49 protein-coding genes (2 of these 49 only partly in view) are annotated in these 57671 nt (G+C 50.9%); 23 read left to right on the top strand and 26 right to left on the bottom strand.

The genetic code is table 11. The features are described 5' to 3' along the window. The 5 genes from modA to htpX form a co-directional block, all read right to left on the bottom strand. On the bottom strand, nt 1–624 hold the 5' portion of the coding sequence (modA, locus tag BLV22_RS06020) for a molybdate ABC transporter substrate-binding protein (RefSeq protein ID WP_176967678.1). The gene continues 153 nt to the left of window position 1, outside the view; only the first 624 of its 777 coding nucleotides appear in the window; the start codon lies at nt 622–624; its stop codon lies beyond the left edge, outside the window. 37 nt (nt 625–661) lie between these two features. Then, on the bottom strand, nt 662–1681 hold the full coding sequence (locus BLV22_RS06025; protein WP_091612600.1) for a ThiF family adenylyltransferase: 1020 nt from the start codon (nt 1679–1681) through the stop codon (nt 662–664). A gap of 17 nt (nt 1682–1698) precedes the next feature. After that, on the bottom strand, nt 1699–2613 hold the full coding sequence (rarD, locus tag BLV22_RS06030) for an EamA family transporter RarD (RefSeq protein ID WP_091612602.1): 915 nt from the start codon (nt 2611–2613) through the stop codon (nt 1699–1701). Nucleotides 2614–2745: 132 nt separating this feature from the next. Continuing rightward, nucleotides 2746–3309 (bottom strand): copper resistance CopC family protein, encoded by a 564-nt coding sequence (locus BLV22_RS06035; RefSeq protein ID WP_091612605.1) that lies wholly within the window; start codon nt 3307–3309, stop codon nt 2746–2748. 184 nt (nt 3310–3493) lie between these two features. Continuing rightward, on the bottom strand, nt 3494–4393 hold the full coding sequence (gene htpX / locus BLV22_RS06040) for a protease HtpX (protein WP_091612608.1): 900 nt from the start codon (nt 4391–4393) through the stop codon (nt 3494–3496). Nucleotides 4394–4619: 226 nt separating this feature from the next. Between htpX and BLV22_RS06045 the strand changes: the two genes are divergently transcribed. The 4 genes from BLV22_RS06045 to egtD all read left to right on the top strand — a co-directional run bounded on the left by BLV22_RS06045 (nt 4620) and on the right by egtD (nt 9901). Then, the gene (locus tag BLV22_RS06045) at nt 4620–6563 is read left to right on the top strand and encodes an aconitate hydratase (RefSeq protein ID WP_091612610.1); all 1944 of its coding nucleotides are present in this window, start codon (nt 4620–4622) and stop codon (nt 6561–6563) included. A gap of 77 nt (nt 6564–6640) precedes the next feature. Further along, on the top strand, nt 6641–7525 hold the full coding sequence (locus BLV22_RS06050; RefSeq protein ID WP_091612613.1) for an SDR family NAD(P)-dependent oxidoreductase: 885 nt from the start codon (nt 6641–6643) through the stop codon (nt 7523–7525). 151 nt (nt 7526–7676) lie between these two features. Next, on the top strand, nt 7677–8942 hold the full coding sequence (egtB, locus tag BLV22_RS06055) for an ergothioneine biosynthesis protein EgtB (protein WP_281241100.1): 1266 nt from the start codon (nt 7677–7679) through the stop codon (nt 8940–8942). 2 nt (nt 8943–8944) lie between these two features. Beyond that, nucleotides 8945–9901 carry an L-histidine N(alpha)-methyltransferase gene (gene egtD, locus BLV22_RS06060; protein ID WP_091612619.1) on the top strand — a complete coding sequence of 319 codons (957 nt, stop codon included), beginning with the start codon at nt 8945–8947 and terminating at the stop codon, nt 9899–9901. 28 nt (nt 9902–9929) lie between these two features. Here the strand turns inward: egtD and tenA are convergent, their stop codons facing one another. Next, nucleotides 9930–10601 (bottom strand): thiaminase II, encoded by a 672-nt coding sequence (gene tenA / locus BLV22_RS06065; protein ID WP_091612622.1) that lies wholly within the window; start codon nt 10599–10601, stop codon nt 9930–9932. Between the two features lie 162 nt (nt 10602–10763). Here tenA and BLV22_RS06070 point away from each other — a divergent pair, with 162 nt between their 5' ends. Then, entirely contained in the window at nt 10764–12374 is a 1611-nt protein-coding gene (locus tag BLV22_RS06070) for an FAD-dependent monooxygenase (protein WP_091612624.1), read from the top strand. 322 nt (nt 12375–12696) lie between these two features. Here the strand turns inward: BLV22_RS06070 and BLV22_RS06080 are convergent, their stop codons facing one another. From BLV22_RS06080 to BLV22_RS06095, 4 genes are all read right to left on the bottom strand, one after another. Then, nucleotides 12697–13224, bottom strand: a complete 528-nt coding sequence (locus tag BLV22_RS06080; RefSeq protein ID WP_091612630.1) for a GrpB family protein — start codon at nt 13222–13224, stop codon at nt 12697–12699. A gap of 92 nt (nt 13225–13316) precedes the next feature. Further along, a complete protein-coding gene (locus BLV22_RS06085; protein WP_091612633.1) occupies nt 13317–14795 on the bottom strand; it encodes an aldehyde dehydrogenase family protein in 1479 nt (492 codons plus the stop codon). Nucleotides 14796–14889: 94 nt separating this feature from the next. Next, on the bottom strand, nt 14890–17115 hold the full coding sequence (locus BLV22_RS06090; RefSeq protein WP_091613359.1) for an ATP-dependent helicase: 2226 nt from the start codon (nt 17113–17115) through the stop codon (nt 14890–14892). A gap of 76 nt (nt 17116–17191) precedes the next feature. After that, nucleotides 17192–18193 carry a zinc-dependent alcohol dehydrogenase family protein gene (locus BLV22_RS06095; protein ID WP_091612636.1) on the bottom strand — a complete coding sequence of 334 codons (1002 nt, stop codon included), beginning with the start codon at nt 18191–18193 and terminating at the stop codon, nt 17192–17194. 133 nt (nt 18194–18326) lie between these two features. On the opposite strand from BLV22_RS06095, the gene BLV22_RS06100 reads away from it, so the two are divergent. The 5 genes from BLV22_RS06100 (at nt 18327) to BLV22_RS06120 (ending at nt 23820) form a co-directional block, all read left to right on the top strand. Continuing rightward, the gene (locus BLV22_RS06100) at nt 18327–19901 is read left to right on the top strand and encodes an ATP-binding protein (RefSeq protein WP_176967679.1); all 1575 of its coding nucleotides are present in this window, start codon (nt 18327–18329) and stop codon (nt 19899–19901) included. After that, nucleotides 19901–20581, top strand: a complete 681-nt coding sequence (locus tag BLV22_RS06105; RefSeq protein WP_091612642.1) for a response regulator — start codon at nt 19901–19903, stop codon at nt 20579–20581. Before BLV22_RS06100 ends, BLV22_RS06105 begins: the two co-directional genes overlap by 1 nt. A gap of 165 nt (nt 20582–20746) precedes the next feature. Then, complete coding sequence (locus BLV22_RS06110; protein ID WP_091612644.1) at nt 20747–21784, top strand: tripartite tricarboxylate transporter substrate binding protein; 1038 nt, start codon at nt 20747–20749, stop codon at nt 21782–21784. A gap of 76 nt (nt 21785–21860) precedes the next feature. Continuing rightward, nucleotides 21861–22319 (top strand): tripartite tricarboxylate transporter TctB family protein, encoded by a 459-nt coding sequence (locus BLV22_RS06115; protein ID WP_091612647.1) that lies wholly within the window; start codon nt 21861–21863, stop codon nt 22317–22319. 16 nt (nt 22320–22335) lie between these two features. Next, on the top strand, nt 22336–23820 hold the full coding sequence (locus BLV22_RS06120; RefSeq protein ID WP_091612650.1) for a tripartite tricarboxylate transporter permease: 1485 nt from the start codon (nt 22336–22338) through the stop codon (nt 23818–23820). A gap of 30 nt (nt 23821–23850) precedes the next feature. Here the strand turns inward: BLV22_RS06120 and BLV22_RS06125 are convergent, their stop codons facing one another. After that, on the bottom strand, nt 23851–25131 hold the full coding sequence (locus BLV22_RS06125; protein WP_091612653.1) for a Zn-dependent hydrolase: 1281 nt from the start codon (nt 25129–25131) through the stop codon (nt 23851–23853). 173 nt (nt 25132–25304) lie between these two features. Between BLV22_RS06125 and BLV22_RS06130 the strand changes: the two genes are divergently transcribed. The 7 genes from BLV22_RS06130 (at nt 25305) to BLV22_RS06160 (ending at nt 33744) form a co-directional block, all read left to right on the top strand. Beyond that, nucleotides 25305–26678: an aminotransferase gene (locus tag BLV22_RS06130; protein WP_091613362.1), complete on the top strand. Its 1374-nt coding sequence runs from the start codon at nt 25305–25307 to the stop codon at nt 26676–26678. A 204-nt stretch (nt 26679–26882) separates the two neighbouring features. After that, a complete protein-coding gene (locus BLV22_RS06135) occupies nt 26883–27770 on the top strand; it encodes a nitrilase-related carbon-nitrogen hydrolase (RefSeq protein ID WP_091612656.1) in 888 nt (295 codons plus the stop codon). Nucleotides 27771–27790: 20 nt separating this feature from the next. Continuing rightward, complete coding sequence (locus BLV22_RS06140) at nt 27791–29164, top strand: NAD(P)-dependent oxidoreductase (RefSeq protein WP_091612658.1); 1374 nt, start codon at nt 27791–27793, stop codon at nt 29162–29164. A 25-nt stretch (nt 29165–29189) separates the two neighbouring features. After that, a complete protein-coding gene (gene preA / locus BLV22_RS06145) occupies nt 29190–30467 on the top strand; it encodes an NAD-dependent dihydropyrimidine dehydrogenase subunit PreA (protein WP_091612661.1) in 1278 nt (425 codons plus the stop codon). Nucleotides 30468–30479: 12 nt separating this feature from the next. Beyond that, nucleotides 30480–31904, top strand: a complete 1425-nt coding sequence (gene hydA, locus BLV22_RS06150; protein WP_425433797.1) for a dihydropyrimidinase — start codon at nt 30480–30482, stop codon at nt 31902–31904. Nucleotides 31905–32032: 128 nt separating this feature from the next. Beyond that, a complete protein-coding gene (locus BLV22_RS06155; protein WP_091612666.1) occupies nt 32033–33502 on the top strand; it encodes an NCS1 family transporter in 1470 nt (489 codons plus the stop codon). Between the two features lie 14 nt (nt 33503–33516). Further along, on the top strand, nt 33517–33744 hold the full coding sequence (locus tag BLV22_RS06160) for a hypothetical protein (RefSeq protein ID WP_091612669.1): 228 nt from the start codon (nt 33517–33519) through the stop codon (nt 33742–33744). A 38-nt stretch (nt 33745–33782) separates the two neighbouring features. Here the strand turns inward: BLV22_RS06160 and BLV22_RS06165 are convergent, their stop codons facing one another. Beyond that, entirely contained in the window at nt 33783–35405 is a 1623-nt protein-coding gene (locus BLV22_RS06165) for a PucR family transcriptional regulator (RefSeq protein ID WP_091612672.1), read from the bottom strand. 221 nt (nt 35406–35626) lie between these two features. On the opposite strand from BLV22_RS06165, the gene BLV22_RS06170 reads away from it, so the two are divergent. Genes BLV22_RS06170 through BLV22_RS06180 form a run of 3 tightly spaced genes read left to right on the top strand, consistent with a single transcriptional unit; the run spans nt 35627 to nt 38739 of the window. Further along, complete coding sequence (locus BLV22_RS06170; RefSeq protein ID WP_091612674.1) at nt 35627–36163, top strand: biotin transporter BioY; 537 nt, start codon at nt 35627–35629, stop codon at nt 36161–36163. A 19-nt stretch (nt 36164–36182) separates the two neighbouring features. Next, nucleotides 36183–37601 carry an AMP-binding protein gene (locus BLV22_RS06175; protein WP_091612677.1) on the top strand — a complete coding sequence of 473 codons (1419 nt, stop codon included), beginning with the start codon at nt 36183–36185 and terminating at the stop codon, nt 37599–37601. Further along, nucleotides 37591–38739 (top strand): thiolase family protein, encoded by a 1149-nt coding sequence (locus tag BLV22_RS06180; protein ID WP_245724030.1) that lies wholly within the window; start codon nt 37591–37593, stop codon nt 38737–38739. The genes BLV22_RS06175 and BLV22_RS06180 overlap by 11 nt, the downstream gene beginning before the upstream one ends. Nucleotides 38740–39019: 280 nt before the next feature. Here the strand turns inward: BLV22_RS06180 and BLV22_RS06185 are convergent, their stop codons facing one another. From BLV22_RS06185 to BLV22_RS06215, 7 genes are all read right to left on the bottom strand, one after another. After that, nucleotides 39020–40726 (bottom strand): SLC13 family permease, encoded by a 1707-nt coding sequence (locus BLV22_RS06185; RefSeq protein WP_091612680.1) that lies wholly within the window; start codon nt 40724–40726, stop codon nt 39020–39022. A gap of 133 nt (nt 40727–40859) precedes the next feature. Next, a complete protein-coding gene (locus tag BLV22_RS06190; RefSeq protein WP_091612683.1) occupies nt 40860–41570 on the bottom strand; it encodes a response regulator in 711 nt (236 codons plus the stop codon). Nucleotide 41571: 1 nt separating this feature from the next. Next, the gene (dcuS, locus tag BLV22_RS06195) at nt 41572–43170 is read right to left on the bottom strand and encodes a DcuS/MalK family sensor histidine kinase (RefSeq protein WP_425433790.1); all 1599 of its coding nucleotides are present in this window, start codon (nt 43168–43170) and stop codon (nt 41572–41574) included. Between the two features lie 101 nt (nt 43171–43271). Then, complete coding sequence (nei, locus tag BLV22_RS06200; RefSeq protein WP_091612688.1) at nt 43272–44093, bottom strand: endonuclease VIII; 822 nt, start codon at nt 44091–44093, stop codon at nt 43272–43274. A gap of 15 nt (nt 44094–44108) precedes the next feature. Next, nucleotides 44109–45383, bottom strand: coding sequence for a PrsW family glutamic-type intramembrane protease (locus BLV22_RS06205; RefSeq protein ID WP_091612691.1), 1275 nt, complete (start codon nt 45381–45383; stop codon nt 44109–44111). 135 nt (nt 45384–45518) lie between these two features. Further along, a complete protein-coding gene (locus BLV22_RS06210) occupies nt 45519–46115 on the bottom strand; it encodes a transglutaminase-like domain-containing protein (RefSeq protein WP_091612693.1) in 597 nt (198 codons plus the stop codon). Nucleotides 46116–46203: 88 nt separating this feature from the next. Continuing rightward, nucleotides 46204–47598 (bottom strand): NCS1 family transporter, encoded by a 1395-nt coding sequence (locus BLV22_RS06215; protein WP_091612696.1) that lies wholly within the window; start codon nt 47596–47598, stop codon nt 46204–46206. A gap of 387 nt (nt 47599–47985) precedes the next feature. Between BLV22_RS06215 and BLV22_RS06220 the strand changes: the two genes are divergently transcribed. Next, on the top strand, nt 47986–48561 hold the full coding sequence (locus BLV22_RS06220; RefSeq protein WP_091612699.1) for a UbiX family flavin prenyltransferase: 576 nt from the start codon (nt 47986–47988) through the stop codon (nt 48559–48561). A gap of 66 nt (nt 48562–48627) precedes the next feature. Here BLV22_RS06220 and BLV22_RS06225 read toward each other — a convergent pair whose 3' ends face one another. After that, a complete protein-coding gene (locus BLV22_RS06225; protein ID WP_091612702.1) occupies nt 48628–49419 on the bottom strand; it encodes a PhzF family phenazine biosynthesis protein in 792 nt (263 codons plus the stop codon). Between the two features lie 196 nt (nt 49420–49615). On the opposite strand from BLV22_RS06225, the gene BLV22_RS06230 reads away from it, so the two are divergent. After that, nucleotides 49616–51109, top strand: a complete 1494-nt coding sequence (locus BLV22_RS06230) for a UDP-N-acetylmuramoyl-L-alanyl-D-glutamate--2,6-diaminopimelate ligase (RefSeq protein ID WP_091612704.1) — start codon at nt 49616–49618, stop codon at nt 51107–51109. 144 nt (nt 51110–51253) lie between these two features. Continuing rightward, nucleotides 51254–51526: a DUF3892 domain-containing protein gene (locus tag BLV22_RS06235; protein WP_091612707.1), complete on the top strand. Its 273-nt coding sequence runs from the start codon at nt 51254–51256 to the stop codon at nt 51524–51526. A 60-nt stretch (nt 51527–51586) separates the two neighbouring features. Here BLV22_RS06235 and BLV22_RS06240 read toward each other — a convergent pair whose 3' ends face one another. From BLV22_RS06240 to BLV22_RS06265, 6 genes are all read right to left on the bottom strand, one after another. Then, complete coding sequence (locus tag BLV22_RS06240; RefSeq protein ID WP_091612709.1) at nt 51587–52015, bottom strand: hypothetical protein; 429 nt, start codon at nt 52013–52015, stop codon at nt 51587–51589. A gap of 87 nt (nt 52016–52102) precedes the next feature. After that, complete coding sequence (locus BLV22_RS06245) at nt 52103–53578, bottom strand: HAMP domain-containing sensor histidine kinase (protein ID WP_091612712.1); 1476 nt, start codon at nt 53576–53578, stop codon at nt 52103–52105. Beyond that, on the bottom strand, nt 53562–54260 hold the full coding sequence (locus BLV22_RS06250) for a response regulator transcription factor (RefSeq protein ID WP_091612716.1): 699 nt from the start codon (nt 54258–54260) through the stop codon (nt 53562–53564). The genes BLV22_RS06245 and BLV22_RS06250 overlap by 17 nt, the downstream gene beginning before the upstream one ends. A 701-nt stretch (nt 54261–54961) precedes the next feature. After that, on the bottom strand, nt 54962–55951 hold the full coding sequence (locus BLV22_RS06255) for an NAD(P)-dependent alcohol dehydrogenase (RefSeq protein WP_091612718.1): 990 nt from the start codon (nt 55949–55951) through the stop codon (nt 54962–54964). A gap of 112 nt (nt 55952–56063) precedes the next feature. Beyond that, the gene (locus tag BLV22_RS06260; protein WP_091612721.1) at nt 56064–56894 is read right to left on the bottom strand and encodes an ABC transporter permease; all 831 of its coding nucleotides are present in this window, start codon (nt 56892–56894) and stop codon (nt 56064–56066) included. Next, nucleotides 56891–57671: the 3' portion of an ATP-binding cassette domain-containing protein gene (locus BLV22_RS06265; RefSeq protein ID WP_091612724.1), read on the bottom strand. It continues 206 nt past the right edge of the window; only the last 781 of its 987 coding nucleotides appear in the window; its start codon lies off the right edge, out of view; it ends in the stop codon at nt 56891–56893. Before BLV22_RS06265 ends, BLV22_RS06260 begins: the two co-directional genes overlap by 4 nt.

A 57671-nucleotide genomic window follows, 5' to 3' on the forward strand; every position in this document is an offset into this window, starting at 1 on the left:
TTCTTCAAGAACCCGGACCTCGGCTCCATGCGCATCCGAGGCATACACAAAGCCGACCGCTGCATTGCCTCTTTCGACAAGTGTTAACGTGTGCCGCACATCCTTAGCAAAGACTATCCGCTCCTGCACGCTCTCCCATTCCTCCATGGAAGTGAGTGCTTCCCGGGTATATCTTCCGGCGGGTGCTGCTTCCGGCGTCGCCACCGCTATCCGGCCGCTCCCATCAAGCACGCTCTGAAGTTCCTCCGCCGCACTGTCTTTAGGCACCACCGCCACCAGCGCATTTTCCGCAAAGGCAGGTTCCGCTGCTTCCACCATTATATTTTCCTCTTCAAGATCGTTATAGTGCGAAGCGGAGGCTGACAAAAAGACGTCTGCCGGACCGCCGCGCTCAATCTGCTGCTTTAGTGTTCCTGATCCGCCGTAGTTAAAGGCCAATGAAATATCCGGATGCTCATTGGCGAAGCTTTTTTGCACCTCGGTAAGGGCGTCCTGCAGACTGGCTGCCGCTGAAATCGTCAGCTCGGCCTGCTCTTCGTTCTGTTCTGCCTGCGGACCGCTGCCGCTGCAGGCCTGAAGAAGAAAAATTCCGGTTCCTGCTGCCACGAAGGGTTTCCAGTTCATATTGTCCGTCATCTCCCATCGATGGATTGTTTTCAGTTTACCCGAGCAGCTGGGCGTACCACCGCTTGGCCTCCTGGACATCGCTCGTACCGTGAATGAGCGCCCGCCCATCCTGAAATAAAACGATGCGCCGCGTTTCAGTCTGTACCGACAACAGATAAGGATTTTTGCGTACACTCCAGTTCCGGCTCTCCCAATCGCGCTCCAGTCGCTCAAAGTTCAGCTGTTTGCTTTCACCCGGCCGGATCTGTACCGTGTCCCTGCCGCAAAGTACGCTCGTTTTATTTGAATGTTCATATGTTAACGCCGGGTACTCCGCTTTTTCACCGCATGACAGGCATCCCGGGTCTTTGCTGCTCTGCAGGCCGATGGAAAACTGCTGCTGATTCCAAAGATCAAAATAATCCAGGGTTACCGGGAGACTTTCCCCGTCCCCGACCAGTATTTTTAAAGCCGCGGCTGTCTGCTTTGCCGCCACTGACTGCACAGCCGGAGCGATCACCCCTACTGTGTCGCACGTCTGTCCCTGCGAAGGGATCTTTTTCCATACGCAGCGGAAGCAGGGGCGCTCTCCCGGAAGAAACGGATGGACCATGCCGATGCTTCCGACACAGGCTCCGTAAACCCAGGGCTTACGGTATTTTCTCGCCGCATCGTTAATCAGCAGCCGGGTATCAAAATTGTCCGTGCCGTCAATGATAAGATCTGTCTCAGCAGCCCTTGCTTCGATCCAGGTAAAATCCACATCCACTACTTCCCCGTGCACATGAACCCCGGAGTTAATTTCGCGCAGCCGCTTTTCTGCCGCCGCTGCTTTAGGCATCTGCTCTGCGGCGTCCTTTTCCGTATACAGCTGCTGACGCTGCAGGTTGCTGTACTCTACGTAATCACGGTCTGCGATTGTCACCGTTCCAACACCGGCGCGTACAAGCATCTCCGCTGCCGAAGCTCCGAGCGCCCCTGCACCGACAATCGTCACAGAGCTTTCGCTTAACTTTTTCTGGCCCGCTTCACCGATCGGCGAAAACAGCTGCTGTCTTGAATATCGCTCGTCCATGCTTTCTCTCCTTTTCTTCAATTATTTATAGCTGCTTCTGTTTTCTTCCTCTGCATATGAATACGCGTCCGGGAAACGGTAAACAGTGTCAGTCCCGCCCAAACAATCAAAAAGGCCGTAAACTGCTGGAGGGAAAAAGGCTCCCTAAATAAAAAAACACCCAGCACCAGCATAATCGTCGGCGCAATATACTGCAGAAAGCCAAGCAGGGAATAGCTGATCTTCCGTGCCCCGGAAGCAAACAACAGTAATGGAACGGCCGTAGCTGCGCCTGCCCCGAAGAGCAGTGTCCATGTGCCTGAATCATAGGTGGAAGCCGTTTCGCCCGAAAAGAACATTAAAAAAACCAGGGCAAATGGAGCTGCCAGAAACGACTCCAGGGTCAGACCTGCCCATGCCCCGAGCGCTACAGTTTTTTTAATAATACCATAGCACCCAAAGGATAACGCCAGAATAATAGAAGCCCACGGAAACTGCCCGTAGGAAATCGTCAGCACGAATACACCGATAAATGCGAGCACTACAGCGGCTATTTCCATGCGTGCCAGCCGCTCTTTTAAAAATACCGTCGCCAGAGCTACGTTTACGAGCGGGTTAATATAGTAGCCAAGACTCGCCTGGATCACGTGGTCTCCATTCACCGCAAAAATAAAGGTGAACCAGTTGATCGTAATCAATAAAGCAGCCCCCGTGATGGCTGCCGTCGTTTTCACGGAATGAAAAGCATGCGTTATTTCATTCCACACTCCTTTAGAACGCCCGATCAGCACAATAAGTACAGACATGAACAAAAACGACCAGATCACCCGGTGGGCGAGCACATCGATCGCCGGAACATCATTAAAAAGCTTCCAGTAAAGCGGAAGAAATCCCCAAAGTACATAAGCCGCCATTCCTGCTGCAATGCCTGTCTGCTGCTCTCTCATCTGCATCTCCGTCCTCTCTCCCCACCTATTATAGCGGACAACGGTGCCCCCCTGGCAAACAAGAACGGCTTAAGCCATTGAAATTTTTCCATGCATAAACAAAAAAACAGCTTCGAAGGGGCTCGAAGCTGTCCGCTGTTATTTTTTGTGCTCTCTGTTTTTCCATAAAATGATAGTAAACGCGGAAACGATTGCCAGACCAAGAACTCCCATGGCCACCATACCAGGAATATTAGGTCCAGCTTCTTCTGCTTCCTCCGCAGCCTCCCTATCTGCATCAGAAAGAGAGCTTTCTCCGCTGCGTTCTTCTAATTCCTGCTGTCTTTCTTCGAAGGGCTGATTGCTATTCAGACTAAAATTGGTGCCCCCCTGCACCGTTTCTCCGTCAGCACCCGTTACACTGTAATTCAACACATAGTTTCCGTTTTCCAGTACAGTTTCCATGTATGAAACTACAGTACGGCCATCATCACTAATTTCGGGATCAGACATTTCTATCTCATCTCCCGTTTCTACAAGCAGATACATATCCTCCACACGGTCAATCTCTGTATCAAAAGTAAGCTCGAGGCGTTCAGGAACTTCTAAAACAGAATCTCCATCTTCAGGGCTTGAGGATTCCAGCGTAGGTGCTGCAACCGCCTGATAAGGGGATGCAATGAAAAATAAAACCGCGAGAAGACCAAAAATTCGATATTTCATAGGACTTCTCCTTTCAATAAATAGATCACTCTATTCTTTATATCATGATATAAAGCCAAATTCGAACGATATCATTTACGTTTTTGTGTCAATTTTATATTTCCCGGGTAATATTTGTTTCTTTCTTCTTCAGCCAGGCACAAAAAACCCGGACGCGGTACGCGCATCCGGGAAGTACTTATATTCAGCTTTGTTCTAAACGACGGATCCGGTCTTCAAGCGGCGGGTGCGATGAAAAAAGCATCGCAGCAGCTGACGGCTTGTTGTTGATTTTCAGCGTCTGCATGGATGACTGTTCCGTATCCACCCGGTCCACATAATTTTGCAGAGAGCGGAGAGCGTGAGCCATTTTGTCTTTTCCGGCAAGGTCTGCCCCTCCGCGGTCGGCGTGGTACTCACGGTAACGGGAGTAGGCAGCCACGACGATGCTTCCGAGAATCGAAAAGAGAATTTGAAATACAATAATCGCCAGAAAATGAATAATCGGGCGCATATTTTCGTTTACAAATCTCGATACCGCAAAGGCTACGACCCGTGCCAGGAACACCACAAACGTGTTCACGATTCCCTGCAGCAGGGTCATGGTGATCATATCGCCGTTTGCCACGTGGGCAACCTCATGGGCAATAACGCCTTCCACAGCGTCATCGTCCATCGATTGAAGCAGCCCGGTTGAAACGGAAACAAGCGACCGTTTTTTGGTCGGCCCCGTCGCAAACGCGTTCACTTCAGCGGACTGGTAAATCCCAACCTCCGGCATATGGGTCAACCCTGCGCGCCGGCAGAGACGGTGAACTTTTTCCACTACCATTTTTTCAGCCTGGCTTCCCGGGTTATCCGGGTCAATTACTTTGACGTTCATTGCTTTTTTCGCTATAAATCTCGACATCGCCAGTGAAATAAACGCCCCGGCGAAGCCGATAACGGCACTGATAATTAACAGCGGCACCAAATTCAACGTACCGGCGCCGTAGTCATAAGCACCCAGGTTAACACCAAACAAACTTAGTATCGAAAACACGATGACAATTGTTAACAATACCATCATGTTCGTTAATAGAAACAACATGATTCTTTTACCCATGGCTTTCTCTCCTTTTAACGGTTCATTTTCATCTACACAAGTATTATACGCAGACGTACCCCTGATGGTTTCATCTCTCTTTATATTATCACACATTAAAAATTGCACGAAAAGAAAGATACCCGTATGTTTACGAATTTTTCTTAACAGGTATAAATACAAAGAGCATGTTTTCATTCAGAAAAAATTAACACAATTGGAATTATGACGAAGGAGGACGCCTTTTATGGCACGAAACGTCGCACAAAAACTAATTGAAGAGCACCTCGTTTCCGGAGAAATGACTCCAGGCGAGGAAATTGGAATGAAAATCGACCAGACACTCACACAGGACGCCACAGGAACAATGGTGATGCTTGAGCTTGAAGCCATGGGGGTTGAACAGGCTCAGACAGAAGCTTCCGCCCAGTACGTAGATCACAACATTATTCAGGAGGATAACAAAAACCCGGATGACCACCTGTTTCTTCAGACAGCGGCAAAACGTTTCGGCATGCATTACAGCCGTCCGGGGAACGGCGTAAGCCACCCGGTACACATGCAGCGCCTTGCACGTCCCGGCCGCACTCTTCTCGGGTCGGACTCCCACACCTGTGCCAATGGCTGTATGGGGATGCTTGCCATGGGGGCAGGCGGCATTGAAGTAACCATGGCAATCGCCGGAGAACCATTCTTCGTTAAAATGCCCCAGGTATGGGGAGTAAAGCTTACCGGCAAGCTTCCTGACTGGGTAAGCGCCAAGGACGTTATTCTTGAACTTCTCCGCCGCCACGACGTAAAAGCCGGCGCTAACAAAGTCATTGAATACTACGGACCAGGCCTTGAAGACCTGAGCGCTATGGATCGCCACGTAATCGCGAACATGGGCGCCGAGCTCGGCGCCACCGCAAGCGTATTCCCATCGGACGATGAAGTGAAGCGTTTCATGGCAAGCCAGAACCGCGAGGACGAATGGCAAGAGCTGAAAGCTGACCGCGGTGCCCAGTACGACATCGACGAAGAAATCGATCTGTCCTCTCTCGAGCCGATGATTGCCAAACCATCGAGCCCTGGCAACGTCGTACCGGTCCGGGAAATTGCCGGCGAGCCTATTTTCCAGGCATATATCGGTTCATCCGCTAATCCGGGCTACCGGGATTTTGCAATTGCTTCTGAAATTGTCAAAGGGAAAACTGTGCATGAGAATGTAAGCTTTGATATTAATCCATCTTCGCGGCAAATGCTGACAGACCTTGTGTCCAACGGCCATATCGCAAATCTTCTGAGCGCCGGCGGGCGGCTGCACCAGGCAGGCTGTAACGGCTGTATCGGCATGGGGCAGGCTCCGGCCACCCACAAAAACAGCCTGAGGACGACCCCGCGGAACTTCCCGGGACGCTCCGGCACGAAGGAAGACCGCGTCTTTCTGTGCAGCCCTGAAATAGCTGCTGCTTCTGCACTTTACGGTGAAATTACCGATCCGCGGACTCTTGATATGGATTATCCAAAAGTAAGCGAACCGGATGAGCCAACCGTTGATTTCCGGCTGCTGCAGGAGCCGCTGCCTTACGAAGAAGCGAAAAATGTAAAAATCGAAAAAGGCCCGAACATTGCCACCCTTCCGGAAATGGAAGAGCTGCCGGACCGCATCGAGGTGCCAGTACTGCTGAAGCTTGGCGACAACTTCTCCACAGACGAAATTCTTGCCGGTGGAACCCGCGTGCTTCCATACCGCAGTAACCTTCCGGAAATCAGCAAGTTTTCATTTGAAATTACTGATGAAGACTATTACAACCGGGCAATGGCAATTAAGGATGAGACCGGGCACGCTATTGTCGGCGGATCCAACTACGGCCAGGGATCAAGCCGTGAGCACGCGGCCCTTGCACCCCGCTATCTCGGGCTGCGTGTTGCACTCGTCCAGGACTTCGCCCGTATTCACTGGCAGAACCTGGTGAACTTCGGCGTACTTCCGATTACGTTTGAAGATACTGAAGACTATATGAAAATCGACGCCGGTGATACTATTGTGCTTGAGAATCTGCGTGAAAATATACAGAATCACAATACGTTTGAAGCTTCTATTAAGAATAAAAACGAAACCATCACCGTGCGCCATGAAATGTCCAGGCGCCAGGTTGATATGATGCTTCGCGGCGGTTTAATCAACTGGGTACGAGCAAGAAAATAAAAGTACCGGCGGAGCAGACGTTTCTTTCTAAGAAACGCTGCTCCTTTATGTTTGACGATTAAGGGAGGCCTTCATTGATGGAAAACAAAGTAGAGAAACAAAGAACTATCCTGCTGACCGGCGCCACAAACGGTATAGGCAGAATCGTCGCAGAAAAACTGGCTGCTGAAGGGCATACCTTATTGCTGGTAGGACGCAAAGAATGGAAAGGCGAAGAGCTGATTACCGAATTGGAGCAGAAAACCGGAAATACGGAGCTTCATTTTTATCAGGCGGACCTTTCCCTTCTGCAGGAAATCGAGACACTCGCAGAGAGTGTGGCCCGCGACTACGGCCAGCTTGATGCTTTGATCAACAATGCCGGTGCCGTCTACTCTTCCAGAGTTTGGACGGAGGAGCATCTTGAGCGCACCTTTGCCCTGAATTACCTCGGGGTATTTTATCTTACTGAACTTCTTCTTCCACTTCTTCGCGAAAGTTCTGACGGAAGAATTGTGAATGTTTCCTCCGCTGCCCACGCCTTATCAAAAATGAACTTTCAAAACCTGCAGGGCGAACAGAAGTATAACGGCCTGAAGCAGTACGGGCTGGCTAAGCTGTCATTGCTTCTGTATACGTATGACCTGTCCCAGAGGCTCCGCCATGAAAATATTAAAGTGAACGCACTCCACCCCGGCAATATTTCCACCGGGTTCGGTCTGAATAATAAAAATGCCTTTTACCGTGGGCTGAACAAGTTCACCAGTATGTTCGGCGACTCCCCGGAAGAAGGAGCTGACCTGGAAGTGTCGCTTGCTTCAGGTGCCCGCGGCTCTCAGGTAACCGGTAAATACTTTACGAAAAAAGGAATCACGAGCTCTTCGAGTGATTCCTATTCCACAGCCAATCAAAGAAGGCTGCGGGAAATCAGCGAAGAACTTGTTTATCACTACGCCGGAAGAGAGCTTCAGAAAGAAGCTTAACAAAATATCAGCCTGATGGAATGCCTTCGCGGGCATTCCTTTTTTCGCTTCCCTGCCTGTCCGCGTTGTTTTGCCCTGTTTTGAAGCGGGTATTTAACTTTCATGTGCATATAATTATGTACCATTCTATTTACCTGAGGAGGAATACCCCATCGTACAGGCGAAGGCACATGCTGCAAAAGCTGACTTTACCGAACGTTTTACGTCTCTGCGTCAGCAGACGATGAAGCTGACCGAACCGTTGTACACAGAAGACTTTATGATTCAGGCGCATCCCGACGTCAGTCCAGCGAAATGGCATCTGGCCCACACGACCTGGTTTTTTGAGCAGTTCATTCTCAAACCGTATGCTGACCATTATGAAGAATTTTCAAAATTCTCCAACGGCTTGTACAACTCCTATTATGAAACACAGGGAAAGCCTTTTCCTAAGCAGTACCGCGGCTTGATTTCCCGGCCGACAACCGAAGAAACCATGGAATACAGGCGTCATGTGGAAGCGGCCATGGAAAGTTTTCTTAAAGAAGGCCCGTGGAACGAAGAAATCGCTGAATTAATGGAAACCGGCCTCCAGCACGAGCAGCAGCATCAGGAGCTGTTAGTAACCGATACAAAATTCAATTTTTCAATGAACCCTCTGAGTCCTGCCTATCTGGAAAATGATTCTTTTGCTGAACAGGGAGAGACCCCCGAGCTGGAATGGCACGCCTATGAAGACGAGTTAACGACTATTGGCACAGATAATCTGCATTTTTCCTTCGATAACGAACGACCGGAGCATAAATTTTATCTGCACGCCTTCTCTATCGCCTCAAGACCGGTGACCAACGAAGAATATATTCGTTTTATTGAAGACGGCGGCTACGAAGATCCCGAGCTGTGGCTTTCCGAAGGCTGGGGCATCGTCCAGGAGCAGGACTGGAAAGCACCGCTTTACTGGCAGAAGCAGGGCGGTATCTGGTTTTACTTTACGATGAACGGCCTGAAAGAAGTGCGCCTTCATGAACCTATTGCCCATATCAGCTACTACGAAGCCGATGCCTATGCCCGCTGGGCCGGAGCCCGTCTCCCTACCGAACAGGAATGGGAGTATGCTTTCCGCAGCTCCGAAGCAGGCGGTACGTTTCTTGAATCTGAAAGCTATCACCCGCAGCCACTCCAATCGGCTCCGGGTGCATACGGGGACGTGTGGGAGTGGACCCGCAGCCCTTATTCCCCGTATCCAGGCAACCGTCCGCCGGAGGGAGCCATGGGAGAATACAATGCAAAATTTATGAGTAACCAAATGGTGCTGCGCGGCGGTTCATGCGCGACTCCGCAGTCGCATATCCGCTCCACCTACCGTAACTTTTTCCCGCCGGAAAAACGGTGGCAGTTCAGCGGGCTGCGGCTTGCCAAGGACGGGGTGCAGAAATAGCCATGGCTGATTATACTGTATTGGATTTAAAGCCTTCGCTGTCCTCCCTGGCTGAAGACGTTCGCACCGGTCTGGCTGCCGAACCAAAAAGTATTCCCCCCAAACATTTCTACGATGAACGGGGGAGCATGCTGTTTAATGAAATCACCCGGCTGCCGGAATATTACGTAAGCCGGACCGAAGCATCTGTTTTATCAGACTACGGGGAAGAAATTGCTGAAAGTATTGGAGGGGCCTCCCTTATTGAGCTTGGAAGCGGGAGCTTTGATAAAATCCGCTGCCTGCTTCCTTTCCTTTCGGAGGCAGTAAGCTACACCCCCGTCGACATTTCGCTTAGTGCCCTGCACGACACCGCAGCCCGCGTGAAAGAATCCATACCCGCGATGCAGGTCTCGGGCGTATGTGCAGACTATACAACAACGATGTCTTTTTTAAACAGCGGAAGAAATCAGCCCACAGCTGTCTTTTTTCTCGGCTCCACGATTGGAAACCTGGATCCAAAGGAGGCTTCGGAATTTTTAAAGAAGCTTGCTTCTCACATGAAGCCGGAGGACACCCTGGTGATCGGTGTCGATTTGAAGAAGGATCCGGTCGTGCTGCACCGGGCGTACAACGACGGGGCAGGCATTACCGCTTCCTTTAATAAGAATCTGCTTCACCGCCTGAACCGCGAGCTTGACGCCGGCATCAACACCAGCCATTTTGCACATGAGGCTTTTTACAACGAACGGCTCGGACGGATCGAAATGCATCTACGTGCCGAAAAGCCTTCCCTGTTCTCAATTGGTGGAGAAACGTTTACGATGCGTGCCGGCGAGACTATCCATACAGAAAACAGCCGGAAGTTCACTCCGGAGAAATTTATGCACCTGGCCCGCCAGTCCTACTGGGAAACCAGCGACTGGTGGACGGACGAAAACGAATGGTTTGGCGTATTTACGCTTTCCCCTCAATTATAAGCGAAGCCCCCGATCCTCCGGGGGCTTTTCATGTCTGTGGCCAGCCTTCCAGCCGGTACGCCATTTCCCAGAACAAATACTCAAACCGGGTGGTCGTTAAAAATATATTTTCAATTTTTCTTTTTTCCTCGTCGGGTTTGTTTTCTGCCAGGCGGTCGAGCATGTTAATGCACCAATCTGCCAGCTGCTGAAATTCGTCATCGCTGTACATCTGCACCCATTCGCCGTACAGCTCATGCTCCAGTGCTCCCGGCCACGTACTGAGCTTTCTCCCGATTTCTGCGTAGCTCCACATGCATGGAAGCACGGCCGCAAGCAGCTCAGCCAGACCTCCGTTCTGCCCTTCATGCAGCATATATCTTGTGTACGCAAGGGTTGTCGGGGCCGGTTCTGCCTGTTCGAGCTCCTGTTCAGTGATCCCAAACTTTTTCGCATACTGGCGGTGCAGGCCCATTTCTTCATTCATGGTGACATCCATCACCTTCGCAAAAGCCCCCATCGTTTCAACGTCCTCAGCTTTAACAGCGCCAATCGCAAACAATTTTGCATATTGCACGAGATAAAGATAATCCTGAACCATGAAATAACGAAATTTTTCCTTGTCGAGGGTTCCCCGTCCAAGCTCTTCCACAAACGGATGCGTGTGGTTCTGTTCCCACACCGGGAGCAGTTTTTCCTTTAAATCATGAGTGAATGACATTAACCTCTTCCTTTCCTTCATTAAGAGTCCAGTCGGCCCAATTCCAGGTGAAAGCAGCAGTTTCCCATATTCAAACACAGTTCCTTCCCGCCGGCAACACGTGCATGAGGTAGCCCTCCACAGGGTATACTACAAGTATACCGAAGGGAGCGTGATGAATTCATGAAAACAACGAATACCGATGTATGCATTGTTGGGGCAGGGCCCGTAGGTTTGACTGCTGCCAATACATTAAGAGCACTCGGCATCCGCGTCCGGATTTTAGACAGAAAAAGCTCTATTTCTCCCTTTTCCAAAGCATTCGGCATCCAGGCCCGCACCCTTGAAATGCTCAGCCTGATTGGGACCCTCCGTCCCTTCCTGAAGGAAGGGTTCCCCATCACTGATGCGTCTGTACAGCCTGAAGGCAAAAGAGCTTCCAAAGCTTCCTTTGCTTCGCTCGATACGCCGTTTCCCTTCATGCTTATGCTGCCACAGTCAGATACGGAGCATATTTTGAAGAAACAGCTCCGGGAAGTCGGCCAATTTATCGATTGGAACACCCACTGCGAGCGGATTACCCAGTACAGTGACTACGCGGAGGTTGAATGCTACACCGAAAATGGGCAGGAATTAATCCGCGCCTCTTATGTAATCGGCTGCGATGGTCCTCACAGTACTGTCCGGGAAAACATGAACGTTTCCTTTCCGGGCGGCAAGCATGAAACAATCTACTTTTTAGGGGACGTTACGGTGGAAGGGATTTCACTTTCCAACGACATTTCCACATTTATTACCGAGCGCGGCGTAGCTGCTTTCTTTCCATTTCGTGATGAGACGTACCGGGTAATCACGATTGATCATGCCGAACAGAACCGTGAACACCGGGATGATCTCCCTCTTGAAGATCTCGAAAAAAGCGTACAGCGTATTACCCAGCAGCCAGTACATTTCACCAGCGCCTCCTGGCTGTCCCAGTTTGGCACCTCCCACCACCAGGCTGATGCTTACCGGGATAAGCGGCTGTTTCTTGCTGGGGATGCCGCCCATCTGCACAGCCCGTTCGGCGGCCAGGGTATGAACCTCGGCATGCAGGACGCAGTCAACCTCTGCTGGAAATTGGCGTGGGTGCTGCGCGGTCATTCAGATCCTGCCCTGCTCGATACGTATGAAGAAGAACGGTACGCGGTCGGACGCAAGACCATTCGAATGACAAATACGGCAATGCAGGTAATGACCCGCTCCCACACCCTTATTCCACGCCTCCTGGCTAACCCTGTCAGTATGCTGAGCAAAAGCAGTTCGCTGCAGCGCCAGCTGACCCAGCGCCTCGCCAATATTGACATCAGCTATCAGAACAGGGCTTCGTTTGCGAAATTCCAGCACCAGGGAGAAATGATTCCTGCCGGGTCCCGGGCTGCGCCGGCACGCGTTCTTACGGAAGAAGGAGAACACGCAGATGTAATGGATTTTCTGCACATCCAGCAGTTTACCTGCCTGTTTTATATCGAAGACGAGCAGGAACTTCATCAGCTCGACGAAAGTATCCAGGAGGTGCGCCGGCAGTATGGCCCTTCCATTCTCATTCTCGTTGTTCAGCGCAAAGGCATACTCCGGGTCTCCAAGCCGAATATCCACCATCTGTTTGATTACCGCCGCGATCTTGCCGTCAAATGGAAGCTGCCAACGTTTTCGGCTGTGCTCATACGTCCGGACGGCTATGTTGCTTTTGCCGAGCACCCGGTACGTACCGGACGATTGATGAGAAAAATTCACACCGCTTTATACCAGTAGCTTCTTGCATCCGTACTCCGTTTTCCGGCCGGCTGTGGGTAATTTCCGAAGCATTTCAAGGATTGTCCACAAGCCGGTGTTTCATTTTAGTGAATTGTCTGTCAGCAATACCTTCAATCGAAGCAGGAGCTTCGATTATTTTTATTTCCTTCCCCTTACTGCCCAGCTCAAACGCCGTTCTTACTGCTGAAATAAAACGATGATTTCTTTTCAGGAATGTGCTGAAAGCTGTGGACAAATGCTCCATAATCTCTTCAATTCCTGAATCCAGCTGAAAACAATCCCCATTGTGTATATGTCTGTGGACGGTTTTGTCATTCTTTTAAAAATCGTCAGCTTCTTCTTCTGTTCGTTTCCAGCAGATGGCCTCCTGTTCGAGCTTCTGCACGACGGCATGCTTTTCGTTCATATATTCAGATGGGCTGTGCGGGTGGCGTTCTGCCGCCTGTTTTTTAATGATTTCATATTCCTCCGCTTTTGCCGGGAAAGACCGTAAATAATCGCGGAAGGCAAGGTGGCGCCCGCTCCCTTCGCTTTCTTTTTCAAATACGTGCACGTGAAAGCGACGAACATGTTCCCCTTTATAATAAAAAGCCCTTCCCTCAATACCGTGCTCTCCTTTCCCCGTATATCCGATCCCTTCAAGACGGTCTTCGGTCCACAAAGAAAGCTCCGGGGTTTCAATCAGAATATCGATGACTGGCTTTGCCGCAAGGCCCGGAATGCTCGTGCTTCCTATATGGTAAATATGATCTCCCGGACTTCCGGCTTCAAGCTCCAGCAGCTTTCGTTCATGGTAAAAATAGTCCTGCCACTCCTTTTGCCACGGCACGATCTGTATCGTTCGCATCGGGTCACTCCTTTTCAAAAATCTTTGCTTTACTTAAACTTTAGCATAAAAAAACTGCCCTGGAAGCCTCCAGGACAGCTGCTTGATTTCGTTTATTCGGGAATATACGGCAGATCCCGCATTTTCGGTACGTTGATTACGTGAGGGGTCACGTAGCCGAGAAGGCCTTCTTTGCCGTATTCGCGGCCGATGCCGGACTGCTTGACTCCGCCGAATGGATAGCGGACATCGAGTCCCTGCACAGCAGCGGTATTGACCATCGTAGTGCCTGCTTCAATGCGGGCTGCCACTTCGATGGCATGATTCTCTTCTCCCCATACCGAGCTTGTGAGGCCGTAAATGCTGTCGTTCGCCATTTTCACCGCTTCATCCACCGTATCGTACGGTACAATCGGCACGGTCGGTCCAAACTGTTCTTCTTTCACAATGTCGTCCTGCTGGTCAGCGCCAAGCACCAGGGTCGGCTGCAGGAAGTGCCCCTGTTCAAACAGCTCGTTATCCACAATATGGCCCAGCGGGATAACATCCGCGCCTTTTTCAGCCGCATTATCCACAAGATTTTTCACAAAATCCAGCTGCTGCTTGTTGTTGAGCGGTCCGGTCGTGACCTGTTCATCAAACGGACTGCCGATTTTCACCCATTTATTGGCTGCTTCCTGATACTTTTCCACAAACTCATTGTACAGGGTGCGCGGTACATAGATGCGTTTAGCGATCATACATATCTGGCCGGCGGTCAGGAAGTTGGAGATAACCATGCGGCGCATCGCGCGCTCATCGTTTACGTCAAAGTCCGGCAGCACTACAGCGGCATCGTTGCCACCGAGCTCAAGCGTCATATCCTTGATCGTATCCGCCGCCGATTTCATAATTTTCTTCGCTGTTTCCGTACCGCCTGTGAAAGCAATTTTATCCACATGTTCATTGGAGGTAAGCTCTACGCCGACCTCAGCTTCACCGTGGACGAGATTCAGCACCCCGTCCGGAAATTCACCCGCAATCATTTCAACCACCAGGCTGACCGCATGCGGAGCAAACGGACTCGGCTTTGAAACGACTGTATTTCCTGTCAAAATCGCCGGAGCAATCTTAATGGTGGACAGCGCAATCGGATAGTTCCACGGACTGATGGCGGATACTACGCCCACCGGCTCCTGGCGGACGATTGTTTTACCGCCCTCGCCTTCGTCCACCTGATCGGCGATTGTTTCTTTGACCGTCTGGCAGGCGTATTCCATCCACATGATCGAAACCGCCATTTCACCCTCTGCATCATAAACCGGCTTGCCGTGTTCCTCCGCAAGCGTTTCAGCAAGCTCCGGCGTGCGGTCCTTCAGTGTTTGAATGGCCCGTTCCATCCGCTCGATTCGCTCTTCTACCGATACTTCCTTCCAGGCAGGAAAAGCAGCACGGGCTGCTTCAATGGCTTCCTTTGCCTGCCCAGTCGTCGTTTTCGGCACGTATGCCACAATTTTTTGCGGGTCTGCCGGGTTTTCCCGTTCCATATATTCGTCGGCGTCCACTCTTTTTCCGTTAATCCATGCGTATAATGTTACTGATTCGTCTGCCATTCCTAGCTCCCCCTTAGAAACATTTTTATCTCTGGATTCATCGTAGCCTGCACCACGTGATTATTCAACTATTTCGCTGAGGCAGCTGCAGGCATTACTTTTTAATTACCTGTTTGGTGCCGGGCACCATTTTCCCTTTACACATCGGGCACTCTTTTTCCGTTTCCTCAGGAGCTTCAGACATACGTATCCAGGCCGGACACATCGCTTCTTCACAGACGAGCGCATCGATGGTTTCCGTTTCCTGCTTTTCCCCGGTATGTGTTTCCCCTGGAAAGGCTTCGAGCAGAAAGCGCGACACTTCAACCTCCTTGCCGCGGTAAAAGGCCGGCGAGCTGATGCACAGCTTCTGCTTCGCCCGCGTAATCGCTACATATGCGAGCCGCCGCTCTTCCTCGAGCGCCTGGGTCTGTTTATTTTCCGCTTTTTCACCGTATAACAGGTCCTTCATCCGGTCGGCCTTTAACGCAGAGTCATGCGGCATAATCGTTTCTGACGCACCGATGACGTACACGACCGGAAACTCCATGCCTTTGGCCCGGTGGATCGTCATCAGCGAAACGTGGTTCGCATCAGGGTCCTTCTCGCGCTCCTTCATCTCGCGGAACGTCCGGAGCATATCGTCGACAAAATATACGAAGGACGACACACTCTCAAACCGTTTGGCCGAGGATTCCAATTCGTCGAGGGTTTCTTTTAACGTTTCCTTTTTCATGCTTACCTGCTGTTCATCCGCCTCCAGGTAGCCATCGTAAAACTGGCGCCGCATCTGGCGGATGGCCGTTTCCGGGCGTCTTTCCTTCAGCTTCTGAATCATGCTCTGCCGCTCCTCCACCTTTTTACGCTGAAATGGGCGGATGCCTGGCATGTCTGTTAAATGAAGCAGCGGTTCGCTGCGGGGTGAAAATACTTCCTGCTCTTTAATGTGCCGCATGCCGCGTTCTCGGGAGATAAATAAAGTCGGCACGACCTCGGGCATCGCCTCCACCAGCGTCGGGTTCAGGCTCAGCCGCAGATAGTCCATCATGGCTTTCACCGGCCACTGTTCGTAAAACATCTGGTTGCCGAGGGAATGGTGCACAAACGGAACGTCCTGGGCGGTCAGCTGCTCAAAGATGGCACGGCTGACGCTGATCGTCCGGTGCAGTACGGCCATATCCCGCCACTCGCATTCTCCCTCTGCCACAGCACGCTTCATGTCTGCCACCACCTGCTCCGCTTCTTCGTCGGTGGAGGCGGCGCGGAAATAAAACGGAGATGAAGCTTCCGCATTCATAACCTGAAGGGTTTTTGTTTTTCGCTGTTTATTATGGCGCACCACTTCATTTCCAAGGCCGGCGATGGCTTTATGGGAACGGTAGTTGACATCGAGCACAATCGTCTGTGCTTCCGGGTACTTCTGGTCAAACTCCAGAATGAATTCATGCCGGGCCCCGTTAAACGAATAAATCGTCTGGTCGTCATCACCCACAACAAACAAATTGCGGTGCTTTTCCACAATCATCTGCACCAGCCTGTACTGAAGATAGTTGGTATCCTGAAATTCATCGACCATTACGTACTCAAACCGGTCCTGCAGCTGCTGCAGAAAAACCGGGTCCTCGTCCATCAATGCCTTGGCTTTCATTAAAATATCGTCAAAATCAATATAATTGCGCTCGAGCTTCCAGTCTTCATACGCCTGGCAGATACGTTTTAACTGCTTCTGGCTCGTTTCTTTTTCAGGAAGATCCGCGACGGCGGTATCATTCATTTTATGATAGGACAGAAAGGATAAGACCGCCTCCGGCTGATAGACGTCTTCAAGGCCCATGTCCTTCATCAAAAGCTTAACGGCCAGCTGTTTTTTCCGCTCGCTTGAAACAATTTCCTGGCGGATTCCGTGACGCCGGAGCAGAAGCAGGAAAAAGGCGTGGAACGTACGCACCTGCAGATTGCTGGCTGTTTCACCGACACCCGGCAGATTCATCACTCTCGTTTTCATTTCTTCCGCTGCTTTTTTTGTAAATGTGATCAGCAGAACGGATTCTGCCGGCACCTGCTTGACGGCCATTAAATAGCCGGCCCGGCAGACGAGCACCGAGGTTTTTCCCGACCCGGCACCTGCAAGCGCAAGCAGCGGACCGCTGCCAAAGCGTACGGCTTCAATCTGGGCTTCGTTCAAAAAAATACCGTCCGCTTCAAGCGAACGAAAATAAAAGGCATCGGATTCCTGATCCGACACGAGCTCTTTGCTTGTTGTAGCTTTAGCGATTGCTGCATATGGTACTTCTTCTCCGCTTACACCGAAGGGAGTCGAATAAAAAGAAAATTCCCGCATAAATTTCTCACCGTTTCTGTTGGATTGAGTATGTTTATTATAAATCGGCACAGCCCCTCTTGTATAGAGCAGGCAGTCACGGTCTGGCGAGCATTATTTTTCCGCCACCGCTGAATCTTTCGCTCTCATAATCCTGTAATGCCTGCCGTACCTGAACGAGCGGATACGTATGCCGGGCGTGCGGCACCACGATCTGCCCGCTTTCCACCATCTGAAAAAGTGTTTGAAATACCTGCTGAAAGCGTGCGTCGGAGACTGAAGCATTCCAGTGCCTCAGATGAAACATCGCCCCCTTCACTCCCAGCGTTTCCGTAATATACGGCCAGTCGAGCGGCTTCCCTGAGAGAAGGCCGAGGGCTAAAAGCGTTTTGTCCGGCTTAACAGTCCGGGCGAGAGCTGTTCCTGCCTCTCCTCCGATCATATCAACGGCTGCCTCTGCTTTCTCCCCCTGCATGCCCTCAGTCAGCCGGCGCTCTTCTTCTCCCTCCCCGGCTGCAATTATTTTTTCTGCTCCCAGTTGCATCAGCTCGTTTATTACCGCTTTTCGTCGCACAAGGCCCACTACGCGAATATTCATCCGGGAGGCCAGTTGAATCAGAAGCCTTCCCATCACAGAATTAGCCGCGTTGATGACAAGCACCCCGCCGGAAAAAATCTTCAGCTTTTCGGTTAAAAGAACGTACGCCGTCACCGGGTTGATGTACATTTGGGCGGCTGTTTCGTCAGAAACGTTCTCCGGTACCGGCACGGCTAACGCTGCCGGCGCATGAACCAGCGACTGCCATGTGCCTCCGCCCCGCAGCGGCAGCACACGCTTTCCTATCACTGCCCTGCCCACTCCTGCTCCAATCCGTTCGACCACCCCGACACCTTCGTAGCCGGGCACGAGCGGAAGCGTTACCCGGTGGGCGTAACGCCCGTAAATGGGGATGAGATCCGAGGGGTTGACCGGAGTCAGACGCATCCGCACTTCCACGTCGCCGGCTTTCAGCTCCTTTTTTGCTTCCTCCCTGATGCAGACTTGTTCAGACGGTGTCCCAAACGCACCGACGTATGCTTTTATGTTGACAGGCCCCATCCTTTCCCTCCTATATGCAATTGCCGCTCTGTCTGCGATATGCTACTCTTTGAACAACCCGTATTTTTAGTTGCTCACTTTATGAAAGCGTTCTCCTGGAAGGAGGGAGCCCATTATAAGAAAGAACATGAAGATGCAGACAAAAATTATGTTTCTCGTCGTCGGGCTGGTCGCTTTTATTACGATAAGCTCCTTCGGGGTGTTTGCTTATTTAGAATATAATGATATCGAAGAAGAGCTTGGAGATAAAGCATTAAGCACAGCCACATACATAGCAAGCTCCCCGGTCGTTCAGGGGGCGTATGCCTCCGAGGATCCAAGCTCCGTGCTTCAGCCCTATGCTGAACGGGTCCGTAAGCAGGCCGGCGCTGAATTTGTGGTGCTTGGAGATACTGAGGGCACCCGCTACGCCCACCCGGACGAATGGAAAATCGGCGAATCCATGGTCGGCGGCGATAACGCCCGCGCGCTTGAGCAGGGGCAGTCCTACGTCTCCACCGCAACCGGAACCCGTGGCCCGTCCCTTCGCGGCAAGGCTCCGGTCCGTGATGAAGACGGGGACATTGTCGGCATCGTTTCCGTCGGCTTTCTGCTTGAAGATGTGCGTGCAGCCATCTGGGAACGCTTCGGCCTTCTGTTTATGCTCGCACTCGTCCTTCTCGCTCTGGGCGTAATCGGCAGTATGGTGGTCTCAAGAAATATACGGAAAGATATGTTCGGCCTCGAGCCTCATGAAATCGGCCAGCTGTACCAGGAAAAAGAAAGTGTACTTACCGCTATCCGGGAAGGCATTATTGCGATTGATACAGACGGACGGATCACGATGATGAATGAGTCGGCCCGGAACATGCTTGCCATTAACGGGGTGATCGAGGGGCGCAATATTCATCACGTGCTGCCGGACTCGGAAATGCCAAAAGTATTGAAGCACGGACGGCCGGAATACGACCAGGAATTAATGCTCCGCGGTGCTCCTTACATTGTTAACCGGGAACCGATCACTATCGACGGGCAGCTTGTCGGCGTCGTTTCCTCGTTCCGGGATAAAACGGAGATGATGCAGATGGCCAACACGCTTTCTGACATTCAGCGCTATTCGGACAGCCTGCGTTCGCAAAACCATGAATATCTGAATAAACTCTATGCGCTGTCCGGGTATCTTCACCTCCGGAAATACGACGAGGCAGTGCAGCTTGTCGAAGAAGAAACGTCCCAGCAGCGAAAAACCCACTCCGTGGTCTTTCAGCAGATTCACGACCCGACAGTGCAGGCAATTCTGACCGGAAAAGCAGCCCGGGCTTCCGAAAAAAAGACAGCTTTTCATATTGACAGCGAAAGCCGGCTTGGGGCTCTTCCGGACCACATTCAGAAGGTTCAGCTTGTCTCCATTTTAGGTAACCTTATCGATAATGCCATCGACAGCGCGACGGGCTGTCCCTCACCGGAAGTGACTTTTTTTGTCACCGAACTGGAGGATGAAATTATGTTTGAAGTGGTCGATAACGGGCCCGGGCTGCCGGAAGGGGTAGACATTACTTCCCAGGGAGCCTCCACAAAATCCGGCGATCAGCCAAGAGGATACGGGCTTTCGATCGTCGAAAGAACGATTAATGAACTAGAGGGTATGCTTGAATTTGGCAACAATGAAAACCAGGGCGCCTACTTTACGGTTTACCTGCCCAAAACGTTGCCGCAAGGGGGTAGTTGATGATTCACGTTGGTATTGCCGAAGACGACTTTCGGATTGCAGATATTCACCGACAGCTTATTGAACAAATTGAAGGATTTTCATGCAGGTTCACCTCTGGCACCGCCGAGGAACTGCTCGAAACGATGGAGCACACGCCGGTTGATGTACTGCTGCTCGATATTTACCTTCCCGATCAGCTTGGCACAGACATCCTCGGGCAAATATTGGACCGCCATGATGCGTACATTATTATTATTTCAGCTTCAAATGATCTCGAGCATGTGCAGAAGGCCTACCGCTCAGGTGTGATCGATTATATTATTAAACCTGCTTCTCCTAAACGGCTCGAGGAATCGCTGAAAAAATTCCAGGCTCTGCAGGCGGCTCGTCCCGAGGGGGATATAACCCAGGAGGAGATTGATCGTTTCTTCTCCTCTTCTGTCCCTCCCGGCGCAGCAGAAATCAAACCAGAAGCAGATCTGCCTAAAGGCATTGATGCATTCACGCTCGAGCAGGTTAAAGATCAAATCCAGCAGGCCGAGCACGGAGTAACCGCCGATGAAATGGCTTTTTTTCTCGGTGCCTCCCGCACCACCGCGCACCGCTACTTTAAATATTTGTTATCCACAAGCGAAATCGAGGTCCGTCCCATCTATGGAATTGTCGGCCGGCCTGAACGCAGATATTTTAAAAAATAAACCTTTCACCGGCTGCAGCCATCACATGCAGCCGGTTTATTTATGTTCGTGACATTTATGAAATAAATACAATAAACGAAAGATATACATTTTAAATTGTAAACGGTTACATATAAACGTTTTTTGGTTACGCTTACATCAATATAAAAAAGGGGGCTACATATTATGAAACATTCGAAATATTGGATCGGTGCCGGAGTACTTTCGCTTAGCGTTTTAAGCGCCTGTGGAAGCGGAGGCGGGGACAGTTCATCAGGCGGCGATGGAGGTGGCGGCGAAGAAGAAAACTACGAGCCGGATTCCTCACTTGAAATTGTGGCGCCGGCCGGTGCTGGCGGCGGCTGGGACACGGTGGCCCGTTCAGCCGCTGAAGGTCTTGAAGAAGAAGGCATTGTCGATCAGGGTATCGGTGTCGTTAACCGGGAAGGCGGCGGCGGAGCCAATGGCTGGTCCTACATTCATAACCAGGAAGGCAACCCGGAGTATTCTTTTGTGGCTTCACCTCCCCTTCTGCTCGTGCCGCTGAACGGTCAGTCGGAATACAGCTATGAAGATTTTACTCCTCTCTCGAATATGATTGCTGACTACGGTGCGTTCGCCGTTACAGAGGATTCGGAATGGGATGATTTGAACGACCTGTTTGACGATATGAAGGAAAATCCGGATGATATCACCGTTGTTGGCGAATCGTCCCCGGGCAGTATGGACCATATGCAGTTTGCCAAAATTGCGGCGGGTGCCGGTGTTGATCCTTCGAGCATCAAGTACGTTTCCGCTCAGGACGGGAGCGCACTGACGAACCTCTTAAACGGCCAGGCCGACGTGTATTCGACCGGTATTACAGAGACAGTCGAGCAGGTGAGAGCCGGCGATGTTAAAGTACTCGGTATTACAGCCGAAGAACGGCTCGAGGGTGACACAGTCAGCGAATTTCCAACCGCCACAGAACAGGGCATCGAAGAAACGTTCGTCAACTGGCGCGGATTTTTGGGACCGCCAAACATGAGTGATGCTGAAATTGCTTATTACGAAGAAACGTTCAAAGAACTCAGTGAGTCTGACTACTGGCAGGAAACCCGTCAGTCCTACGCCTGGGAAGAAAACTACATGGACAGCGAAGAATTTGAAGAGTTTTTAGCTGAAGAAGAAGAATCCATGCAGGACCTGCTTGATGAGGTAGGCATTGACAGAGGCGGGGAGTAACAGCGTCCGAAAGAGCTCTGAACGTTCTGCGTCCAGAGCTCTCTTATATTAAAAGCAGTCGAAAGAGGTGATACGTATGTTTCGTTCCGCAAATAAAATCGTCAGTATGATTCTCATCGTCATTGCTATTTTCTATTTATACCTGGCTTTTCAGATTCCCGCTTTTGCTACAGGCGTGTTTACTGCTTCCACCATGCCAAAAGCAGCCGGCTTTTTATTGATTTTACTCAGCATCTTTTTGTTTTTTATTAAAGAAGGCGAAAGCGAAGAAGATCAGGAAAAACGAAGGGAAGCTGGTCAGCACGTTTTTTACTTAGGCGGCGTGGCCGTAATGATCCTCCTATACATTACTCTGTTAGAGCCTGTTGGTTTCATTTTAGCCTCCACTGTATTTATTTTTCTGTGCAGCCTGTTTATGGGTTACCGGAGACATATCGTCAACGCTGTGACCTCGGTTGTTTTTCCGTTATCTCTTTATTTAGTTTTTACTCAGTTATTAAATATAAGTCTGCCTCCGGGCATTCTGCCGCTGTAGAAAGGAGGTTAACCTCATGGGAACATTTGATGGAATATTAAGCGGGCTCAGCGTCGCTTTTAGTGTACAGGGCATGCTGTTTGTGCTGATCGGCGTTTTCGCCGGAACATTTATCGGAATGATGCCCGGGCTCGGGCCGATCAGTGCGATCGCTATCATGATCCCGCTGACATACAACATGGAGCCGACTGTGGCTCTCGTACTTATGGCCGGCGTTTACTACGGAGCCGTTTTCGGAGGCTCCACCTCCTCGATTCTTTTGAACGCTCCGGGGATTTCCGGCACAGTGGCGACCGCTTTTGACGGCTACCCCATGGCCCAGAACGGCCAGGCAGGAAAAGCACTTGCGATTGCTGCCATATCATCCTTTGCCGGCGGTACGGTGAGTGTCGTTCTGCTGATGCTTTTCGCTCCGCTTCTGGCAAGCGTCGCCATTGTGTTTGGCCCGCCCGAATACTTTGCCCTGATGCTGCTCGGGTTAACCGCGATAGCCAGTCTGTCCGACGGCTCGACGATTAAAGCACTTATTTCGGCCGTGCTCGGCCTTATGTTTGTCACCATCGGCATGGACAGCCAGACGGGAACGACGCGGTTCACGTTCAATAATTCGAACCTGCTCGAAGGCATTGATTTTCTCGTAATCGCTCTCGGCCTATTCGCCATTGCTGAAATCTGCAATCTGATTGTAAACCGGAAAAAGACAATTAAAAACCAGGGCAATATTGGAAGTCTCAAACTGTCCAAACAGGACTTCAAAGAAATGAGCGGGCCAATGAGCCGCCAGTCCTTCCTCGGATTTATTCTCGGCGTGCTCCCCGGGGCCGGTGCTACCATCGCTTCGTTTATCGGCTACATTACGGAAAAGAAGATCGCCAAGCGTCCGGAGGAATTCGGAAAAGGCGCGGTAAAAGGTATCGCCGCTCCAGAAACCGCCAATAACGCCGCCACGAGCGGTGCCTTTGTACCCTTGCTCAGCCTCGGTATACCCGGATCCGGTACGACGGCCGTGCTGCTCGGTGCCCTGCTAGTGCTGAACGTGCCGCCGGGACCGCTGCTAATTGAAGAGCAGCCTGACCTGTTCTGGGGCGTTATCATCAGTATGTATATCGGCAACGTGTTTTTGTTAATCCTGAACCTGCCGCTTATTCCCTACATTGCCAAAGTGCTGTTGATTCCGCGCCCGATGCTGATTTCGCTTGTGATTATGTTCAGTATGATCGGGGTGTACTCGATCAGTTTCAGCACGTTTGATCTTTATTTACTGCTTGCTTTTGGCGTGATCGGCTATTTAATGAAGCTGTACAATTTCCCGGCAGCTCCGCTGATCCTGGCATTTATCCTCGGCGGAATGATGGAGGAGTCCTTCCGTCAGGCCATGACCATTGCCAATGACGATTTGACGGTCTTTTTCACCCGGCCGATTGCCCTCAGCATGTTGATTGTCGCTCTTCTTTCCTTCCTCGTCCCAATCATTCGCCAGAAAAAAACAACTTCTGTATAAAAAAACCCGGGCTCCCCGGGTTTCTTTGCGTCAGCTGTTGATTTTATCCGCTGCGTGCTTCATTTGATAATCCTTCATATTTCCGGCAATCTGCCTCACTGTTTCATAGTAAAGCTTCGTACCTTCGATAATATCTTCATCTGTACTGTACTCGAGCGGATTGTGGCTGATGCCGTCTTTGCAGCGCACAAAAATCATGCCGTAGTCACACACCTTTGATATCGGCATCGCATCATGAAACGGACCGCTCATCAGCTTCGGCGCTTCCATCTTTAAATGTGCGGCCTGCTCTGCCATGATACTCTGGATCCACTCTGCGCAGTATCTCGGGTCACTGTTCGTATCCTCCTGGATATCAATCTCCAGGCCGTGCCTGGCGGCAATAGATTCAAGCTCCACACGTAATTCGCTCTCGCACTCATTTCGCCGCTCGAGGTCAATATCACGAAGATCGATTGTAAATTTTACTTCTTCGGGAATGATGTTTCTGGAGTTGGGAAACACTTTTATATTTCCGACCGTGCCGATCGTCGGGGCCGGCTGCCGCTTTTCCACAATGGCATTCAGCGCCACCGTCGCTTCGCTGGCACCAAGAAGAGCGTCCCGCCGGAGGTGCATTGGCACAGATCCCGCATGTCCCGCGAATCCCTTATAGGTGACCGTGAGCCAGAGCGGGCCCGAGATCCCGGTCACAATACCTGCCGCAGCTCCTTTATCTTCAAGCACCGGTCCCTGTTCAATATGCATTTCCAGAAACGCGAAAAGCTGCTCAGGATCATAGGCAGCCAGGTGCACCTGTTCCGGATCGAGCCCCATTTCTTCAAGAGCCTCCCGCCTTGTGATGCCGTCTTCATCTTCTCGTTCGAGCTCGCCTTCTTCAAGTTCACCGATCAACCCGCGGGAGCCGAAGATGCCTTTATTAAACCGGGAGCCTTCTTCATCGCTGAAGGCGATCACTTCAATGGGACCTTCAAATGTATGACCTTCTTCAACCAGTGCCTGAACCGACTCCAGGGCGCCGAGCACCCCTATGGCTCCGTCAAAGCGGCCGCCATAGGGCTGACTGTCTATATGCGATCCGAGCATAAAGATTGGCAGGGAAGCATCCAGTCCTTCCAGCCGCCCGATCAGATTTCCCACTTCATCAATCCTCGTCGCGAGTCCCGCCTCTTTCATCCAGGACTCTACTAGAGCCATTCCCTCCTGATCCTTTTTCGAATGGGCCAGCCTCCGCACGCCCGTTTCCCCAATTCGTCCAATTTCTGCAAGTTCATGCACGTGTGTCGTGAGCCTCGCTGTATTAATACCCATTGATTCATCCCCTTCCAGGCTTCATGTTTTTATTTTATCGGTTTTCTTTTAAAAGGACGCACAACAAAATGTTAAATTATTCTGACTTCTTTTACACAATCTGTATCATGCTTCTTTCCGGCTTTCGGGCTACCATATTATTATGCAGGCATATGAAAGGGGCGTTTTGCAACATGAATCATACCGATAAACAGACCGTTTCCGGAGAAAAAGACATGCTTCTGAATCAGGACCGTGCTTTTTTATGGCACCATATGGCCCCTCACAATGATCACCCGGCTATTTTTACCGAAAGCGACAATGTGTACCTTACAGACATCGACGGCAACTCCTACATTGATGGAATGGCCGGTCTCTGGTGTGTAAACGTTGGCCACGGGAGAACCTCCATTGCGGAAGCGGCGGCAAAGCAGCTCAATACGATGCCTTTTACGCCCATGACCAACAGCCATAAGCCTGCCATTCAGCTGGCGGCAAAATTAAATGACTGGCTTGACGGCCACTACCGCATCTTTTTTTCCAATTCCGGCTCCGATGCCAACGAAGTCGCCTTTAAAATTGCCAGACAGTATTTCACTCAGACCGGCAAACCGAAAAAATATAAATTCATTTCCCGCTACCGGGCCTATCACGGAAATTCGATGGGAGCCCTTGGCGCGACTGGCCAGGCCGACCGGAAAGCAAGCTACGAGCCGGTCGCCGAAGGCTTCCGTCACGCGGCTCCGCCTTACTGCTACCGTTGTCCGTTTGGCAAAGAGCCCGACAGCTGCTCGCTCGAATGCGCTTCTTCCATTGAACAGACTATCGTCTGGGAAGGCGCGGACACAGTCGCCGGAGTGATTGTGGAGCCGGTAATTACCGGCGGCGGAGTCATCACGCCTCCCGAGTCTTACCTGCAGAAGGTACAGGAAATCTGCCAAAAGCATGACGTGCTTTTAATTGTGGATGAAGTCATCTGCGGGTTCGGGCGGTCGGGCGAAGCCTTCGGCCATAAAAATTTCGGCGTGCAGCCTGATATCGTCACCATGGCGAAGGGCATCACGAGCGCCTACGCTCCGTTATCTGCTACAGCCGTGTCCAATGATTTATATGAATCGTTTAAATCCGGCGGTCCCCAAAGTCATTTCCGGCACGTGAATACCTTTGGCGGCAACCCGATGTCGTGTGCCGTCGCACTCGAAAACATCGATATTCTCGAACGTGAAGACCTTGTGGCACAAGCCAAAAGCACCGGCAGCTACCTGCGGGCGCAGCTCGAATCTTTTTACCAATTCCCGTCCGTTGGTGACATCCGCACGTTCGGCCTGATGGCCGGCATCGAGCTTGTTACCGATAAAACAACGAAAGAGCCGGCACCGCCGGAATTCATGCAGCAGGTGCTCGGCTACTGTAAACAGCACGGGGTCATGATTGGCAAAAACAGTGATACCGTGCCGGAGCATAACAACGTGTTAACCATCTCTCCTCCGTTTATTATTTCCCATGAACAGATCGATACAATTGTAGAAACGCTGCGCGAAGCAATTACTCGCGCCTCCCCCGCCTGACCGCTTCCGGGCGGTCTTTTTATTTTACGCCTAACGCCGTTTAACTAATTTGTATGTAAGATTTTATGACCGCCCCGTCCCCTGCCGGATAAAGGTTATTTACATTTTGTCCAATCAGACTTTCCATTAACCGACGGAATGTCACATGCTTTTTTCAGAAAATTCTATACTATTGAAAAAACAAACCGAAAGGGGATTGATTGTATGACCGACCAGGTCCGTATAGGAGTTATCCAGGCTTCCAACGACGTCGAAGGCAGTGCCTCTGTTCAGGAGCATAAAGAAAAAGCGATTGAAAAACACATACACATGGTTCGTGAAGCTGCCGCACAAGGAGCACAGATTATCGGGCTGCAGGAAATATTCTACGGGCCTTATTTCTGCTCCGAACAATCGATGAAGTGGTACGAAGCAGCCGAACAGGTTCCGGAAGGGCCGACCACCCAGCTGTTTCAGGAGCTCGCTAAAGAGCTCGACACCGTGATTGTGCTGCCGGTCTATGAACGTGAAGGCATCGCCGCTTACTATAATACCGCCGCCGTCATTGATGCAGACGGATCGTACTTAGGAAAATACCGGAAAAATCATATTCCCCATGTTGCTGCCGGTAATGAAGGCTACGGCTTTTGGGAAAAATTTTATTTTAAACCGGGCAATCTCGGCTATCCGGTGTTTGACACAGCTTATGCGAAAGTCGGCGTTTATATCTGCTACGACCGGCACTTCCCGGAAGGGGCCCGGCTGCTGGGGCTGAACGGCGCCGAAGTTGTTTTCAACCCATCGGCCACAGTCGCCGGCACCTCCGAATACCTCTGGAAGCTGGAGCAGCCGGCCCATGCCGTCGCCAACGGTTATTATCTGGCTGCGATTAACAGAGTCGGCTACGAAGCTCCCTGGAACATGGGTGAATTTTACGGCCAGTCCTACGTGGTCGACCCCCGCGGTGACTTTGTCGGTATCGCAAGCCGTGATCAGGATGAAGTCCTTGTCGCAGACATGGACAAAGAAATGATCCGGGAGGTGCGGAACGCCTGGCAGTTTTACCGCGATCGCCGGCCCGAAACGTACGGCTCCATGAGCGCCCTACTTTAAAACCCGAAAGGAGTTTTACCATGTCCAACCACCGCTCGGATGCATGGATTTCCACTGAACAGCTTCAGGAAAATTTCGCTGAAGTAAACAGCCCTCTTTCCACGACCCATGCCGTCAAGGAATCGAACCGCTGTCTCTTTTGCTACGATGCGCCCTGTATTCAGGCCTGTCCGACAGGCATAGACATTCCTTCTTTTATTAAAAAAATAGCCTCCGGCAATTTAAAAGGCTCCGCAGTCACAATTATGGATGCAAATCCTGTCGGAGCGAGCTGTGCACGCGTTTGTCCGACCGAGGAATTATGCGAAGGCGCCTGTGTATTAAACGGCGAATCTGAGCCAATCATGATTGGCGATCTGCAGCGCTACGCCACGGATTGGGCCATCCGCAATGAGCAGGTGCTGTTTGAAGCGGGTCCTTCCACATCCAAACATATCGCAATTGTCGGCAGCGGCCCCGCCGGACTGGCAGCGGCCCGGGAACTCGCCCGGTTTGGGCATCAGGTGACGATTTTTGAAGCCGACGACGAACCCGGGGGCCTGAACCGTTACGGCATTGTTTCCTTCCGCCTCCCCGTTGATATCGTGAAATGGGAAATCGACCAGATTGTGAATATGGGCGTAACGATCCGCACGAACACCGCAGTCGGAAAAGACATTTCTCCCGAAGAACTCCGGGAGCAGTTTGATTCCATCATTATCGCTGTCGGTATGGGGAGCGTTCCGGAGCTTCATATGGAAGGGGAGGACGCTTCCGGCGTGTATGACGCTGTTGATTTCGTACGATCCACCAAGGACGGCACGTTTTCCAGAAACCTCGCCGGCAAGCGGGTGGCCGTTATCGGCGCCGGCAACACGGCAGTTGACGCAGCCACCTGCTCCACCCGTCTCGGTGCTGAACACGTCAGTATAGTTTACAGACGGACAAAAAATGAAATGACCGCCTACCCGTTCGAATTTGAATTTGCCAAGCAGGACGGCATCGCCTTTCAATGGCTTACTTCCCCGGTAAAAATCGAAAAAAATGACCACGGGGAAGTCTCCGGCCTTGAATGCGTGCAGATGGAGCTCGGCGAAGCAGACCAGGACGGACGCCAGCGTCCGGTCCCGATCCAAAATTCCAACTTTATGATGGATGTTGATGTTGTTATACGGGCCATCGGCCAGGAGCGGCTGCAGGATACGATCGCCATGTTCGGCCTTGAGCATACAGACGGCGTCGTGACTGTGGATGCCTCCTACGCCGCATCCGAACCGAACCATTTTGCCGTCGGGGACGTCGTATTTGGCAGCGGCCAGGGAGAAGCGATGGTCGTAAGTGCAGCAGAGCAGGGAAAGCAGGCAGCCTATACTATTCACCAGCAGCTTTCGGCAGGTACTCAGGCAGCAGGCTGAACCATAATCTGAAAGGAGTGTTTTCATGGCAGATTTAACGACCAATGTCGCCGGCATCCGTTCCCCGAACCCCTTCTGGCTCGCATCCGCACCTCCAACCAACAGCGGGTACCAGGTACAGCGCGCTTTCGAAGCAGGCTGGGGCGGTGCTGTGTGGAAAACGATGGGAGACCCTATCCTGAACGTTTCCTCCCGTTTTTCCGCCGTGTCATTTGGCGGAAACCAGGTAGCCGGATTCAATAATATTGAGCTGATTTCCGACCGGCCGCTTGAAGTGAACCTAAGGGAAATTGAAGAAACGAAACGTCTTTACCCAGAGCATGCAATTATCGGCTCCTTAATGGTGGAACCGGACCGGGACAAGTGGCATGAAATCGTCAAAAGAGTCGAAGCAGCCGGGGTCGACGGCCTCGAGCTCAACTTCGGCTGTCCGCACGGAATGGCCGAACGGGGAATGGGCTCAGCGTCCGGCCAGGTGCCGGAGCTCGTCCGCCAGCAGACGGCCTGGGTGAAAGAAGTAGCCCGGACCCCGGTGATCGTCAAACTAACGCCGAACATTACGGACATTACGTTCACGGCTAAAGCCGCCGTCGAGGGCGGAGCCGATGCCGTCAGCATGATCAATACTATTAACAGCCTTTCCGGCGTCGATCTTGATTCCTGGAATACTATTCCGAACGTGGACGGCAAAGGTGCCCACGGCGGCTACTGCGGTCCCGCCGTCAAGCCGATCGCTTTGAATATGGTCGGGGAATGCGCCAGAACGCCGGGCATCGATGTGCCTATTTCCGGCATGGGCGGTGTGTCCAGCTGGCAGGAAGCCGCGGAATTTATGCTTATGGGCGCTTCGAACGTCCAGGTGTGTACGGCAGCTATGCATCACGGCTTCCGTATTGTTGAAGATATGATCGACGGCCTCAGCAACTACATGGACGAAAAAGGTCTTGCCTCTCTCGATCAGCTGATCGGGCAGACCGTGCCGAAGTATTCCGACTGGGGCGACCTTGATCTTACCTACCGGGTTGCCGCTAAAATCAATAACGATGTCTGTATTAACTGCAACAAGTGCTACATTGCCTGTGAAGATACGTCCCATCAGTGCATTGATATGCTGAAAGATGAGGACGGCAACGATATACTCCGGGTGCGCGAAGATGACTGCGTCGGCTGTAACCTGTGCTCCATCGTCTGTCCGGTGGACGGCGCCATCGACATGGTGGAAGTCGCCAGAAAGGTCGGCGATGAGCCGATGACATGGAACGAACGCCAGCAGCTGATGGCAAATGCCGGGTCTAATCAATAACAGGAGGAGATAATTTTGGCAAAAACGATTATCAAAAACGGTACCATTGTGACGGCGAGCGACGAATACGAGGCAGATATTCTTATCGAAGATGAAAAAATTACGACTATAGGTAAAAATCTCCAGGAAACCGATGCAGAAATCGTCGATGCCTCCGGCCAGTACATTTTTCCAGGAGGAGTGGATCCGCACACCCACCTCGAAATGCCGTTTGGAGGCACCGTTTCAAAGGACGACTTCGAAAGCGGCTCGATCGCTGCCGCTTTTGGCGGAACGACGAGCGTAATCGATTTCTGTCTGACAAGTAAGGACAAGCCGCTCAGCTCCTCCATTCAGGAATGGCATGATAAATCCCAGGGACGTTCCGTGATTGATTACGGCTTTCACCTGATGATTACGCAAATGAATGAAGACGTGCTTGACCAGCTTCCTTCGATCATTCAAAACGACGGCATTACGTCCTTCAAGGTATTTATGGCCTACAAAAATGTGTTTCAGGCCGATGACGAAACGCTTTACCGCACGCTGCTTGCTGCCAAAGAGCTCGGTGCACTCGTCATGGTCCATGCCGAAAACGGCGACGTGATTCAGCATTTGACCGAAGAAGCGCTCGCTGCCGGCAACACCGAGCCTATTTACCACGCCCGCACCCGCCCGTCCGAAATCGAAGGAGAAGCCACCGGCCGTGCAGCCCGTTTCACCGGGCTTGCTGACTCTCAGCTGTATGTCGTTCACGTTTCCTGTGCCGATGCCGCGGAAGAAATCCGCAAAGCGCGCCGCAAAGGCGCCAACGTCTGGGGCGAAACGTGTCCGCAGTACCTCGTGCTTGATGAAAGCTACATGGACCAGCCCGGATTCGAAGGCGCCAAGTATGTATGGAGCCCGCCGCTTCGTGAAAAATGGAACCAGGAGGAGCTCTGGACGGCGATTAAAAACGGAGATCTCTCAACCATCGGCTCCGATCAGTGCTCGTTTGACTTTAACGGCCAGAAGGACCTCGGCAAGGACGATTTTACAAAAATTCCAAACGGCGGCCCGATGATTGAAGACCGGATGAGTATTCTTTACTCAGAAGGAGTGGCCAAAGGCAGAATTTCTCGTCAGCAGTTTGTTGATATCACCTCGACGAAAAGTGCCAAGCTGTTCGGCCTCTATCCGGACAAAGGAACAATTGCTGTTGGCGCTGATGCCGACCTTGTGCTTTTCAACCCGGGCGAAAGCCGGACCATTTCGGTCAAAACGCAGCTCATGGCGGTTGATTACAACGCCTTTGAAGGCATGGAAGTGCAGGGCGTGATTGAGTCTGTCATGGTACGCGGCCGGTTTGTTGTCCGCGACCGGAAGCTGGAGGCTGAACCAGGCTACGGTAAATACATGAAACGCAAGCCTTTCGCTTTAGGAAGCAGCTCCAAAACCGCTGCCTCCACGTCAGTGTAATATGCCCGGGGTCTATTCTTCCCCTTCTTCCTCTGTTTCTTTTGGACTGGTGTTTGTCCATGACGATGCAGGTATATTGTTTACCCGCAGGTAAAAATTTTAAGAAACAGAAAGGATGACGATGATTCATGAAAGATAACAGCTACTTAAAATCTCCGGACCTTATGCCGGTGGGCCATGATAAACGGAAAATCAGCACCTTCGGCTTTGCCGTTATGTGGGTCGGGATGGCGGTCGTCCTTGCGGCCTTCGCCATTGGCGGAGAAGGCGTCTCCTCCCTTCCTCTCGGCTGGGTTATCTTCGCTTCCCTGATCGGGTGTGTGGCTATCGGATTGTTTATCACAATCGTCGGAGATATCGGCATTGAACACGGGTTATCCTTTCCTGTCTATATGCGGGCTCCCTTCGGTACGATCGGTACTCACCTTCCCTCTGTGACCAGAGGGATTGCCGCCTCGTTCTGGTTCGGGATCAACACATACTTCGGCTCCACCGCGATGAACGGTATTTTGAATATATTGACCGGTTTTGATAACTGGGCCGTCTGTTACGCCCTGTTTGCCGGTGCCCAGCTGATCAATACGGCCATCGGCATCAAGGCTGTGGAACGGTTTGCTGACTTTGCCGCTCCCGCGATCATTCTGATTTCGATCTGGATGTACATTGTGCTTACCGGAGAAGCATCCGCCCAGGGAACGAACGTATGGAACTGGGACGGTATCGAGGCTGGAGCCGGCTCTGCCGTAACTGCTTTTGTGATTGTTATCTTTGCCAACATGGGATTTTGGAGCACACTCGCGACAGATATCCCTTCGCTGAGCCGGTTTATTAAAGCCCCAAAATATGAACGCAACTGGTTTAAAAGAAACCGGGGCACGATGGTCGGAAGCATGATCGCCCTTCCCCTCGTGCAGACATTCATGGTAGTCATCGGCGCCATCTGCTTTATTGCTCTCGGCAATTTTGATCCGGTCGTAGCTCTTCAGCAGACAGCTGGCGGACTCGTACTCGCAGTGCTTCTGCTCATGATCGTGCTTGCTCAGTGGTCCACCAACACCAGTGCAAACGTTATTCCCGCAGCGACGATTTTTTCCAACATCGGCGGACCGAAAATTCCATTCTTTGTTGGTGTGTTTATGGCAGGCGTTATCGGGACTGCTGCCCAGCCGTGGTTGATTTTCAGCGTGCTTGACACCGTTCTTCTCGTAGTAGGAGGCGTCCTTTCCGCCGTGGTCGGTATCCTGGTATCGGACTACTACGTTCTCCGGAAACGCCGGGTGAACGTGCCAGACCTCTACAAGCACACCGGCCAGTATCGTTACTTTAAAGGCATCAACGCCGCCGGCCTGATTTCCTGGGCTGTCGGGGGCGCCGTCGCTATTTTCTTTATCAACTTTTCTTTTATTGCCGGGTTCTTTGCCGGCGGCATCTGCTATTACTTCCTCGCCAAGTACTGGTGGTTCAAAAAGTATAAGCAGGTGGAAATCGAGGATCCGAGCGATGATAAATACCTCGGTATCACTGTCGGAAGAGACTGGGAAGTGCCCGCAGACGAAGCAGAAGAAGAAGCCAAACCAGATGTTGCCAGCATGAAATAGGAGGAGCGCCGCTTATGAAAGAACACGATCACTTTTTAATCGAAAAAGATCAGATTGACGAACTGCTGAACGACGGTTTTTCCATTGGAGGTGTATCGGAAAACCTCGAAGGCACATTTGTCCGCTTTCAAAAGGAAGCCGAAACCTTTACCCTTCACCTCGAAAGCCCGGATGCCCGCAAATATTTTGCCTTTTTGTTAAAGCAGCGGGCCGCCAGTGCTTCGTCGGAAAGTTTATCTTAGCAGGCAAAAAGAAGGAAGCCGCGGCTTCCTTCTTTACGTTATTCAACACTTCCATATTTGTATTCATACGCATGGATGGCCAGTTCAATCGAAAGGCGCTTCGGCGCCTCCAAAATATCCTCCCCGAGCAGCTCCTGAATTTTATCCAGCCGGTGATACAGCGTCTGACGGACAACAAACAGCCGTTTCGCTGTCGCCTGCTTTGACCCGAAGCACTCCAGGTATACTTTTAATGTCTGCAGCAGGCGGACATTTTTTTGAGCGTCGTACGAGATCACCTCACCAAGATAATCCTGAATATAATCCTCAAGATCCCCCTGTTCCTCCATATAATGCACCGTTCGCAGAAGATGCAGATTTTCATAAAACGGCATCACCAGCCGTCCGATTTTCCGCTGAATCGTCATCGTTTCCTTCGCCGTTTCAAAGCTCCGCCATATTTGGGATGTCTGTTTTAAACACTTCCCAAACGCTGCGAAATCATACAGCTGTTTGTCTTCCTGTGCCTCTGTTTTCCGCAGCTGCTCAAACGCTTTATACATCCGTTTGGAAAACGATTCCCGTTTTGACTTGGCGGTGTCGAGCAGCACATACACCGGCCCCTGCGGCAGTACGGTGGATAAAAACAATATCTGTTTTTCCTCAAATGCCGCTCTTGCCACCATGGCTTTTTGAACGTACCATGCTTCAAGCGCTGACGCAGAAAGTGACAGGTGCGACGTCTCCATCACACATACACAGGCCTCTGAAAACTCTTCGCGTCCGTAGTGGCTGATCAGATGGCGGCGCAGCTTTTCCTCATGGTGATCCCCGCTCAGCCATTCGTGGATCCACATCTCATCCCGGTACCGCTTCCGCTCTTCCATATAGGCTGTGCGCATTACCTCCTGGGCTACCGCTGTCGCACACCTGTCCACGGCCAGTTCTTCAAATGACGTAAGCTCCCGACCGTTTCCGTACACAACAATATCGGCAAAATACTGATCGAGCACCATGATCGGCTTGTGCATAACAAAAACCCTGTCTTCCATTTTATTCTCAAGCCACCGGCTGACAAACTGCTGCTCGCGTGCCGCTGTGACTTCCGGAACGAATTCACTTTCCCCCTGCACCGGAAGATAAAATAAATCCAGTCCGGTCTGGGCGTTCAGCTCCTGCAGGAGGGCTCTCACCCCGCGGCCGTGCAAAAGCATCTGGTTAAATGTCTGGGACAATATTTCCAAATCCCGCATCAGCGTATACTGCCTATGAATAAAAAACGAATGCAGATCCTGCGTAATGTCCACATAGCGCACCTGCTCATGAAATAGAATCAGTGGAAAATCCCACGCTTTTGCTGTTTGTATCATCGCTTCCGGCAGCCGGTCCGTATATGTACCCAGTTCAATACAAAGCCCCGCGGCACCGCTTTCAATCAGCTGATTTAAAAAAGACAGGGAAAGCTCCTCATCATTATGCCAGCCCAACCCGGTCGTTAAAATCAATTCTTTTCCGTTCAGCAGCTGCTCCACATCAGCTACTTCGATGACATGCACCCAGTCAACCGTCCGTTTTAAGGCCTCGTCGCTTCCAATAAACGTAATATGCTGAAATATCGGCCGTTCCAATATTTCTTTTAACGTAATCTGTTTGGCGGCAGTCGATTCATATACTTGCTGCACAGCGATTCCTCCTGTTAAAAGTATATTTTTTCTTTATTATAATTGTTCTGCTGGCACCATAGCGGCTCAGTGTGACATTTTGTCACACTGTTTCTTCTTTCTTCCGCACTACTGCCGACCCCGATTTGACAAATTGACCAGTTTTCGTAAACCATTTTTAAAATCCAGTTGACAAATAGCTGATTTCTTTCTATCCTTAGAAATCAGTGAGGTGAACATAGATGCGTATACAAAAAATTATTTATACGGCTTTATTTGCAGCAATTATCGCAGCTTTAGGCATTGTCCCGCCAATTCCGCTTCCTTTCAGTCCCGTACCAATTACCCTGCAGACCCTCGGTGTCATGCTTGCAGGCTCTCTGCTCGGTGCGAGATACGGCGGCCTCAGTATACTGCTGTTTGTCGTACTTGTGATGATAGGGCTGCCGCTTTTGTCCGGCGGACGCGGCGGGGCCGGTGTATTATTCGGCGCGAGCGGCGGCTATATTCTGAGCTGGCCGATCGGGGCATTTATCATTGGCTGGATCGCCCATTCTTTCAGGAAACCGTCGTTTCCAAAGTATTTGTTTGCTAATATTGTAGGCGGTATTCTCGTCATTTATGCCGGCGGGGTTACTTATTTATCGTTTTTAATAAACATACCGTGGACCACTGCCGCCATTCAGGCACTCGCTTTTCTCCCGGGGGATATTTTTAAAGCGGTCGTTGCCGGCTTTGTAGCAGTCAGGCTGAACAAGCAGCATAAAATCAGGCTGTAATGCCGAAAGGAGGGTCCCCATGATCGGCCAGGCCATCGCCCGGTACGCCGCTTCTGATCCTGCCCGGACGGCGGTCGAATACTCGGATCATTCAATAAGCTGGCGCGAACTGCAGGAAACCATTGACCGCCGGCGGAATCAGCTGCATGCAGCTGCCGGGCCGCTTTTTCAAAAGCAGATTGCTTTTGCGCTTCAGGATCCTCTGGAGCAGCTGTATATGTTTTTTGCGGTCGTGTCCGGAGGCGGCATTGCTGTTCCAGTGGATGAAGCGATGGACAGTGACACGAAAGCTTCTCTTCTTTCCTCTTCCAGGCCCGGCCTTTTTATCGCAGACACTGAAGCAGCCGGGCTGCCGGTGCCTTCATTGACGCTTGCAGACGTTAGTGGAGCTGAGTCATATCCCTCTGCGTTCGCTTCGTTCTGCGAAGAAACCGATTTGTTTTACGGTGCCTGCACGTCGGGCACCTCCGGGAGGCCAAAGGTATGCCTGCGGAGCCACCGTTCCTGGCTGAAAAGCTTTGAGGCCGACGAGCAGCTTTTTCCGTTTCAGGACGACGAACGTGTCCTGATCACCGGAAAGCTGTCCCACTCTCTCTTTTTGTACGGTGCCGTCCGTATGCTCGAACACGGCCACACTGTTATTCTGCCCGTCCGGCACTCCCCCCGGGTGTTTGACCGGATGGTGGACGAGCAGCAGATCACGGTATTGTACGCTGTGCCTACAACGCTCCGCTGGCTTCTCAGCCACTCCTTTCTCCCTTCTCCCTCGGTCAGACTGATCATCACGGGAGGGGAAAAATGGTTCCCGGCGGATAATCAAAAAACATTCGCCCGCTTTCCCTCAGCTGAGCTGTATGAATTCTACGGCAGCGCGGAAACCAGCTTTATCAGCGCCTTAAACCACCGCGAGGAACAGGTCAGCTCTTCCTGCACCGGCCGTCTGTTTCCCATGGTGGAAGCCGAGTCCTCCACGGACTCCGGGGAATTAGTCGTAACAAGCCCGTTTTTATTCAGCGGCTATGCCGGAGATGCACCCTTTCATCCCCCCCATTCGGTTGCCACCGGAGATATTGGCTCCGTCGATGAGGAAGGCTTTCTTTATGTTACCGGCCGCCGGAGCGGAAAGATCGTCAGCCGCGGTCGCAATATTTATGCTGAAGAAATTGAACAGGTGCTCATGAGTCATCCGGATGTTGACCGGGCAGTTGTTTTTGGCGCTCATGATACTTTTCAGGGGGAAAAGGTTGCTGCGCTGTATACCGGAAGGGCTGCCCCCGGAAAACTGCGGGCACACTGCCGGCAGCAGCTGCCCGCTTATAAAATACCTGCGTGCCAATACATAGACCGTCTTCCGGTGCTTGGCAGCGGCAAAGTCGACCGGCCGGGCGCACAGAAATATTACGAAGCCTTATCAAAGGAGAACGGTAATGATGCCTGAGCCAGTCTATATCATTGACGCAAAACGGAGCCCCGTACATCATGTGAACGGGGCGTTTTCCCAATTGGAGCCGGAACAGCTGACGGCTCCGCTGTACAAGCATTTTCAGGTTCATCACGGGATACAAGGCCGGGTGCCGGCGGACGAAGTATTTATGGGAAATGCAGTTGGTCCGGGCGGTAACCTTGCCCGGCTCAGTCTGCTTGAAGCCGGATATGATACGTCTGTTCCCGGCGTAACGGTGGACCGTCAGTGCGGTTCCGGCCTTGAAGCTGTGCATCAGGGCTTCCGGCATCTGCAGGCCGGCGCGGCGGATACTGTTCTTGCCGGCGGGGTCGAAAGCACAAGCCGGGCCCCAAAACGTTCCTTTTTCGCCTCGGAAGCCTATCCGGTTTCCTCCACACAGGAAAGAGCCCGCTTTTCCCCAAAGTTTATTGGAGATCCTGATATGGGGGAAGCCGCGGAAACGGTAGCGGAAGCTTACAGCATTTCCCGCGCAGATCAGGACGCCTTTGCCGAACGCAGCTACAGGCTTTCATGGGAGGAAGCAGCAAAACCGGATATTTCCCGGGAAATCATTCCGGTGGGCACCATCCAGGCAGACGCTGAACTTCGTTCTCCAGATAAAATGTCCAAAATCATCCGCCGGGCGCCATCTGTTTTTCAGGAACATGGCACGGTCACCGCCGCCAACTCCTCCCGGATCAGTGACGGGGCGGCACTCACTCTGATGGCCACCCAATCCTCCTGCCGGCGGCACGGGCTCGAGCCTGCGCTTGAAATCATCGATGCCGCCGCAGTTGGCGTTGATCCGACTATGCCGGGAATTGGCCCGGTACCTGCTGTCGAACGGCTGCTTGAGCGGAATCGTTTGTCTGTACGGGACGTTTCCATATGGGAATGCAATGAAGCATTTGCCTCCCAGGTGCTTGCCTCCACCTTTCAACTCGGCATTCCGCCTGAGCGGCTGAATATAGCCGGCGGCGCCATCGCCCAGGGACATCCGTACGGCGCTTCGGGAGCGATTCTCATTGCGCGGTTGATGCGGCTGATGCAAAACGGCAATCTTCCGCTAGGAGTAGCCATGATCGGGATTGGAGGCGGGCTTGGGCTCGCCAGCCTGTACCGGCTCGTATAATAGAAAAAGCCTGCACTCATCAAAGGATGAATGCAGGCTTTCTTTTTACTGCAGCACAGAACGCAGCAGCGTATCAAGATTGTTTTTTGCTTCAAAGCCAATACAAGGAATCTCAGGCAGCTGCACATAACCATTTTCCACCGTATAGTCACCGGCAAATCCGCCAAATGGCTCAAAGACGCCAGGATAGGATTCGTTACCGCCAAGACCGAGTCCGGATATCCGATTTGATCGGTACCGCCTGCTCTTCTACTTGAACAATTTTCACGACGGCTCCTCCTTAATTGTTGCGGAACGAGTCGGGTACGGTAGTCAGGTCAATGCCCCAAAGTGTTGGCAGAACTGAGTATACTAATACTGTAATCAGTATAATGGCGATGATATTCAGCCAGAACCCGTTCTTCACCATGTCGATAATCCGGATTTTTCCGCTCCCGAAAATAATGGCGTTTGGCGGTGTACCAACCGGCAGCATAAACGCACAGTTTGCAGCCATGGCACAAGGCACCATCAGCGCGAACGGGTGAACCTGGATCGCGAGTGCCAGAGAGGCTACCAGCGGGATGATCATGGTTCCTGTCGCTGTGTTGGACGTGATCTCTGTTAAGAACAACACGAGCGTGGCAGAAACAAGAATAACGAGGATGATATTTACCCCTTCAAGAATAGTTAAGCTGTTACCGATCCACTCGGCAAGGTCGGTGTTACTAAAGCCGGCAGCAATCGCAAGACCGCCCCCGAACAACAGCAGAATGCCCCATGGAATCTCTCTGGAGTCTTTCCAGACGAGCACCCGCGGGTCTTCCTGTTCTTTTGTAGCAGGGATCAAAAACAACAGCACCGTGGCGATCATGGCAATACCACCGTCGCTGAGGCCGGAAATGCCAACCACGTTCTCCCAGAAAAAGGAACGCGTAATCCACATCACAGCCGCAAATACGAATACTGCCATTACAATTTTTTCTTCATATTTCATTGCACCGAGTTTCGTTCTTTCCGATTGAATCATGTCCCGGCCGCCCGGAATAGTCGAAAAGCCGACATTGTAGACAAAACGAGTCAGATAGAACCAAACCAATAATAAAAATACAGCTACGATCGGCGCACCGAACATAATCCACTGGGCAAAGGAAATCTGCTGGCCGAAGAGCTCTTCTGACTGCGCGGCCAGAATGCTGAGCGGCGGCGTCCCGATCAGTGTACCAAGCCCGCCGACCGTTCCCGCGTAACCAACACCGAAAATAAGCGCTTTTTCGAATTTTTTCACTTCTTTTTCGGAATCCTGCTCACCTTTGAGGGCTTCCGACACCTGGTACGTAATTGCAAGTGCAATTGGAAGCATCATCATGGTTGACGCTGTATTGGACACCCACATGGACAAGAAGCCTGTGGCGACCATAAAGCCGAGAATAATCCGATTGGTGCTTGTTCCAATCACCGCGATGATAAACAGCGCGATTCTCTTATGTAGGTTCCATTTCTCCATTGCATAGGCAATAAAGAAACCACCTAAGAACAAGAAGATAATATCGTTACCGTAAGCAGAAACGACAGTGTCTCCGTCCAGTGCCCCGGTAATCGGCAGAAGGACAATCGGCAAAAGCGACGTTGCCGGGATCGGGATCGCTTCTGTAATCCACCAGGTGGCAATCCAAAGCGTGGTGGCAAGTACTGCTTTTCCTTCATAGCTGAGCCCTGAAGGATCCAAAAACAACATTGTAATTAGAAATAATAATGGCCCTAAAATAAGTCCTACGAGCTGAGGACGTTTGTAGGAAGGGTCCTGCCCTCCGCTGTCTCCTCCGTCGTCTCCTCCTCCACCGTCGCTGCCGCTGCTTTTATTACGGCCTGCGGTAGAAGGATCCTGTATTTCCTCTTCCTTGTGACGCTTTGGCGACCGGTCCGTCTGAAACACATTCAGCAGTTTCTTCGTCTGCCTGTGGGAGTTCCACAATGTTTTCCAGCCGGAAGCAACCGTATTCTTCATCCTTCTCACCTCTTTTTCAGATTATTGAAAGCGCTTGCTGACTAATATAATAAAGTTTTGATTCTTTGTATACATTTTGTAAGTAAGCACACACTTTTGTAAACAAAGTAACCAAAACTGACAGCCCTTTTCCTTACTTTTCCATCCAGTCTTTGAGTATTTCACCTTGTTCCGGGGGCATCGTGTACTGCTGCAGCGGCCTGCCGCTTCCCGCATAATTCATCGTTATTTTAAGCACCCCTTCTCCTTCCAGAAAAGCAAGGTACTTCCGCACGGACACTCTCGATATGCCCGTGCTTTCTGCGAGTCCCTGCGTCGTAAAGGTACTGCCGGCATGCTGCAGAATTTCTTCGCCGACAATCCGGAAGGTTTCTGTGGTCAGGCCCTTGGGCAGCTCATGCTCCTCCTGCGTGCCCTTGTTGGCTAAAAACAGCTGATCCACATCTTCCTGTCCCCATTCCTTTTTCGTTCCGGACGCTTTCTGCCATTCCTTTACATTGATTAACGCTTCCCGGAAACGCTCAAAATGAAACGGTTTAATCAGGTAATCCGTACAGCCAAGCCGTTTGGCCCGCTGCAGGGACGAGGTGTCGTTGGCCGATGTAATTGCAATCACGTCCACCGGGATTTGTTCTTTTCGCAGCTCCTCTAAAAGATCAAGGCCGTTTTCTTTATTTAAATACACGTCCAAAAGCACAATATCAATCGCTTCTGCACGAAGCATCTCTTTTGCTTTTGTCAGGTTTTCCGCATGCCCCGCTACGTCAAACCCGGGAACGCGTTCGACATACATGCGGTTAAATTTAGCTACCATCGGGTCATCTTCGACCATTAATACTCTCATTTCAGTTCTCCCTCTCCATTGGTATCTGTACGTCAAAGGCTGTCCCTTCCCCCGGGTGGGAATCGATAAACACTTCTGCTTCCAGCGTGTCGAGGGAACGCTTCGTATTGTACATGCCAAAGCCCCGGCCTTCACCTTTCGTGGAGTACCCCCGTTCAAACAGTTCTGCCTGGGTCTTCTCGTCCATTCCCCGTCCGTTATCTTCGATTTGAAAGCCGAGATAGCTGTTTTCTTCGTAAATATGCATAAACAAATGAGGGGACGGCGTATGCTTCATCGCGTCACGGGCATTATCGATCAGATTACCGATAATCGTGATCATATGATCGGTCCATTCAGGATCAGCCATCGCCGGCCACATCCCGCTTCCCGACAGCTCCACTTCGATGCCGTTTTCCTGCAGGTTGGATATTTTATTCATTAAATATCCAGCAAGCACCGGATCCTTTACGTACGCGGTCACCCATCCGACCTCCTGGCGGTAGTTGCTTGAAATGCTCATCACATAGTCATCGAGCTCTTCATACGACTCCGTCTGGATCATGGCCGAAATTACGTGAAGCTTGTTCATAAATTCATGGGACTGGGCCCTAAGCGTCTCTGCATAGGTTCTGGCCCCGGACAGCTGCTCGACGAGCCGCGTCAGCTCGTCTTTGTTGCGGAAAGTAGCCACGGCTCCGAGCAGGGTCGTATTCGAAACAACCGGCATGCAGCTCACAATAATTTCTACATCATTCAGCTGCTGGACCTGGTCGAGCTCCTGCTCTTTTGTCTGCAGCACCCTTTTCAGAAGGGAATCGGCAAAGAAATGAGATATATCTTTCCCGATCGGGTCTTCTTCGGCGCCGGCTTCCGCGAACAGCTCCCTGGCCGCCTCGTTGGCCAGAATCACCGTGCCGCTGCTGTTGACGGCAAGTACGCCTTCCCGCACCGAGGACATAATTGCCTCCCGCTGTTCAAGCACCTGCGATATTTCAAGCGGCTCGAGTCCGTGCATCGTTTTTTTGATCCGTCGGGCCAGCCAGAAGGCCCCAATTACGCCGGCTGCCAGACCGATACCGCTGCCAAGCACCAGCGTCTGCTGGTCTGCCCAGATGTCTTCCTGAATACTGTCAGTCAGAATGCCCACTGAGGTGACGCCGATCTGCTCTCCATTGTCCATCACCGGTACAAACGCCCGCATGGAAACACCAAGCGTCCCTTCGGCCGTGGATACGTATGTGCGGCCGTTTAAAGCTTCTCTCTCATCACCACCGGCGAACTCTTCCCCGATCCGGTCCTCACGCTGATGCGTATAACGCACGCTGTTCATATCCATAACGACCACATATTCCATATTCGTTGCTTCCTGTACTTCTTTTGTATATTCCTGCAAGCTGCCTCCCTGGTCTCCGGCCCGCAGTGCGTCAGCTGCTTCCGGCGAGCGGCTGACAGCCTCGGCAATATTCAATGCTTTATCCGCCTGCTGGTCCCGGACATCGTCGGCTGTGTCCACGGCAACGATGATACCGGTAATACAAAGCGCGATCAGCATCACTGCAGAAATCAACAAGGTAATCCATGTTACGAGCTTTAACGGTTTAGTTCGCTTCTCCCCCACCATATCCCCCATCACTGCTGCAAATACTTATGTTTAATAACATGTTTATTATGCAGGGAGCAGCCAGTTTTTTCAAACGAAGGTGACAGCGGCTCCGGCTTTTATTTTGGCTGGCAGGTCGGGCAGTAGTAGCAGCGTCTTGAACCGGCAGTGAAGCGGATAATTTCCGTGCCGTCCAGCCGGCACGGCTGTCCGCCCCGGTTGAACACCCAGTGCCGGTACTCGCTGTAAGTTTTCCCTTCTGCCTTTGCCTGCTCAACAACTGACTCATCAGTCGTTATTCCTTTCTGTTTATAGGAACGGTCTATTAATACCAGCAGCTCTTCAGCCACCTTCCGGACCTGACCTTCACTTAAGTCTCCGGGCCGCTGATCCGGATAGACGCCGGCCGCAAACAGTATTTCGCTTCGCAGATAGTTACCGATGCCCCCGATAAAATGCTGATCAAGCAAAAGTGACGTCAAGCGCCGGTTCCGAAACTTTTTATCCAGGGCACGCTCCACAATCATATCCACTGTTACTTTTTCGCTGAGAGGATCCGGTCCGACCCTGGAGACAAACGGGTGATCCCCGATTTCTTCTGTCGGCATAATTTCCACATCCGAGGCGCTGTACAACAGGGCGGACTGTTTTTCATTATGCAGGGCCAGCCGGAGCTTGCGGTTTGTTTTAGGATACGCGTAACTGTTTTTAACATACCATCTTCCGTACAGCTGATTGTGGGAATAAATGGTATAGCCGCTGCTCAAGTGGATGAGCATCGCTTTTCCCTTCGTGGCCACCTCATTGACCTCTGACCCCGAAAGCAGATTTTCGTAAGGCTTTAATCGTTCAAACGCCGTGTACATCTCGATGACCGGCCCTTTTTGCAGGGCTTTTTCCACTTTATCGGCTTCCCGCCGTATCTCTGGTCCTTCAGGCATGTCGCTGTTCGCTCCTTATTCTTTTTTATCTTTCCGGCCCATTCGTGACATCGTCTGCCCCCGGGACAACGTTTGAACTTCCTGTTCGTCTTCGCCAGCCTGCTCCGGCTTCTTTCCACTTGTATGCAGAGCTGCAATCTGACGCAGCCCAGCCTGAATCATCGTCAAAATCAAATACCAGGCCACAGCGATCAAAATCAGCTGTACAATACGGGTGTCAGGGAACAATGCAATCGGCATATCCCATACTGCGTGAAGCAGCACCGGAATAATAAAGATTTTCAAAAACTGCCTGTCTGTCAAATGCTTTTTCTGGAGTGGCCCGCCCCGCTTCACGAGCAGTAAAGCAGCACCGATGATGGCACCCCATACAACGTGCCCGCCAATAGACAGCCAGCCGCGTTCGAAAATAACATCTATCATTACGCCCGTCCCGTACTGCAGGCCGAAACTGAGCGCATAGCCGGCGGATTCAAATGCAGCGAATCCTGCCCCGACAACAGCACCGATCAAGAGCCCGTTCAGAATATATTTCACCTGCGTTTTCTTTATTAAGTATGCGATAATAATCAGTTTTCCCACTTCTTCGACAACACCGATGACGATAGCGCTGAAGAACCCAATTTCACCGATGGGGATAAAGGAATACAAAATCAGAGTGACAAAAATCGACGCCACCCCGCCGACGAAAAACATCTGCAGCACGCGCAGCATACTGATGTTTCTCGGGGCGTTCAGTTCGTAAAAAAATACAACGAGCGCAAACGGTGCAGCAAATGAACCGATGGCGATCATGCCGGGGATGGTCAACACGCTGCCGAAAAACAGCGTGCATCCATACAGAATCAAATATGTTATCACAAGCACCAGAAGTACACGCGAAAACAGCCACGGCTTTGGCCACGAAAGTGGAATCTCCTGCTCGTTTGGCGTTGTCAGAGAGGTCCCTGAAATAAACACCAGCTCTGCTTCCTCCCTCGTATGCCGCTTAAAAACGTCAGAAAACAAACTTTTCAAATGAAAATCTGCCGACCCTTCTTCCCCGACGTATTGGTTAATCCGGGTCGAAGCACGGATAAAGGCACTCCTCGCCTGGTCTCCCGGATGCTCTTCTTCTTCAAGCGTTTCAGCGAGGATCGTGCGGCTGAGCGAGAGCCAGCGGCCCCCCGTGGCTTCCGACCACACCAGCGTTTTAGCACCAATTTGTTTTTCATCGATTAACGCCCGCATTTGCGCACTCGACAGCGGGCCGTGCTCTTCGTCTTCCCGTTTGTAGTACCAGTAATCCATAGACTCTCCCTCCTGCTACCGCTTCTTTAACTACTTTCATTTTACCCGAATGCCGCAAATCATAAGCCCTATACAGGACGAACGGAACCCGGGAACACAAAAACCAGCCTGTTTCTCTACAGTACTGGCTTTTCTTTAATTCATTTTAACAGACAGCGACTCCGGAAGCGCGTAACGGTACATATACACCGGATCCTCGTGACGCTCCAGTACGTCCAGAAGCTCTGCCGGCGGATCCGCATATATCCCCGGGTAATCCCGCTCGTCTTTTGTCTCCTCCACGCTAAAAGCCAGCTGCTCTTTATCGGTAAAAAATTGAGCGTCAATTCCGGGCTTATTGCCTCTTGCATCCAGCCGCACCCATTTGTCCCCGTCCGCAAGATAAACGGCATTTAACGCATGAATACAGTAGCCGTCTGCCGGCTTATTAAAGAGCGTTAACCGCTGGTAGCAGAAGCCGCAGGGTATCCCTTCCGAACGAAGAAGTGCCGCCAGAAGATGTGACTTGGACCAGCAGATCCCCTCCCGGTATTTCAGCACCTTCGAGGCTCTCCGGGTGACTGTTTTACCCTGTATATCCCACGAATGGCTGACTTCATCACGCACAAATATGTAGGCAGCTTCTATTTTTTCTTTCTCATTCATTTCTGGAAAAAACAATTCTGCCGCTTTCTGCTGAATGCTCTCCGCCTTATAATTAACATCATAGGTTGGCTGTAAATATTTTTTCATGTACTCACCCTTTCCTCGATGTATGATTATACTAATTAAAGCATTTAAATACAAAAAGAACAGGCCACCGCCTGTTCTTCTTCTCATATTACGAATCCTTTATCCACTGCGGAACCGGTTTTTCGTTCCCTGTCTCTTCTTCGGTGAAGCTCTGATTCATACCTTCCTGAACGTAGGGTTCGTGCTGTGCGATCCAGTATTTCATTAATACAGTATAGAGCAAAAGCGCCGGCAACCCGCCGATAAACCACGACCCATCGATATTAATAAAGGACACGGCAGTACCAACAGCAATGGAAATAATCGCCGCCGGGTTCCATCCTTTAAAAGCCTGGAACAGTTTATTCTGTTCGTACAGAGCTGCTACGTTGTAGTTGCGTTTATGCACGAAGAAGAAGTCTGCAATCATCACGCCGAATACCGGTCCTAAAAAGGCGGAGACAATCGCAATAAACGTGGTAAAATAAGCAGCATTCATCAGCCACCACGGGCATGTGAACGTAGCGAGTATCCCAATAATAATGCATGACTTTGCCCACGAAATTTTGAACAGATCCATCGCTACAAGCGCCGGTGGCATAATATTGGCCATTAAGTTCGTCGTCACCTGGGCAATCGCGATAAAAATCAATACGATAATGCTTGCGACAGTGGAAGGAATGTACTCGGAAATAACATCAATCGGATTCCAAATTCCAACCGCGGCGGCTCCGAGCATCCCGATAAACGGAAGCAGAATGCTCGGCGGCACCATGCCGACAAGATGAGCATTAATATAGGTCGATGTTTTTGTCTTTTTCGGTACGTATCTTGTGTAGTCCGATACGTTAATCAAAAGGGCTGCAAACTGCCCCACCAGTACGGTCATTGCAAGCCAGAGAGGAATGCCCCAGGAACCGTCCACGTCTGTGGCTGCCTGCACTTCAAACCCAAACGTCGTTAAAAATAGGAAAATCAAGTAGATGATACCGCCCATTATAATTACAGAACCGATAATTTCCACCCATTTGATGGATTCAATGCCTTTAGCCGACAGAAAAATCTGCAGGGCCTGAAAACCGAAAAACCATACCCATACATTTTCAAAGCCTATAAAGCTCGAGGCAATCTGATTCAAAGCCTGGGCCCCGAGCCATGTCTGTATCCCGAACCAGAACAAAGCCGGGATGCTGCGTAAAAGTGCAGGAATTCTTGAGCCAATCGGCCCGAAGGACGAACGGAGCTGAACAACCATCGGAATACCGTGCTTCCATCCCACATATCCATTTAATGAAAACAACAGAGCAGCCATAATATTTGCCAGAAGCAGCGCCGCGCCCGCCTGATAAAGGTTCAGGTCGCCAAACGGCGGAATCAGACTCGAACCGAGCATGAATGTACCGATCATGATCGTATCGCCCCACCACATCGCCACGTAAGCTTTCGGCCCGAGAATTCTTTCTTTTTCATTAGTAATTGGTCTCAGATCCTGCCGTGCCTGCATTATGTTCCCTCCTAAATAAAAAACGAACAATTCATGATTTCTTTATTTATTCATTCGTTTAATGATTAATTTTATTTTATCGGAGAAGCAAGCACTCGATCATTGTTTATCATCACACAAATTTATTATTTTCTCTGTGCATTATTGCTAAAAAAGGCTGATTTATTCCATTTTAAATGTACATTTTCTTACATTGTGAAAATTCAGCTGTTTGTTTTGATTTTTGGTAGCGGTCTCATAATTATATAGTGTTGACGGAGGCATGCAGGCCGATTAATTTGTAACCTCTATATAAACCCCTCTTTCATGCGCGCCCGCTCTTACTCATGGTACAATCAAACGAGCGAACAAGGTCTTTCTACGGCCTGCATGAAGGAGGTTCTTTTTTTGAAATTAATTATTGGTATAACCGGCGCAACGGGTGCCATCTTCGGCATCCGCCTGCTCGAAATATTAAAATCCACCGACATCGAAACCCATCTGATTTTATCCTCCTGGGCAAAGGCTACTATCCCGCTTGAAACTTCATACACCACGTCCCAGGTGGAGGCACTGGCCGACGTTTCATATTCCTCGAAGGATCAGGCCGCCCGCATATCCAGCGGCTCCTTTCGTACTGAAGGCATGATTATCGCTCCGTGCAGCATGAAAACGACCGCCTCCATCCGGCACGGCTTTGCGGATAACCTTATTGCCCGCGCTGCAGACGTAGTTTTAAAAGAGCGCAAGCACCTGCTGTTGATGACGCGGGAAACGCCTCTTAATACCATTCACCTGGAAAACATGCTCGCGCTTTCCAGGCTCGGCGTAACCATTGCTCCACCGATGCCTGCTTTTTACAATCATCCGGCAGATATCAATGAACTGGTCGACCATATTGCTTACCGCACGCTCGACCAGTTCGGCATTCATATGGAGGAAGCTGACCGCTGGGAAGGCATGTCTTCGTCCAAAAATAAATAGAAGCGGGTGCCTGTTAATGACGGGCACCCGCTTCTATTTTACAGATAAGATTCTTTTTACATTCTATCAGGCCAGCCAGTCGCCCTTCATGACAGTAATCGCCTGCCCGCCGATGTGACAGCGGCTGCGGTGCATTTCCACCTCTACAACGCCTTCCCGTTCACTGACCTGTTTGGCCGTGAAGCTCTGCTTTGCCATACGTTTTGCCCAGTACGGACCGAGTGCACAGTGCGCTGAACCCGTGACCGGATCCTCCTCCACACCTATGGCTGGAAAGAAGCAGCGTGACACAAAATCGATTCCCTCTTCTTCTGAAAGAGAAGTAACTAAACATCCCCTCGTCGTATGCTCTGCTAATGCTTTCATATCCGGCACAAGGTCCCGGAGTGTCTGTTCGGAATCGACTTCTACAATAACGTCCATCCGGTTCTGTTCCACCGCAGGCGCCTCCACTCCAAGAGCCTGCAGGAGCCCTTCATTTAAAGGCGCAGGCTCCGGCGGCTCCGACGGAAAATCAAGCCAGATGGCTCCTTCTTTTTGAAAGGCAGCCAGGGGCCCGCTCGCGCTTTGAAACGTGATCGTCTGCGTTTCAGGGACCTCCTCTTCCCACAGCACGTGCGCGGAGGCAAGTGTCGCATGACCGCACAAATCCACTTCAGCGGACGGGGTAAACCAGCGTATTTCGTATTCGCCTTCTCCCTTTTTAACTACAAACGCGGTTTCAGAAAGATTCATTTCTGCAGCTGTCTGCTGCATCCACGCCTCAGACTTCTGGTCCGTTTCTTCGAGCAGGCATACGCCTGCCGGATTTCCGTAAAAAGCCTCACTTGTAAAAGCATCCACCGTATATATTTTCATTCTTTTTTCTCCTTTGTGCTTTTGATTATGCCTGTATTGTAGCACGTACGCCCTTTCTTTAGGAGTTTATACACTTTAAGGAAAACATGTATTTAGGAAACAAGGATTAATTATTTATTTGATAGGGAATGGGGTATGACACATACTTACTGCCCCGGTAGTTGTGACTACAAGCAGGAAGGAGAGAAAAAAATAGATGAAATGGAACTGGAAAAAAAATAAATCTCTGCCTTTTCAGGATGTTTTCGGCCCAGCTGAATCGACAATCACTCATGTCACTTATGATTCCCGGAAAATCCAGGAAAATGGCTGCTTTGTCTCGATACCGGGCAACAATATCGATGGCCACACGTTTATTCCGGATGCTGTCCATAACGGCGCGTCCACCGTCGTGGGAAGCGACCGCGATACACTCACCCAGTATGCTGCATCATTCCCAGCCGTCACATTCGTTCTTGTCGAGGACAGTAAAACGGCGATGGCTGACTATGCAGCGCATCTGCACCATCATATTCACAAAAAAATGAACCTTTTCGGCGTAACGGGCACCAACGGGAAAACTACTGTTACGGCTTATATACGGTCAATGCTGAACAACTTAGGAGAGCCTGCGGGCATTATAGGAACAGCTGGAGTATGGTCCAAAAAGAGTAAGCATCCATTTAAGCCCACCACCCCCACTACCCCGGAAGCGGCAGACCTGCACGATATTTTCGCCTCCTTTTATGAAGAAGGCACACGCACAGTAGCAATGGAGGCGACTTCTATTGCCATCGATTTAAAGCGTCTGCACGGCCTCGAATTTGAGGTGGGCGTTCACACCAATCTCGTATCTGAGCATATGGAGTTTCACGGCACGATGGAGAACTATAAACGGGCAAAATTAAAATTGTTTCAGCAGTCGCGTCAGGCTGTAGTGAATCTTGATGATGACGGCATGGCCCAGGACATTTTAAACATGTTCGGCGGACCAGTCTGGACATACGGCATCCGGCGCTCCGCAGACATTATGGCCAGCAACATCCGTACGGATGCAGGCGGGTCGAGCTTTCTGCTGACTGTGCAGGGACGCTCCTACTTAGCCAGAGCTCCGGTATTTGGCGAATATAATATCTCCAACACTCTGGCAGCGGTAGGTTCGTGTCTAGCTGCCGGCTATTCGGTCTCCGAAATTCTGTGCTCTCTTCCAGGCATTCAAGGTGCGGAAGGGCGTTTTCAGATTGTCTCCGATTATCCGGGAAAGCAGATTATCCTCGATTACGCCCACACTCCTGACGCGTTGGAGCTCGTGGTGGAGACAGTTAAAAGCCTGCCTCATAAAAGGCTTATCCTCATGATTACCGGGATCGGTCTCCGGGACCCGGCCAAACGTCCGAAAATGGCAGCGGCTGTAGAAGGAAAAGCAGATCATATCATCGTCTCTGTGGATCACCCCGGGCCCTACAACCGACAGCGGATCGTCGATGACGTTGCTTCCGGTTTTCATGATCCTGAGGCAGAGAATATATATAAAAGAAAACACCGGGAGGACGGCATCCATAAGGCTCTCTCGCTGTCAGAGAATGGCGACCTTATCGTGATTACCGGCCTCGGCTTCGGTGGGTATCAGGTCATTAACGATCAGCATGTTCCTTACGATGAACTCGAAGTGATTGACTCTTATTTTCAGGAAAACCGGCAATTATCATAAGCACTTCATAAAGCATAAAACGAAGACCGTTTCCCGCGGTTCTCCAGATTGGCTGATAGTACCCTGCCTGCTTTTATATCCTTAAGATTAATAACGTTAAATACTGGGAAAGATATTATCAAGAATATGTAAAAGAGGCTTTTCATGGATTATCAAATTACTGCCGTTCATATAGGCGGCAGCCGGGAAAAAGAAGAGCACATTACGCATATACAGCTGGTGGACGGAACCGAAGAAACATTAGAAAAAGCCATCGCAAGCATTGATGAGGGCAAGGATTACTATTACCGCGTAGACGGCGGGGAGAAAGTCCGGGTGGACACGGTCCACCCGGAAGATCCAAACACGCCGGCCTATCTTCGTACCCCTCCGGATCCAATAGACGACAGACAATCTGTTAAAGCTGCCGACGTTTGAGCCGGCGTATACCCCGTAACAGCAGTAAAGCAGCGTCCTCCTGCGGGAGGACGCTGCTTTTTACAGTTCCTGTTCAAACGGATACAGCCCCTGTGCCTCAGCCTCAGCGGCATAGTTGTTTAAAATTTCTTCAAGTATATCCTCTGCATCTTTTCCTTCTGCATCAATACCGAGCGCCTGAGCAGCCTGGGTAATTTCTATTTCCCTGACGTCCGCCATCATCTGCGACACGTCTTCAGTGACTTCCACACCGTAAGCGGCTGCTTTCTCCTTCCATTCCGACAGAAGCACTTCATCAATTACAGTCTGTTCATCTTTATCTTTGATAGCTATGCCGTAACGCTCTGCTTTTTTCATTAAATCATTTTCCCGGATATCCGTACCCATCCGTTCTATCCCTGCTTCACTTTTTTGCGCCGATACATTGGCCGGCAGGACCACACTCGACAGTATACAGGCGGTAATGATGGCATACATCCATTTTTTCATCAGTTCAACCTCTTTTTTATACATAGAGTGAATTCTCACTTCATCTTATAAATGAAAAATGTCAGGAAAAAGTCAAACAGAGGATTTTTACATTACATCCGTTTGTTTTTCACGATTGGTCTCCTCGCCCGGCACGTCCTGCGGCAGTTCAAATACAAATACTGTCTCTTCCGGCCGGCTCGACTGCAGATACAGGTCACCGCCAAGCCCCTGGGCGATTAATTTACTGAAAGGCAGCCCCAGGCCGAGCCCGTGCACATTATACTTTTTATTTTCTCCCCGGTAGAAGCGCTCGAATACGAGCAGCTGCTCCTCCTCATCAATACCAATACCGCTGTCTATCACTTCAATAGCCACCATGTGATCGTTTTTTTCACCGCACCGGATGGTCAGTGTCCCTTCCTTCTTCATTGCCTGATTCGCATTATTCAAAAGGTTGACCATAATTTGCTGGAAGCGCATCGGGTCAGTATAAACCGCGTGCGTTTTTTCACCATACTGCTTTTGAATATCCAGACGGTCCGTGTCATTGGAAATCGACCATTGGTGGATGACCTCATTCAGGAGCGACTCCAGCGTCAACGACTGCATGTCTGTCGGCACACCCTGCGAGGAGAAGGTGTTAAACTCAAGCAGATCCGCAATCATGTTCCGCATCCTGCCCGTTTCAGCCAGCGTCACGCTCAAAAATTCCTTCGCCTCATCCCCGGTCACTACATCATCTTTGACCGCCTGCACCATCCCACTGATAGAAGTAACCGGCGTTTTCAATTCATGGGTGACACCGGCAAGCAGCTCGGTCCGCATGCTTTCAAGCTGTCCGAGTCTCGTCGTCATGTCATTAAAGCCGGTAACCAGCTCATCGATCTCCCGCTCCTTCGCCTCGGTATCAATACGAATGGCATACTTTTCTTCCTTTACACGCTGAAAGGCTTCAGCAATTTGCTTGATCGGGCGGAGCAGCCGTTTGGAAAGAATGTAAATCGTGAGCCACCCCAGCAAAGCCAGACTCACCAGCAGGATACCGACCAGTTGATACTGGCCGCCGACTCTTACCAGTGAATCGGCCGGCTGTACAATGACGACCCATCCTTCGAATGAGCCATCATCCCCCCCAATTCGTGATTTCACCAGATATTGCGCCTGGTTTCCCTGCTCAATCCTTACAGTCTGCGGGCCGGAATCGAGAAATGAATCCGGGAACACGACAGGCTCCTGGTACAGCGAATTCCCAAATAAAGAGTTGGATACAATGTTTCCATTATTGTCCACAACGTATACAAGCGGCTCCGTTTCAATATCAAACGCCTGTTGGCGCTCACGCACGTATGATGCGAGATCAGCGTTTAAGCCAATCGAATTATCTTCTGTTCCGGCTAAATCCTCCGAAATTTCATCCGCCAGGAAGGAGGTAACGTTCAGCCCGCGTTCGAGATTATAGGACCGGAGCCAAAAAAATGAAATCAGGCCAATGATAATCAAGCCGATGCAAAGCGTAATAAAATAGCGCGTCGTCCAGTAGCGGAGCAGCGAAACTTTTTTATCGTTATTCCTCTTTAACACTGAGCTGATACCCCACTCCCCGGAGCGTTCGGATTTCTCCTTCTTCCACCGGCCAGTTTTTCAGTGACCGGCGGATCCGCTTGATGGCCAGGTCCACCGCGCGGTCGCTCCCTTCGTAATCAATGCCCCACACGTGGGAAATTAACTGCTCCCGGTCAAAAAACTGATTCGGGTGATTGCTCAGAAAAATAAGCAGCGACAGATCCCGCGGGGTCAGATCAAGCTGCAGGCCGTTCAGCGTCACGGCGTAGGCCTTTTCATCAATGACAAGACTTCCGAACCGTTTAAGATACTGCTCTTCTTCTGCTGGAGAGTCTGTTTTACCGCTGCGCCGGAGTACAGCCTGAACACGGGCCACCACTTCATCGCCTTCAAAAGGCTTCGGAATGTAGTCGTCCGCTCCTCCCTCAAATCCTTTTAAACGGTAGTCCACGTCCCCGAGGGCGGTCAGCATAATACACGGGCAGTCGCTTGTGTTCCGGATATGTTCAAGCACCTCCCAGCCATCCCGGCCCGGGAGCATAACGTCAATTAAGGCTAAATCAAACGTCCCGCGGTCAAACGTCTCCACGGCTTCGTTTCCTTCATATATCTGGGTCACTTCAAACCCTGCCTTCTGAAGGTAGGCCCGAAGCACCTGACTGATCGATGTTTCGTCTTCAATTACAAGAATCGAGCTCATGCATGCTCTCTCCTTTCCCTATGTACTTTCATTATAAATCAACGAAGCGCAGGAACAAATGGGGTATCCCTGCGGCCCGGTACAAAAAAAAGACCCTCGCGGGGGAACGAGGGCGTACAGCTATATGAATCTAGGGGGTAATTCCATGAAGAGTGCACCACCCGAGTGAGTGCAGCTCTTAAGCCGAGTAATAACACCCAGCTAAAACACAATTGGATTGTTTGCATAGGGCCATCGTATCCACATGGCTTTTTGGCTTCTTCTGCAGTTACAGGACGATCAATCGTTGTTCTAGGGGGGTCAACATATCTAAGGTCCCGGAACCAGTAAGCTGCATATCCTCACCTTTTCTTCATATGTGCCAGTTATTTGATGCACTTTCCCTTTCGACAATGCAGCAAATATAGGGCGGAGGAAAATGATGATTCGATGCCGTTTACGTGGCAACTGTATCAGAAGCCGGCTTTCACTCCGCTGTCTAAAGAAGTTGATCCTGGTGCGGCGCGGGAGTGTTATAAGCCATGGCGGCCTCTACATTTATTACTATAAGTGGTTTGTGTGTCAGCAAAATGTCAAAAAATATTTTTTTTAAAAAAGTTTTATGAAAGCTTTCTGCTGGTATTAAGCAGCGTGAGGGTTATTAACAATACTAAGCCTCAACGGTTTAATTTACCTGAACCACCTATAATTAACCGCTTCATTTATTGAGTATTTTCGTTGTGTGCTACATTGATGATGACGTTTCCCTTTTTGTGTCCTTTCTCCACATATCGGTGAGCTTCCACTACTTCTTCAAATTCATAGTACCTATCCACGGCCACCTTTAACTCCCCCGTCTCCACAAGTTTCTTGAGGAAGTTGAGAGCTTCGGCGTTTTCCCGTGAATTTTGAGCCAAAATTATTTTTTTGCTGCTTGTAAGTTTCGTCCACAGCATTCTAACATCCGGCAGCGGGACAGTGACATTTATATAGGTGCCGCCCTTCTTTAGCGATTTCATACAAGCTGAAAATGAACTCTTGTTTACCGCTTCAAAAATAACGTCATAAGTCTCTCCTTCACTGGAAAAATCTTCGTTGGTGTAATCAATTACCTTATCAGCACCGAGGGATTTTATCAATTCCAGGTTCGTCGTGCTGCACACCCCTGTAACCACGGCTCCAAGATACTTGGCAATTTGGACGGCGTAGCTCCCTACACTCCCGGAAGCACCGTAGACAAGCACCTTCTGTCCCTTCTGAATGTCCGCTTTCTCGAGATGAAACAGTGCGGCACTCGCCCCTATCGGAATAGCTGCGGCTTCTCCAAAAGATAAATTACTGGGTTTAAGACATACAGGCCCGTCTTCAGGCAGGCACTTATACTCGGCGTAAGCACCAGAACCCATCAGGGAAGCGGCAAAAATTCGGTCGCCTTTCTTAAATCGAGTGACCTCTTTTCCTGCTGACTCTACTTCTCCAGCTAACTCCATACCGAGTATCTCATTTTTCGGTCTTCTCACACCCAGCACTATTCGGGCAGGCACCCAGACCGAAAGAGGAACAGTGAAACTCCGTGCACGAATGTCTGCTGCTGTTACAGTGGTCGCTTTTACTTTTATCAGTATTTCATTTTCCTTAGGCACAGGCTTTTCTGCATCTTTGAACTGAAGGACTTCGGGAGGCCCGTATTTTGTATACACAATGGTTTTCATTTATCCACCCCTGCTCTATTATATTCATTATTAGGCCCAGGTATTAACACCCCTTTGATTGAGGGGTGGTTTAAACGTGGGCATGCCGACACTGTATTCAAAGAACGCCCACTTATTTTTTATAGTACAGATACATAGTCAGCGGTGCGAATATGAGAACTAATAAAAATGAAACCAAAAGCACCCATCCCACTTCGGCAAGGGCAGCCTCTCCTCCCATAAATCCACGCACAGCCACAACAAGCAGGGAAACCGGATTGATTTCCACCAGTGGCTGAAGCCACGTGGGCATTGTTTCAGGATCAACAAATACGTTGCTGATAAACGTTAAAGGAAACAACACCATCATGCTTACTCCCATCAGAGACTTTTCAGATCTCATCACGATGCCGAGTGTCGTCCAAATCCAGGAAAGGCTGAAGGCAAACACGAGCAGTACAGCTACGCCAAGCAACACGCCGACCACCCCTCCCTCCGGCCGGAAGCCGAGGATAAAGCCTAGCGTAATCATAATCGCAGATGCGATCGAATACCTGACAAGATCCACGAGCAGCGCGCCTACAAGAACCGAAGGCCTCCATACCGGCAGCGTCCGGAAACGGTCAAATACGCCTTTTGTAATATCGTTGTTCAATTCGATGCCTGTGTACATCGTAATCATGACCACAGTGAGAACGAGCACCCCCGGCAGCACAAACTGCAGATAGGCTTCTGTTGACCCGGCAATAGCGCCGCCGAATAAATAGGTGAACATCAGAAGAAAGATGATTGGAAAAGCAGTAATATCAAACAGCTGCTCAGGCACATATTTGATTTTCAGAAGCATTCTTCCGCCAAATGTAAGCGACGCTGAGACCGGGCCTGCATTTTTTGGACGTTCACTGGTCGACACTGCGGTCCGAAGCGCCTCCTGCTGGCTGAGAGGAGCCTGTTTTTTGTTCATGCTTCCGCCTCCATTTCTTCAGCCCGTTCGGCTGATCGTCCAGTCAGCGTAAGAAATACTTCATCCAGACTCGGTTTGCCAACAGAAAAATCAGAGACAGCGATGCCGGCCTTATCTAATTCCTCCAGCATGTGAACCGCCAGATTATTCTCTGCCACCTGGGCGGTCAGCCCCGAAGCGCTGGAGGAATAATTTACAGCAGTACCCAGCTTTTGCTGCAGCAGCTGCGCAGCGAGCGGCCGCTGGGCCGGATCCTGAAGACGAATATGAACCTTGCCCGTTCCTACTGATGCCTTCAGTTCACCGCTCGTGCCTTCTGCGATTACTTTTCCCTGATCAATCACCGCGATCCGGTCCGCCAGCTGATCGGCCTCATCTAAATACTGGGTTGTTAACAGCACCGTTGTTCCTGTGCTCACGAGCGTCCGTACAATCTCCCACACCTGGTTGCGGCTTCTTGGATCAAGGCCTGTGGTCGGCTCATCCAGAAACAGCAAATCTGGCGTTACAACAATGCTTGCAGCGATATCAAGCCTTCGCTGCATTCCTCCGGAGTACTGCTTCACCTGCTTTTTTGCGGCTTCTTCAAGCCCGAAGGCGTGCAGCAGCTCGTGCGCCCGGACTTTTGCCCGGGCTCGTGTGAATCCCATCAAGCGACCGATTAAATGAAGATTCTCAAGGCCTGACAAGTCTTTATCCACGGAAGCAAACTGGCCTGTCATACTGATCCGCTTTCGTATGAACGCCGCCCCTTCCACCACCTCATGTCCAAACACA

It is taken from the genome of Marinococcus luteus (genome assembly GCF_900106595.1).
In the GTDB taxonomy this organism is placed as follows: Bacteria; Bacillota; Bacilli; order Bacillales; family Marinococcaceae; genus Marinococcus; species Marinococcus luteus.

What these genes read in the sequence shown, in the direction of transcription:
- BLV22_RS06025 (WP_091612600.1), bottom strand. Translation starts at nt 1,681, where the DNA reads ATGGACGAGCGATATTCAAGACAGCAGCTGTTTTCGCCGATCGGTGAA.
- rarD (WP_091612602.1), bottom strand. Translation starts at nt 2,613, where the DNA reads ATGCAGATGAGAGAGCAGCAGACAGGCATTGCAGCAGGAATGGCGGCT.
- BLV22_RS06035 (WP_091612605.1), bottom strand. Translation starts at nt 3,309, where the DNA reads ATGAAATATCGAATTTTTGGTCTTCTCGCGGTTTTATTTTTCATTGCA.
- htpX (WP_091612608.1), bottom strand. Translation starts at nt 4,393, where the DNA reads ATGGGTAAAAGAATCATGTTGTTTCTATTAACGAACATGATGGTATTG.
- BLV22_RS06045 (WP_091612610.1), top strand. Translation starts at nt 4,620, where the DNA reads ATGGCACGAAACGTCGCACAAAAACTAATTGAAGAGCACCTCGTTTCC.
- BLV22_RS06050 (WP_091612613.1), top strand. Translation starts at nt 6,641, where the DNA reads ATGGAAAACAAAGTAGAGAAACAAAGAACTATCCTGCTGACCGGCGCC.
- egtD (WP_091612619.1), top strand. Translation starts at nt 8,945, where the DNA reads ATGGCTGATTATACTGTATTGGATTTAAAGCCTTCGCTGTCCTCCCTG.
- tenA (WP_091612622.1), bottom strand. Translation starts at nt 10,601, where the DNA reads ATGTCATTCACTCATGATTTAAAGGAAAAACTGCTCCCGGTGTGGGAA.
- BLV22_RS06070 (WP_091612624.1), top strand. Translation starts at nt 10,764, where the DNA reads ATGAAAACAACGAATACCGATGTATGCATTGTTGGGGCAGGGCCCGTA.
- BLV22_RS06080 (WP_091612630.1), bottom strand. Translation starts at nt 13,224, where the DNA reads ATGCGAACGATACAGATCGTGCCGTGGCAAAAGGAGTGGCAGGACTAT.
- BLV22_RS06085 (WP_091612633.1), bottom strand. Translation starts at nt 14,795, where the DNA reads ATGGCAGACGAATCAGTAACATTATACGCATGGATTAACGGAAAAAGA.
- BLV22_RS06090 (WP_091613359.1), bottom strand. Translation starts at nt 17,115, where the DNA reads ATGCGGGAATTTTCTTTTTATTCGACTCCCTTCGGTGTAAGCGGAGAA.
- BLV22_RS06095 (WP_091612636.1), bottom strand. Translation starts at nt 18,193, where the DNA reads ATGGGGCCTGTCAACATAAAAGCATACGTCGGTGCGTTTGGGACACCG.
- BLV22_RS06100 (WP_176967679.1), top strand. Translation starts at nt 18,327, where the DNA reads ATGCAGACAAAAATTATGTTTCTCGTCGTCGGGCTGGTCGCTTTTATT.
- BLV22_RS06105 (WP_091612642.1), top strand. Translation starts at nt 19,901, where the DNA reads ATGATTCACGTTGGTATTGCCGAAGACGACTTTCGGATTGCAGATATT.
- BLV22_RS06110 (WP_091612644.1), top strand. Translation starts at nt 20,747, where the DNA reads ATGAAACATTCGAAATATTGGATCGGTGCCGGAGTACTTTCGCTTAGC.
- BLV22_RS06115 (WP_091612647.1), top strand. Translation starts at nt 21,861, where the DNA reads ATGTTTCGTTCCGCAAATAAAATCGTCAGTATGATTCTCATCGTCATT.
- BLV22_RS06120 (WP_091612650.1), top strand. Translation starts at nt 22,336, where the DNA reads ATGGGAACATTTGATGGAATATTAAGCGGGCTCAGCGTCGCTTTTAGT.
- BLV22_RS06125 (WP_091612653.1), bottom strand. Translation starts at nt 25,131, where the DNA reads ATGGGTATTAATACAGCGAGGCTCACGACACACGTGCATGAACTTGCA.
- BLV22_RS06130 (WP_091613362.1), top strand. Translation starts at nt 25,305, where the DNA reads ATGAATCATACCGATAAACAGACCGTTTCCGGAGAAAAAGACATGCTT.
- BLV22_RS06135 (WP_091612656.1), top strand. Translation starts at nt 26,883, where the DNA reads ATGACCGACCAGGTCCGTATAGGAGTTATCCAGGCTTCCAACGACGTC.
- BLV22_RS06140 (WP_091612658.1), top strand. Translation starts at nt 27,791, where the DNA reads ATGTCCAACCACCGCTCGGATGCATGGATTTCCACTGAACAGCTTCAG.
- preA (WP_091612661.1), top strand. Translation starts at nt 29,190, where the DNA reads ATGGCAGATTTAACGACCAATGTCGCCGGCATCCGTTCCCCGAACCCC.
- BLV22_RS06155 (WP_091612666.1), top strand. Translation starts at nt 32,033, where the DNA reads ATGAAAGATAACAGCTACTTAAAATCTCCGGACCTTATGCCGGTGGGC.
- BLV22_RS06160 (WP_091612669.1), top strand. Translation starts at nt 33,517, where the DNA reads ATGAAAGAACACGATCACTTTTTAATCGAAAAAGATCAGATTGACGAA.
- BLV22_RS06170 (WP_091612674.1), top strand. Translation starts at nt 35,627, where the DNA reads ATGCGTATACAAAAAATTATTTATACGGCTTTATTTGCAGCAATTATC.
- BLV22_RS06175 (WP_091612677.1), top strand. Translation starts at nt 36,183, where the DNA reads ATGATCGGCCAGGCCATCGCCCGGTACGCCGCTTCTGATCCTGCCCGG.
- BLV22_RS06180 (WP_245724030.1), top strand. Translation starts at nt 37,591, where the DNA reads ATGATGCCTGAGCCAGTCTATATCATTGACGCAAAACGGAGCCCCGTA.
- BLV22_RS06185 (WP_091612680.1), bottom strand. Translation starts at nt 40,726, where the DNA reads ATGAAGAATACGGTTGCTTCCGGCTGGAAAACATTGTGGAACTCCCAC.
- BLV22_RS06190 (WP_091612683.1), bottom strand. Translation starts at nt 41,570, where the DNA reads ATGAGAGTATTAATGGTCGAAGATGACCCGATGGTAGCTAAATTTAAC.
- nei (WP_091612688.1), bottom strand. Translation starts at nt 44,093, where the DNA reads ATGCCTGAAGGACCAGAGATACGGCGGGAAGCCGATAAAGTGGAAAAA.
- BLV22_RS06205 (WP_091612691.1), bottom strand. Translation starts at nt 45,383, where the DNA reads ATGGATTACTGGTACTACAAACGGGAAGACGAAGAGCACGGCCCGCTG.
- BLV22_RS06210 (WP_091612693.1), bottom strand. Translation starts at nt 46,115, where the DNA reads ATGAAAAAATATTTACAGCCAACCTATGATGTTAATTATAAGGCGGAG.
- BLV22_RS06215 (WP_091612696.1), bottom strand. Translation starts at nt 47,598, where the DNA reads ATGCAGGCACGGCAGGATCTGAGACCAATTACTAATGAAAAAGAAAGA.
- BLV22_RS06225 (WP_091612702.1), bottom strand. Translation starts at nt 49,419, where the DNA reads ATGAAAATATATACGGTGGATGCTTTTACAAGTGAGGCTTTTTACGGA.
- BLV22_RS06230 (WP_091612704.1), top strand. Translation starts at nt 49,616, where the DNA reads ATGAAATGGAACTGGAAAAAAAATAAATCTCTGCCTTTTCAGGATGTT.
- BLV22_RS06235 (WP_091612707.1), top strand. Translation starts at nt 51,254, where the DNA reads ATGGATTATCAAATTACTGCCGTTCATATAGGCGGCAGCCGGGAAAAA.
- BLV22_RS06240 (WP_091612709.1), bottom strand. Translation starts at nt 52,015, where the DNA reads ATGAAAAAATGGATGTATGCCATCATTACCGCCTGTATACTGTCGAGT.
- BLV22_RS06250 (WP_091612716.1), bottom strand. Translation starts at nt 54,260, where the DNA reads ATGAGCTCGATTCTTGTAATTGAAGACGAAACATCGATCAGTCAGGTG.
- BLV22_RS06255 (WP_091612718.1), bottom strand. Translation starts at nt 55,951, where the DNA reads ATGAAAACCATTGTGTATACAAAATACGGGCCTCCCGAAGTCCTTCAG.
- BLV22_RS06260 (WP_091612721.1), bottom strand. Translation starts at nt 56,894, where the DNA reads ATGAACAAAAAACAGGCTCCTCTCAGCCAGCAGGAGGCGCTTCGGACC.